Below are 57,671 nucleotides of genomic sequence, written 5' to 3'. Positions count from 1 at the left end.
TGATGAAGGAAAAGTCGGCAAGCCTGCAGTTGTACGCACGACTCGAGGCGGCGGTTTTCCAATCGCTTCCAATGATTGGTACTCTGATTTTGCCAGCAGTGGCGGGTTAGTTCTCGATATGATCATCCATGACTTTGATTACCTAAGATGGTGTTTCGGCGAGGTGAAGCGTGTCTATGCCAAAAGCACGAGAACAAGAGTTTTTGAGAAGTTTGAATATGCGTTGGTCACATTACGCTTTGAGAGTGGGGTCATCGCACATGTGGAGGGAACTTGGGCACATCAAGGGTTTTCTACAAAATTTGAAATAGCTGGCAAGGAAGGGATCATTGAATATGACAGTTCCAAGGTAACTCCAGTTGTCGCAAGCAGAAAAGAGACCGCTTCAAGTGAAGGTGTTGCGGTTCCGGAAAGTCCGATGAAGGACAACCCGTATTTCGCCGAACTCGAGCATTTCATTCATTGTATTCAGACGGATGCTGAACCGGTTGTAACTGCAGAAGATGCATATAAAGCAATGGAAATATCATTAGCTGCACTAGAATCGATTGAAACAGGAAAAGTTGTCGTTCTAGAAGACACTCAAGAAAAGGTGGGAGTCCAATGAAGGTAGGAATTATCAGTTTTGCTCATGGTCATGCGTACAGTTATGCGAATGCATTAACCGAATTGGATGGAGTGGAAATCCTTGGTATCGCTGATGAAAATGAAGAGCGGGGAAGAAAAGCTGCGGCAGAGTTCAACACGGAATACTATGCGGATTATGAGGATTTACTCAATCAGCCGATCGAAGCGGTAGTCATTACATCGGAGAATAGCAAACATTATGAACATGTCGTTGCAGCGGCGAAAAAAGGCAAGCATATCCTCTGTGAAAAACCATTGGCACATACGGCGGAAGCTGCTCAAGCCATCATTGATATATGCAAGGAGCATAATGTCATCTTACAGACTGCATTCCCGGTGCGATTCAGTACACCTGTTGTCGAAGCGAAGCGAATCATCGATAGCGGGGATTTAGGTAATATTGTTGCCATTAAGGCTACAAACCGCGGGACGAATCCTGGAGGTTGGTTCGTCGACCGAGAAAAGTCCGGCGGCGGAGCAGTCATTGATCATACCGTCCATGTAGTAGATATTATCCGCTGGTACACTGGTGCGGAAGTGAAAGAAGTGTACGCCGAGATAGGAAATTTAATTTCTGATTATGATATCGATGATTGCGGACAGCTGACAATGGAATTCGATAATAATATGTTCGCAACGCTCGACTGCAGTTGGTCAAGGAATGATGCCTATCCGACATGGGGTGATGTGATGCTGGAAATCGTCGGAACGAGAGGTACACTCTCGGTCGATGCATTCGGGCAAAAAACGAACCTTTATAATCGTGACGGTGCTCATTGGGATTTCTGGGGTGATGACATGGACAGAGGCTTAGTCGAAGATTTCATCTCAAGTGTACGTGAAGGCAAAAACCCTTCCATCACGGGAGAAGATGGGTTGAAAGCTCTGTCTGTAGCAATTGCTGCATACGAATCATCTAAGAAGCAGGTACCAGTCCAAGTAAATTAACGGAAAAGGAGGCCAATCAATCGGTCTCCTTCTTTGTTCAAGCATGAATCGATAAACTTATACTAATCTGAGGAGTGAATATCGTTATGTTAAAAGGGATTAATCAGTGGTGCTATCCAGCTGGAACTCCGCTTGAAAAAGTATTTGAATACAGTCGGGATGCGGGCTTTGATGCAGTTGAATTGAATGTGAACGAACCCGGGGATGTCGGTCTGACGATGGAAACAACAAAGGATGAAGCATTACAAATCGTCGAGCTTGCATCTTCCTATGGGTTAAAACTGAGAAGCATTTCCACAGCTTTATTATGGAAATTACCGCTATCACACCGAAGTGAAAGTGTCCGGGAGCAGGGAAGGCAAGTCGTAGAAAAACAATTGGAGTTGGCAGAAACGATGGGGATCGATACCGTTCTTGTCGTCCCTGGCGTAGTCGACGAAAATACATCCTATGAAGAGTGCTATGACCGCAGCAGGATCGAGTTGGAAAAACTAATTCCTCTTGCAGAAGAGTATCAAGTGAACATTGGCATTGAAAATGTTTGGAATAAGTTTTTGTTATCCCCATTGGAAATGGCGCGCTACATCGATGAATTTCAATCCGATTATGTCGGCGCCTATTTTGATGTCGGTAACGTGCTGCTTTTCGGCTACCCGGAACAATGGATCCGTATATTAGGTGAACGCATCAAGAAGGTGCATGTCAAAGATTTCAGCACAGCTGTCGGCAACATCAATGGGTTTGTTCCATTATTGGCAGGTGATGTGAATTGGCTGGAAGTTTACAAAGCGTTAGTGGAAATTGGATATGAAGATCCGATTACTGCTGAATTGACGCCATATCAAATAGATCCATTTTCGTTGGCTGATGAGACAGCGAACGATATGGAGCGGATATTAAAACTGGGCAAGGAATATTTGGAAAAAGGCGGGGTTGGAAGCGATGCAAACAGTTAAGGTAGGCTTTGTCGGTGTCGGCGGAATTGCTTCTATCCACTTGGCAAATATCGCAGCAAATGAACATGCGAATATCGTCGCCGTGTGCGACATTGTTGAAGAAAATGCAAGGTGTGCCGGTGAAAAATACGGAGCTGCTTCTTATACAAATGCAGATCTTATGCTCCAAGAGGAGGTTCTCGATGCACTTTTTATTTGCGTTCCTCCTTTTGCGCACGGAGATATCGAGGAAAAGGCGGCTAAGCTTGGCATCCATTTACTGGTGGAGAAGCCGATTGGTCTGGATCTCGCGACTGTCGAGAAGAAGCACAAGATCATCCAGGATGCAGGTGTGCTCTGTGCAACCGGGTATTGTTTACGATACCTTGATACGGTTGCAATCGCGAAGGAGTACCTCGCAGATAAAAAAATAGCCATGGTCCGTGGTCATTATCTCTCTGCCTTCGTACATACCCCATGGTACAGGGAAATGGAAAAATCAGGCGGCCAGCTTGTCGAACAAGCGACACATATCGTGGACATGATCCGTTACTTAGCCGGCGATATTACGAAGGTGCATGCAAATATGAATCTGCTTGTATCTGAAGAGATTCCAAATATTAATATTCCAGACGTTACATCTGTTAATTTCTTAATGGAATCCGGCGCTGTTGGACATCTTGATGCGTCCTTTACTCAGCCAGACCATCGGATGGGAATGGAATTGCTAGGAAATCAATTTCGGCTGAGCTTTGAAGGAGCGGAGTTGACAATAGTAGAGGCAGGTCATACCGTAATTTACCGTTCAAAGACGGATTATTATGCAAAACAGGCGGAAGACTTTATCGAAGCGATCCGGACGAATAATAAATCTTTAATCCTCTCAGACTATGAAAATGGAATGGAAACTTTGAGAGTCACGCTTGCAGCGAATGAATCGCATCAAACGAACAGGTTGTTGAGCTTGTAAAGGAAAGCAAAAGCCACGGATAAAATCCAACATATTTAATCAGCGTCATAGATTTTTAGAAGCGGGGTGAGATTGAGATGAAGATAAGCATTAGTATGTATAGTCTAAATACAACGGTTAAGAAGGAAGGATGGACAGTTGTTGACTTTATCGAATATGCCAAAGGTTTGTCACTGGATGGCGTGGAATTATTAGATATTTATTGGAAAAGCAAAGCCAAAGATCAGGAAATAATACAGGTTATAGAAGCAATACGGAACAATAATTTACAAGTTTCGGCCTATGATGTAACGAATAATTTTGTGAAAGAATCAAGCAAAGAACGTGCGCTGGAAGTTGCCAAAGTCGAAGAAGGCATTCGGATTGCGAAACAGTTGGGAACGAGCATTGTTAGAGTGTTTTGTGGTGATTTACATGAAAATGTAACCTATGATGAAGGACAAGAATGGATTGTCGAAGGCTTAAAGAAAAGTGCAATACTGGCAGAGCAGGAGCAAATATACTTAGCAGTTGAAAATCATGGTCTACTAGCTGGAAAAAGTAGGCAAGTGGATGAGATCATTCGTAAAGTTGGCAGTCCGTACGTGAAATCGACCTTTGATGCAGGTAACTCTCTACTAGTTCACGAGAAACCACAGGATGCATTTGATCTATTAAAGAATGAAATCGTACATGTCCACTTCAAGGATTTCCGTGAAAAGAAACAGAGTGAACCTACAAGTGGATTTCGCTCTACTCTGGGAGTGGAATTAATCGGTACGGTTCCAGGGGATGGGCAGGTGGATTTACCTTATATTGTTGAGGGATTGAAAGAAATAAACTACGATGGATGGCTATCCATTGAATATGAAGGAATTAAAGATGATAAATCTTCTAATGAGAAAGCGGTTCAGCGGTTAAGGAGTTTATTGGGATAGCAAAGCCTCGCTTCGAGTTAACTAATGTAGATTAGAGAAAATCTACTAAGACACTATCCAAACAAGTAGTTTTTGTTCATATAATTGAATCGCCAGATTATCTAATAGAGAAAACTGAAATATATAAGGTGAATTCAATAATTGTAGATTGGACGTTAATCTAAAAATCTATTCAATTTTAAGGGTTATAGCCAGGACAGAGGTTGAGAGTGAAATAATAGGATATGATTATTTAGGCTAGAGCTTTTAGAGCTCTAGCCTGTTTTCGTGTATAATGAATCCAAAATTAAGGGAATTGTATCCAATATAATATGGATGTATATTGTTCCTTTTTATATAAATGCTGTAAATAAGCTGTTTTATATATTGTCAAAATTAACAAACAATGATATCATGATGAAAAATGTATCCAATTTAACGAGGAGTGGATGCGAGATAGTACATTCAAATAAAGATAAGTCAACCACAGTTAGTTATGTAGTAAAAGAAATAAGGCAAGAGATCTTGAAAGGTAACTTAAAAGAAGGAGAACGCTTGATTCAAGAAGAATGGGCAGAACGCTTAAATGTAAGCAGGATGCCTGTACGGGAAGCTTTTGCAAGGCTCCAGGAAGAACATTTGGTGGAAATTATTCCTCACAAGGGAACAATTGTAACCCCTATTAATCGGGATGATATCGAAGAGGTTTATCAAACTCGCGCATTATTGGAAGGGCTCGCAGTGAAAAAATCGCTGCCCTTTTTAACAGAGGATGATAAAGAAGAGTTACATAACATATTGATTCAAATGGAAGAGTTGGAGATTTCCGATGGGACGAATGAACAATATATCCAGTTGAATCGAGATTTTCATCACCTCCTTAGAAAAGGGTGTCCGTGGGGCAGACTTAAAAAAATCGTAGAAAATCTTGGTATTTCTCCGATAGCTCCTAGTCTACTGAAGGGTTATTATACGGAGGCGCAAAGGGAACACCGGAATATTTATGAAGCTGTTTTAAGAGGAGATCCTCATGAAGTAGAGGCGGCTGTGAAATATCATATTTTACGTACGAAAAATAATCTGATCAAGCAAATGGAACTTCTAAGTGAAGAGACAAAGAATAGTTGAGGGGTGTAGACAGTGTATGATTTTGCAATCGTAGGTGGGGGAATAGTTGGTTTGTCTACAGCGATGGCTCTATCCACGCGTTATCCAGATAGTAAAATTGCTGTTATCGAAAAGGAGTCCAGGCTCGCTGAACACCAAACCGGAAATAATAGTGGGGTGATCCACTCTGGCATCTATTATAAACCAGGAAGCTATAAAGCTCGTTTTGCACGTCGAGGAAGTCAATCGATGGTAGAGTTTTGCGAGACGCACGGAATTGATTATGATATCTGCGGTAAAGTTATCGTTGCAACGAGCGAAGAAGAGTTGCCGTTGCTTGATAATCTATATGAACGAGGATTACAAAATGAACTTGCCATTAAGAAAATAGGACCTGAAGAATTAAAAGAAATCGAACCTCATGTGGCTGGCCTTGCTGCTATCCAAGTTCCGCAAGCAGGGATTGTGAATTATAGACAAGTCAGTGAGAAATTCGCGGAGATTATCGAAGCGCATGGTGGTGTCATTCATTTAAATACAGAAGTAATGGAAATCCATGAAGAATCTGATCAAGTCATTATTGAAACGAATCAAGGTTCTTTCAAAGCAAACGTTGTCATCAATTGTGCTGGTTTACATAGTGATCGCGTGGCGAAAGCGGCAGGATATACAACCGATATGAAAATCATGCCGTTTCGAGGGGAATATTTCATGTTGAAACCAGAGAAGCGTTATCTGGTGAAAAACTTAATCTACCCTGTACCGAATCCAAAGTTTCCTTTCTTAGGTGTCCATTATACGCGTATGATTGATGGGAAAGTGGAAGCGGGCCCGAATGCCGTACTCAGTTTCAAACGCGAAGGATATAAAATGACCGATTTTAGTGCAAGGGATTTAGCGGAATCATTAACTTACCCAGGTTTATGGAAATTAGCAAGTAAATTTGTCAAAGAAGGACTCGATGAGTATGCACGTTCCTTTAGTAAGAAGCTGTTCACGAAGAGCCTTCAGAAGTTAATTCCTGAGATTCACGAAGATGATTTGGTTCGTGCACCTGCGGGAGTACGGGCGCAGGCGATCAATTCAGATGGAACACTAGTCGATGACTTCCAAATCATTATGGGGAAACGGACCGTACATGTCTGTAATGCACCATCTCCGGCAGCTACTGCGTCGATTGAGATTGGGAAGGAAATTGCGGATATGGTTGCTAAGAAATTTGAAGTGAAAGAGCCGGTATTAATATAAGCATAGATATTTGGTTAATATAAGTCCCTCCGAGGAGATGGTATTGGAAATCTTCTTGGAGGGAATTTTTTATATTCTTTCAGCAGAATTGAACGATAGTAAACTACATTTAAGTATGATAGAATCCATTAGAAACAGTAGATGAAAGGAATTTATTTCCTCTCAGTGAAACGATTTGAACGTAACATCCGTATAAAAATAAAAGGGAACATTCCAATGCGCTCCCATTATACACATACATTGGATGGTTAGAGAAAGTAATATTAGATAAAGGGGTAAAACAAAACATGGAATTTTTAGGGGTAATCATTATAGGCATCATATTTTATATCCTTCATCAAAAAGGGATTGTTCGGATAAGAAGTCTTACAAAAATCTTCTGGAAAGCGACTTATACGCCTAGTCGGTATAAAGTGTCCTATAAGAAATTTGATGGGGTGGAATACCATCGGTTCTTGGTGAAAAAAGGGAGCAAAGTTACTGTAACTTACGATGTTACGGTGGAGACGGGTTCGTTATTGGTTGAATTCTGGCGTACGACAAAGAAATCCTATTTCCGAAAAGAATTCACTGCGGACGAATCTGGTGCTTTTTGTTTTCGGGCTGACGATAGAATGTACACATTGAGGCTGGAAGGATTCCATACAAAGGGTGGATGTCGTGTGGAATTGGAAAAGGACTCGACTCCTTCCTAGATAAATGAGTGTGGAAGACTAATAATCTTTTAAATCGGTGGTGATAACATCAGGACGTTATCTTCTTATATCATATTTGTTGGTATTTTCGTTGTAGCGATAAATGGGCATTGGGTGATTGAACAGTATGATTTCGTGTCCATATATCCTAAGGCCACATACATTTCGTTTGGGATTGGGTGGGGCATGGTCCTCTGTTCATACATCATGAGTAGGTTATCAACTTACAAAGAGATTCCCAACCAAAAGGACAATAGGGACTTCATCAATAAATGGGAACGTCGAGGAGTATCTTATTGGGGGATCGTTATTGCGCTTGCAGTACTTGTTGGAGCAGCATTTTATAGCTGGCCGCTCGCTTTTAGGTTGTTTTTCATTTATATTTTTATCGGTATCGCATATATTGGTTTTCTCTATATAATGATGGGAGACAGAGTGGAGGAACCAGACGATTGGGATACGACGGGAAAAACGAAAAAACTCCTCGATTTGATAGACTATCGACGGCATCCCTTCAGTATTTCGTTAATCATGTATAGTCTTGTGATCATCAGTTTTCTGTTAAGCAAGCAGCTTGGTATTACGATGCATATGGAGGTGAGCGGCAATCCGAAATATGTCACTTCTCTTCCGGTCATGGCCTTTTTGACGTCAGGTTTGATGGTCGTCAGTAGCTACGTATATATCATCAACAACGGAGATATCTTTGGCATTCGTAAAGCCATACAAAACGAGAACAAACTGATGCTCATCCGTTTCCTTGAAATGTGCTGTTGTGGTTTAACACTCTTTATCTGGCTGGTGGAAGTGATTGAGGCTTTGGTTTAGCACTTCTAACATTGCCTACCAGGAAAAACTAGGACTGATGTTAAAATGTCTACAACAACAGTCCTAGCTAAATTTGATACCCCACTAACTATTAACCCAACTCTCTTTCCTTCTCTCAATCATATCCCGCACTACCACCGGATTCGTCCCACCCGTCACATTCCTGCTTTCTACAAAATGCTTCGGATCAATGATTGCCTCCCAATCACTTTCCTCTAGTTGAACATCTTTTAACCACTTATTTACTAATGATAGGGGGACATCATACAACTCTTTATTCATTTCACTTACTTTTGTCGCGACATTGCTGGCCTTACTGTGTGCTTCTCGAAAAGGTATGCCGTATTCACGTGCGAGTATATCTGCCAAGTCTGTGATCGTAATCATATTTTCCCGTGCTTGTTGATATGCTCTTGGTTTATCGAAGTCCAGTGTAAGAATCACAGCCCTCATAAGCCGTAAAACTCGTATTGCTTTTTGATATCCTGCATAAATATGCGGTTGCATATCATCTTCGGTGTCATTAATATCTCCAAACGGTGTGTTGTGGATCATATGAATAATGGCTAACCCTTCTGCAGCCGCACTGCTGGCGAGCGCACGGGAATGTTCAATCGAGACGGGGTTCCTTTTCTGTGGCATGATACTGCTGATTTGAATGTAGGCATCTGACACTTTGATCAAACCTACTTCTTTTGAAGCCATCCTCAAAAATTCTTGCAGCCATCTTCCCATGTTCGTCATGACGCTGATTAGCGCTTGTGCTGCTTCAATCAAATAGTCACCAGTTCCAATCGCGTCATATGAATTTTCTATTAAACCATCAAAGTCAAGCAGTTCGACCATTCGTTCCCGATTGATAGGAAAGCCTGTTGTCGTGATGGCTGCTGCTCCCATAGGGGACTGGTTCACAGTTTGATAGGCTTGCTTCAATCTCATGATGTCACGGCTTAAATTGTCATAGATTGCCACAAGATAATGTCCAAAAGTTGTCGGTTGGGCAGGTTGTGTATGGGTATGAGCTGGCATAATGGTTTCGGTATGCTGTTCGGCCTGTAGAAGAATTACTTTATTTAGCTGCTCGGCATCTTGTATTGCGCGTTTAATATAATCTCTCAGCACGATTCGATACATCGCTTCGCCCATATCGTTTCTGCTTTTTGCGATATGCATTTTCCCGGCCAACTCGTCACCGATATGCTCGCCAATTCTAGATTCAACGAGGAAGAATAAGTCTTCATATTGAGAAGAGTAGCTTATTTCACTAGTTTGTAGTGATTTCACTTCTTGAATTCCTTTTAAAATGATCTGGCATTCGTCATTTGTAAGTATTCCTTGTTCAGCGAGCATGGTGGTATGGGCTTCGTGAATTTTGAACATCGCTTCATATAAATGTTTCTTTTGATCCTCGAATACTGGCTTTAATAGTTCTTCCACGTATGTTTTACCGGGGAAACTAATACCATCTTTTAATTCGAATTCCTCTCGTATTGTTTTCATTTAACCACCCCATATGATTTATTTATGATCAATTCAGTTAGTTAGATTTACTTACTAAACATTCTATAGTAATACTTCTGATTGTAAAGTGTTATTGTTTAAATAGTTAATTAAATCGGAAAAATACAATTAAAATAAATATTACGTATTGTAAGCGTTGACAAATATATATTACCATATTATTATAAATTTAATTAATAAGTAAACTTTACTAACTATTAGTTACTTTCTGAATGGAAGGAGTGACAAACCATCACTATACGTAACATCTCGGTGCATGGTAATACAACCAAACAACTAAACAAAAGGAAGGTCTTGCATTATATACAAAATAACGAAGGCCATTCACGTTCTGATATTGCAAGTGCCTTGAAAATCAGTAAACCAACCGTCTCTAATATTGTGGATGAATTATTAGAGGAAGGCTGGATAAGAGAGAAAGAAAGTGAAAAAGCAAGCTCATCCGGGGGTAGGAAACCTTTTCAAATATCATTCAATGAAAATGCAACGTATATTGTTGGAATCGATATTGGAGGAACATCTGTTGAAATTGCAATTTTAAACCTATCGGGGGATGTCCTCGGTAAGACGAATTTAGATACGCAAGCAAATGTTGACAACGATTTGATTAAACAAATTGCAGATCGAGTACATCATTTGTTGGATGAAAGTGAATTTGAAATGAAACAGATCATGGGCGTTGGGATCGGAGTTCCTGGAATCACTGATGTGGATAATGGCATTGTCTTAGATGCCCCAACGGTGAATTGGCGCGATGTACCTTTAAAAGCAGAGATGGAGAAGCTGCTTCACTGTCCAGTATATGTCGATAATGATGTGAACGTAGCGGCATTAGGCGAGTGGTGGAAAGGTGCCGGTAAAACCGATGATAACTTCTTAATGATTACATTAGGCAGTGGTGTCGGATGCGGGCTCATTATTAATGGTGATTTATACCGTGGTGCAACCTATGCTGCTGGAGAGATAGGGTATATGGTGACCGACAAAAACGCAGCAGAAAAAGAATATGATCAAACATTTCCTGGATACGGCTTTCTGGATAGTCATGTTGGTGGCCCTTCGATTACAAAAAGAATGCTTCGTCACTTAGGTGAGGCGGAAGAGAAGACGGAGGAATGGTCAGCTGAGAAGATCTTTGAGATGGCAATGGATGGGGATGCAACGGCGAAGAAAGTCATTGAAGACTTTCTGTCTCACCTTTCTTATGGCTTGATTAATGTGATTACGATCATCAACCCGCAACAAGTTATTCTAGGTGGGGGAGTATCCAGATCATTGGATCATTTTTTACCACATATAATTGAAACAATCCAAAAGCACTTGCCAATACATACCAACATATCAGTCACGAAGGTGGAAGATGTTTCTTTAATAGGTGCAGGTTACTTATTGTTGAAAGAGCATGATTCAATTTTAAAAGTGTAGTCTCCATATGTATTAGAGTGACTTCGGTCCTTTAAAATAAAAATATTGGGGGTAATGGAGAATGAAAAAATGGTATCTTGGTTTATTGGGGATTTTACTTCTATTGTTACTTGCAGCCTGTTCTGGGGATGACGATGATGGCAGTTCAGAAACTGACGGTGCAGAAGGTACATCAGATGAGGCAACAGAAGGTGAAGATGGTGAAATCACACTAGAATATTGGCAGTACTCTTTTGATTCAAAAGTGAGCTTGATGGATGAATTGATTAAAGAATTTGAGGAAGCGAACCCAGGTATTAAGGTAAAACAAACGAATTTCCCTTATGATCAATACAATGAACAGGTAGCGGTACAAGTACCGGCAGGGAGAGGGCCTGATGTCATCAACTTGTTCTATGGTTGGGTACCTACCTATGTAGATGCGGGCTATTTACAGCCGTTACCACAGGATGCTTTCCCGCATGAAGAGATTGAGAGTGAATTTTTCCCATTAGTTGAAGCGACAAAAATGGATGGAGAGTATTGGACCATCCCAACTGCGGTAAGAACACTTGCATTATTCTATAATAAAGATTTATTTGAAGAAGCTGGATTGGATCCGGATTCACCACCAACTACTTGGGAAGAGTTAGAAGAATATGCAGTGAAACTAACGAAAGCGGATAGCAATGGTCGCTTGGAGCAATCAGGTATGGCTTGGGAGCCAGCGCAACAAGGTCACCAATGGCTGCGCGATGGTTTGACGAGGCAGGCAGGTGGCGAAGTTCTAAGTGAAGACCGTAAAGAAGTGATCTGGGGAGATGACCCTGCAGGATTGGAAGCATTTAAGTATTGGCTAAGTTTCCCTACTGATCTTGGTACATCTGAACAAGGATTCTACACGGATGACGTAACTGCTTTTGTTACTGAAAAAGCTGCGATGAACGTCGATGGATCCTTCCGCATTGGTACATTACAAAATGATGCGCCTGATTTGAATTATGCAGTCGCTCCTCTTCCTGGAAATGTGGAGCAATCAACGAATGCTTCTTTCTGGACGAATGGAATTACAGCAAAAGTGGAGGGTGAAAAACTTGATGCTGCGGTGAAATTCTTACAGTTCTTGACCAGTGATGAAGTGATGGAGAGATGGTTGGATGAAATCGGTGAGCTGCCGGCGAAAGAAGCGGTAGCGATGCAGGATAAATATGTGAATGACGAGATTTATGGTCCTTTCATTGAATCTCTACCTTACGCGAACGCGCATTTCTTTGTGGATGAGACGAAAGAACGTGAACTTGTCATCAATGCTGCAAATAAAGTGTTGATGGAAGGTGCCGACCCGGAAGATGCATTTAATGAGTTGGTTGAATCGACACAAGCACTTTACGACGAATATTGGGGAGATAAATAATACGTTTATAGGGGATCAAGGGTAGTCTACCTTGGTCCCTATCCATTAGAGGAGGTGCAAGATGGAACAACATTCTGTCTCACAAGAAAACCAAGGTAAAAAGACACCCCCGATTCAAAAGAAACCAGTAAAACAAAAGTTCTGGAAAAAGCTCAACTTTCAAAAATACTTATTTGTGTACGTCTGTTTATTACTTCCGCTTATTTTCTATCTAGGTATTCGTATTTTACCAACATTATTTACATTTAATGTAGGGTTTAGGGAATGGAACCTTCTATCAACGGAAGCCCAGCCATTTGTAGGATTTGATAATTATGCCACCCTTTTTAAAGATGAAGTTTTTATTAAAGCGATCGTTAATACTTTAATCTACATTGTCTTGGGGGTTACGGGGCAATTGGTGTTCGGAATGGTTGTTGCCCTATTGCTGCATAAGATCAATCGGTTTGTCGGATTCTTCAGGGTGATTTATTTTATTCCTTATGTAACGAGCATTGTGGCGATTAGCTGGGTCTTTCAATGGATATTGATGGGTAATGGGATCATCAACGATGTGTTAGTCAAACTAGGATTGCCGGCACAACCTTTCTTGAATTCACCAGATCAAGCCATCTACGTCATCATTGGTGCGATGATTTGGCAATCCATCGGTTTTCAAATGATTTTATTCTTAGCGGGATTAGAGAATATACCAGATTCGTTATATGAAGCAGCCGATATCGATGGTGCGAGTCCATGGCAAAAGTTCTGGAGAGTAACCTTCCCATTGCTGAACCCGACGATTGTATTCTCCGCTGTTATTGGAACGATTACATTTATTCAAGTTTCGTTTACTCAAGTCGTCAACATGAGTATGGACGGAAGTGGTGGGCCATTGAATTCAACGATTTCCGTTGTAGTTTACATTTATCAGCTTGCTTTCCGTCAGTTTGATATGGGACTTGCTTCAGCAGCTACGGTTATCCTATTCCTGTTTATTCTGGGCTTAACCATATTCCAAATGAAAGTCCTTACGAAGAAATTTGATTACTAGTGAAGGAGGTTGAAACAGTGAAAATCAGAAAACTCTTGCCATACTTACTCTTATTGCTTGGTTCTGTCATTATGCTCTTTCCGTTTGTTTGGATGGTTTCCACCTCTTTAAAAGCACCGATTGATATATTTAGTTTGGACATCATTCCTTCTAACCCGACGTTGGATAACTATCTTAAAATCTTAGAGGAAAGCCTGTTCCTCCGATGGTTCATAAATAGTCTGATCGTTGCGGTCATTACAACCATCAGCGTCTTGTTTTTTGATACTTTAGTAGGCTATATTATTGCTAAATTCCGGTTTATCGGCCGTACATTCATCTTTTTCCTGGTATTGAGTACATTAATGGTTCCGACGGAAATGTTGATTATCCCATGGTTTATGATGAGTTCGGAATTAGGTTGGACGGATACGTATTGGGCAATCTTATTCCCAGGGTTGATGACAGGTTTCGGAGTATTTTTAATGCGTCAGTTTATGGAACAAATTCCTGATGATCTTTTAAATGCTGCCCGAATTGACGGCATGAATGAATTCGCGATTTTCTTTAAAATTGCGGTGCCCCAAGTTTGGCCAGCCATCTCTGCCTTAGGAATTTTCACCTTTTTAAGTAACTGGAACGCATTTTTATGGCCGTTGATTGCCATTGAATCACCTGAGCTGCGGACGCTTCCGGTAGGCTTATCCTTCTTTTCATCAGGTGAAGCTGAATCACAATGGCATCTCATTATGACAGGGGCCACCATTTCAGTAGTACCGATCATACTGGTATTCATTCTCCTGCAACGACATATTATCAAAGGAATTACGTTGACTGGTATGAAGTAAAACTATACATTATAAGGAGCTCCTCTTATTTTTAAGTGGAGCTTTTTTAGTGTGTTGTAAAATAAAAAGGTCTCAACCCATTTATAGGGCTGAGACCTTTAAGATCGTTTCTTAATCGTTACTATAGCTGATCAGGTTCGTGAATATACGATATGCTCCAGGAACTTGACTATCCATTTGACGATAGAATACTAAATTTGTATACATGTACGTTCCTTCACCGTACTCAGCGAGTAGGATACCACTTGTAAATGGATCTTCATTCGGATCGGCCATGCTTACAAATGTTTCATAACGGTCATCCCATTCCATTGGGAAATAGAGTCCTCTTTCTTGTACCCAGTTATCCCAGTCGCTGTCTGTAATAACATTCGGGTAGTTGAACAGCTTATGTTCCGGCTGTAATAACGTTACATCAGCAGTTTCATCCGTTACACGCCAGCGGATGGATGGAGTTCCGATTTTTAATGAATATGGTGCAGTTGAATTTGTATCCCAATTATCGCCAGGTTTATGGTACTGCACGACATAATGACCACCATTTTCCACATATTCAAGTAGTCTATCATTATTTGCCACTAGATCCGGGCGGGATAGATAAGCTCTGATTCCTGTAACGATTGTATCGTACTGGGAGAGGTCGCCAGATGATAGGTCTTCTGCTGTAAGCTTATCTATATCCAAACCAGCATTGGTCAGATAATCTGCTACTTGATCAAAACCACTTTCGATATAACCGATCTTCAGGTTATCCTCGGTCAATAATTCAAACGCAATGGTATTTACGGTCGACGGATACAGATAGTAAGAATCTTTAATATGGTCGTAACTGATTTCCTGTACTGTTGTATTATAGAGTTTGCCATTTGATTCGGCGATCGCATCGAATGAGAAGTCACCATCTTCGATATCTGACGGAGGAGTGACTTCAAATGTAACCTCAGCTTCTTCGAATTGATGTGTAAATGAAACTTCAGCTTGTTCCGGACTGCTTGTCCATCCTTCAGGCAAATCTAGAGATACAACGCCTGCATTTTCACCTTTTACATAGTTTTTCACTTGAACCGTGATTGGAATATTGGATTGTACATTAGCAGTGTTGATTGTAACGTTTTTCGGATTTGGTGTAACACTCAATTCCGGCAATACTGCAACTGTATTATCCAAATCAATCAATTTATTTACAGTCGTTCCTTTTTCCTTGAACTCAATGACACCTTGCACTACTGGTTCACCGTATGGCTCAAAATATTCAGCATCGCGAGGAGCGGTGATTTCAAAGGTTACGGTTTTTGACTGGTTTGGTTTTAAGTGGCCGATTTGCTTTGCTTTAACTTGCTTCCAATCTTCTGGTAATGCTAGGGAAGCTTTGACATGTTTGATTGTTTCATTGCCTTCGTTCGTAACCTTCATTGTCACTGTCTCTTTCTGTCCTTGCGTCAACACATACGAGTCAAGGTTCGTTTCGACTGTTAAACTAGAGGTGACGAAACTCACTTCCTGTAATTGTTCTTCCTTGATTTGGAGTTTATGGAGCAAGTCATTTTTTAATTGCCCATCGATTTTAGCTTTGCCGACCATCTTGTTTAACTTTTCTACGTCCTTCAAGGCTTGTTGAGATACAGGTAGAATAGCTTCTCTATTTGGATATAAGTCGATGATCTCATCTAATTTCTCTTGTAATTTTCCAAGATGAACTTGTACATTTCTTGCAGGAATGATTTCTGCCCATTCATTAAAATCATATGGAACTCCCGCAAATAGTTCATCGGTTTCTTCACTTGGGTTGATTTGATTTATTAATTCTAGGTGGGTTTGTCTCGGTTCAACAGGAATATCTCTACCCATTCCTTGGCTTTTATGCATGTAGCGAGATTCCTCTCCAATTTGCGGATAGCTCATCCCGTAGATTGGATCATAATCGCCAATTTCTATGGAAAGGGTTGCTGATGCCGGAGACTCTGCTGGAAGGTATAGTTTCTTGATTTGCCAGACAGATAAACCTTGCTCTAAGTGTTCCGGGAACACAGAAGGATCTGCTGCATCTTCAAATGCTCTTTCTGACAAAATCGAAATTGTTCTATGGTGGCCGTGCTGACTGTCGACATTACGGAATGACGGCATCACGATATCTGGCTGATAGGTTCTAAGGAAGCGGATAAAACGTTCATAAGTAACTTCTTCATCCCAAAATTCTAACGTTTCATCTGGTGATTTAGAAAAACCGAAATCATAAATCGCATCAGAAGTAGTTTCACTTAGGTGATAAGCTTTTACTCCAGTTATTTTGGCCGCTTCGATCATTTCATTCGAGCGGATAATCCCTAGGCCATTCCCTAGTTCGGTTCCGATTTCATTTTGTCCACCTTCACCACGGTTAGCTATTAAACTTGCTGTTTTGACACCAAGCCCGCGGGATAAATAGGCTAGAAAATCACTTCGCTCATCATCTGGATGCGCCCCGGTGTTTAAGAAGGTGACAGTTGTACTCAACGGCTTAATGACATTCCAAAGTTCCACATCTGGCTCTTCTTGACCTTTGGCTAGTCCACTTAGCGGTAAAGTCGATAAGAGAAGAAGTAAGGCTATGAATAGATACAACGTCTTTTTCTTCAACATAGATTAATAAGCTCCTTCCATTATTTAATTAATAAAACAATCAACCTATCCTCCTTTTTATTCTGGTTGGTTAGTAAACTAAACTTACCAACTATTCAGAATTTTATAGTTGTATTTAAGTATATCATTTAGACATGCAGCCGTACATATAACGAAAGCCTTATTTTATAAGGTTTGTGGGGAAGGTGACAGGTGGTATGTCCTGTATATCTGTCTATTTTTGGTTAATTCCAACTGTTTTAACTACATCTCCAGAGGTCACTTGCTTAAAAAACTTATGTTATAATGACCGAGTGAGATTTTTTTAAAGAAATATTTCTTCATCTTTTCCCCTGTTTGTAACCATTCATTTGGTTAGATCCTTCCATTCATCTTGTGATCATCCAACGTAGAGAAAGGAGTTACAATATGGAATTTACTTTATGGGATGTACTTACAGATTTAGGTTTGTTGTCACTTCTACTTTTATTAGGAGTTGTTTTAAGGGCGAGGATTACTTTACTGCAACGCTCTTTTATGCCAGCAAGTATTATAGCCGGAATTTTAGGTTTGATTCTCGGTCCAAATGGGTTTGGAGTTATTCCTTTTTCTGATTTTATCGGAACTTATCCTAGTATTCTTATTGCGGTCGTTTTTGCATCGATCCCTTTGTCTTCGGAGAAATTCAAATGGCGTAATGTCATGGACAAGGTGGGAGGTTTCTGGTCTTATTCCCAAATCATTATGCTATTGATGTGGGGAGTAGGCTTGCTGTTTGCTTTGATTTTCCTCGTGCCGACATTTGATGTCCATTATGGATTTGGATTATTATTGGCAGCAGGATTTGTTGGAGGCCATGGTACTGCCGCAGCGATTGGAGATGCTTTCGCACAGCAAGGCTGGGAAGAAGCTACATCTCTAGCGATGACTTCAGCTACAATTGGTGCGATTGTTGCCATCGGAATAGGGTTATTATTAATTCGGTCTGCTGCGAATCATGGGCAAGCCAATTATATTAGCCGCTTTGAAGAGTTGCCAGAAGAATATCGAACAGGACTCTTACCAAAAGATAAGAGGACGTCGATGGGACAAGATACAGTCTCAAGCATTTCCATTGACCCACTCGTATTTCACTTGGCTCTCGTATTACTGATTGCAACTGGTGGTTACTATTTGAGCCAATTTGGTGAATGGCTATACCCAGAACTATCCATTCCAGCATTTTCATTAGCTTTCTTAGTCGGGCTTGTTTTTAGTCTATTCATCCAACGGGCAAAAGTAGAGCATTATATTGATAAAAATGTTGTTTCTAAAATAAGTGGAAGCGCTACCGATATACTAGTAGCATTTGGTATTGCGTCCATTAATCTGACGGTCGTGGCTGAAAACATTGTTCCCTTTGCGATCCTCATTATATTCGGGATCCTTTTTGCATACTTCTTCTATAAAGTGGTATCGAAGTATTACTTTAGAGAAAATTGGTTTGAAAAGGGTATCTTCACCTGGGGTTGGATAACTGGAGCTGTAGCAATGGCAATCGCCTTGCTTCGGATTGTCGACCCGAAAATGGAAAGTAAAACATTGGATGAGTATGGGCTAGCCTATATACCAATCGCACCTGTGGAAATCATGCTCATTACGTTTTCCCCGATGTTTATCTTGAATGGCCAGCACTGGTTATTTGTTGTGANCTTAATAGATGTTTGAGGGGATAAGAATATATGAAAACACCGGATCTGGAAGATCCGGTGTTTTTGGTAAAACAAACCTTTTTCCCTATTGAAGAGAGCCTGTCCCTTCTATAGTATTGTTTAAAGTGACTGGGAATTTTAACATTTTGAGGGGGAAAAATGGGATGAAAAAATGGTTCATGTTTGGTTTAACATTACTTATTAGTTTTACACTTATTGCTTGTGGTGCGGAAGAAACTACAACTACACTTTCAATGGAGCAAGCCGGTGTCACGATGGTAGTTACGCTTAAAGCAGAGGGAGACAGAGTAACGGAGCAAACTGCTGATAATGAAATTATGTATGATGCATTAGGTGTTAGTACTGCTGAAGAGGCAGAGGAATTCTTCGCCGGTTTTGTAGAAGGCTTTGATGAAACAGAAGGGGTTACACATAACATCGAATATCAAGAGGATAAAGTAGTTGAATCGTTAACGGTCGACTATGAGAAGGCTGATATTGATGAGGTTAGCCAATTAGCTGGATCACAGTATGAAGCCGAATCAGGTGATGAAATTAGTTTGGAACGAACGATTGAAATGTTGGAAGAACAAGGGTTTGAAATCGTAGAATAACTTATAAGAATAGAGAATTTGTGAGCACTCCAATTGGGGTGCTTTTTTAATGGATCATATTAAAATACAACTCCCCCAGAGATAATGGGGGAGTTGAACTTTTCTTATTGGACTTATTTATCTTCCCTGACCATCTTCAAGAACCCAGGGTTTTGGTGTGGTGCTTTAGTATCTCTGCTGAATTCTTCTTCAAGAATATCCCACCAGCCAAATTGCTCTAGATAGACCAAATCGAACAGCATGATTCCGTGTGTATTATTTTCCACTGCTCGGATTGCTTTTCTGAATTGTTCCGGGTTGCCCGAGTATTGGTTTAAATACAGGGATCCATAATTGAAGGTTGCATAATTGATGGCCTCCATTGCTAAATCAGCCGAACCTTCTACGCTGTACCAATATGGTAGGCCTAACGCATCCGATTCTTCGACCGTTACTTCAGGGTAGTAGTTTCCAGTCATAATGAAATCCAAGGTTTCTGCGTAACCGGTTGTATGATAATTTTCACTTGCCCAGTCATAGTCCCCTTGATACGTTCTGCTTGCCCAATTTACACCTTCACTATAGTACAGTGGATACCAGGAACCAACATAAGTTGTAAACAGGAGGTCATCGTCGATGGAGTGGACGAATTCCTCTGCCTTTTTAAAGAATGATTGGATATTATGTGCCCTAAATTCAATCCATTCTTTATATAAAGGACCTTCTACAATCTGTTGTGTTGTTCCTTCAAACTCAATTTGGAAGATGTCTTCTGGCCAATTTTGAACGGTTTGACCGATATACTCTTCAAATTTCTCTCGGCTTAAATCACTGAAATCTGCATATTGATTGGAATATCTAGCACGGTCCAGCACAATTCCATCTACTTCATAATTTGTAAGAATCTCTTCCATAATACTTAGTTCATAATCGATGACATCTTCACGGATTGGATTAACGAAAGTAGAGTAGGTTGGATATTCTTCTGCCGGAACAATTTTACTTTCTGTGTTCTCATAATCAATGGCTTGTCCAACTTCTAAATTATCCAATATCCATTGTCTAGCTGTTCCATGTCCTGATAACAATACGCCATTCTCTGGAATAGTTAGAGCAGGTCCGTTTGTTGATTGCCTGTCCTCGATTGCTGTAATCACTCCATCTGTGATTTGAACTTCAATACCCCAACGATTTGAAGGGGAGGCTTCATATTGATCTGGAGTGAAAAGGACTAAATGATTGGCTAATCTTTCCTTGTTTGTACTTGTGATTTCGAATGTTTCTCCGTTTTCTGCTTCTACTATTCTGCTAGCTTGGTAGAAATAGGACTGCCATTCTGGATGATCGAATGCTGGTCCATCTTGATAAGTGTTGTTTCCTTCCGAGAATACATTCACATTTGCCAATACTTCCAAACCAAGTTTTTTCGCTTCTTCCACCACAATACCTAAGAGGTCATAGCCCGCTTCATATCCGTCATAACCAGGAATAATCGATGTTCCGATATGCGGCGCAATTTCACTTTCATAAGCAACAAACCCGGTATAATTTTTCACGTCGACTACAATGGTATCAATATTAGCATTCGCCGTTTTTTGGACAATATCGCGAACTTTTTCAGGAGTATTCAAATATTCCATGTTCGCAGATAAATCATACCAGAGGATACGACCCTTCCAATTCTCGTTGTCTACCAAATTTGATAGAACTTTTTCGCGTCCTTTATCTGATGCAGCAAAGGTGAGGCCGGGTGTAGCAATTATCAATGTCAGGATTAAAAATAGGCTTAGCCATTTTTTCATTACGTTGTCCTCCTCATATAATTAATACGATTATGTATATTCGTGGTGTAGTGAAGTTTAAAGCTGGAAACAACCACCTCCCACAATAAATAAAACGCTTACATTGTTTGCTATTTATTGTAGCAATATAAGCAATTTAAAGGAATGCAACTTTTTTCCTGTTTTCGATATTTTTTGAAAATAATTTTTAAAGCAATGGATTTCTTAGTGGAAAGATGCTCCCTTGTCGATAAAAAATCTTAATGCCTCTTGTAAATCCTTTTTCCAAAAGACCCATTCATGTGATTCATCTTGCTCTCTATAACAAACGTCAGCTCCTTTACTCGCTAAAACATCCTGCAATTGGCGGTTTCTAGAAAGGATATATAACTTTTCGTTTGTAATAGGGGAGATGAATTCATCTTCCTTCAATCCAACTGTTTGATAGACTTTCCATGGATATCTTTTTTTCATACTTGCTAAATCAGTCAACCCTTGAAAGGAGGTTGCGGCAGATTGTAATAATAGATGTGTCCAAGACTCAGGCTCTTTGGCAGCGATATGAAGCGAAATATTCGCTGCCAAAGAGTCCCCTAATAAACCTCGCCTGCTGATCGTTGGAAGTTGATGTTCCACCAATGGGATGAGTTCGTCATACATGAAATGAATATAGTCCAGGAATAGTCTTCCTTGGTGATGGTAAGAATTCCATCTTTCCAGCGAGTCTCCAGGATGTATCAGAACCATCACTAGTTTTCTAGAAAGACTAGGAAAGGTTTGGATAAGCTCATCATAAACTTTTTCAATATTACCGATCTCAAGATAATCTTTACCATCTTGTACATAAAGCAAATAGACTTCATCTTCCAAGTTCGGTTGACTTACTATTTTGTACTCGATTTTTTTATTCAAAATGTTACTGGGGATTATATCTGTTTTCACGAATTACCCTCCTGCTAATTCCGTACCGTCGGGCCAATGAATTTGAACACCATTCTCCTGAAGTAATTTCTGATAGGATGTTAAGAGGTTGGCATCGGCTCTAACATCATGAACACCGACTTTGTTTGTTATGGCAAAGGAAACAAGATAGCCGACAGATTCACCTATATTCCATTCCGTAGGGTGCAGGCGATAACAGCCATTCGTTATATGTGTGGTCCCGATATTTTTGCATGCTGGTAATAAATTTTTCACTCTAATAGGCAGAAGAGCACCTAACGGGATTTCGTATGGGTAACTAGGAATATAGAAAGTTCGGTTGGAGTTGGTCGTATGATGCAAGTCAAGATGATAACTTCCGACACCTACACTGTCAGAATAGGTGCGAATTCCTTTTTCACCCCTCAGCTCTTTGCTGACGTCCATTTCTGTTATCGTTTGAACTGCTTTTATTCTTCTGGATTCACGAATGTATGGATATTTTGCCAGTCCATCTTCCGTATCTAATGCTTCATTATTTAATCTCAGTCCAGGGTAACCTTTCCCTCCGTCCAGGCGAGGGGCTTCTGTCTGGAGCCAATAGAGGAGGGACAGACTGAGCTGCCTTGCGTTCTCTAAGTTTTTCTTTCGTTCTGTTTCAGATACGTCAATAATTGGGCCTAGAAAATAATCATTCTGCGGCCAATTGATTAATGAAAGATCTCCATCATAGATTGGTTTTTCCAAGTTATTGAAATCAAGAACACGACGATATGTAAATAATGCGGGAATATCTTGGTCGTTAGGGAACATCGTGAATTCTCGTAATGTAGTTGTATCCTGTGAATTGACGGCATGCCAGCTCAATAATGGATAGTTAGAGTAACTTGGAACAAAATCCTTCCAGAAATCATACTGCTCAGGCTTTTCGATGGTGAAATCAGCTCCATCGATATAATCAACTGCAAAAACATGTGTGATGGCTTGCATATCCATTGGATCGGCTTCATCCAATGCATGCGGTTCTCCGGTATCATCTTTAGATTCAGCACCCGTCACATATTCCACCCCAGCCAAGGGAAGTACGTCTCCACATTCGGTCGCATCGATATAATAGCTGCCTGTCAACTGGATTTTTTCATGGCTATGAAGTTGGCGGACGGTAATCGATTGGACGACATCGTCTTTGACTTCTGCTTCTTCTGCAACGTAGTGATACTGAATCGTAAGTTTGCCGCCATTTACGTAAGGGGCAAGCATTTGTTCCAAGATGTGTAGAGCAACCTTTGGCTCATGTGCCAATCTTGTCACCCAGCCATTTCCCGGGTTGAGAAGGGGGTCTTCCATGGCGGTCTTGGTTAACGGATAATTTTGCTTGTAGTATTCACGAACTCGACGACGGAACTCGCGATAGGTTGCTGTAGAACCGAATTGTTCAATCCACTGGTGTTCATCGGGTGGGACGGCTTGACTCGTCAGCTGTCCACCAATCCAATCCGTTTCTTCGGTCATAATGACGGTTAACCCCATTTTTGCAGCTGATAATGCTGCCATGCATCCCCCAAGTCCTCCACCTATGACGATGACATCTGCATGTTGTTTACGCATTAGATTTCCTCCTTTTCAGCAACCGTCAGTGCAGAAGAGAATGATTTCGTAATCTGCTGCGGTCTTGTAATCGCGCCGCCAACTACAACGGACCAAGCACCAAGCTCTAACATCTTCTTTGCCATCTCTGGTGTGCTGATTCGTCCTTCCGCAATGATTGGAGTATTGTACTTGTTCACCAATGTCTCCACCAGGTCAAAGTCAGGTCCGGTAAGGGTAGGGGAGTAGTCGGTATATCCAGACAGCGTAGTTGAGAGAATATCGACGCCGCACTCAAGTGCATACGCTGCATCATCTTCATTCGAGATGTCACCCATTATCAGGGTAGAGCTATGTTGGTGAATGTATTGGACTAAATCTTTTAACTCCTCCCCATGAGGTCTTCTGCGGCGGGTCGCATCTAACGCGATGACCTCAGGTTCTGCTGTCAATAAGTCCTTAACTTCTTTTAAGGTAGGGGTGATGTATATCTCGCTATCCTCATAATCTTGTTTAATGATTGCGATGATCGGCAAGTCCGTTTCTTCTTTAATTGCAATAGAGTCAGAAACCGTATTACAACGTATTGCTTTAGCTCCGCCTGCTTTGGCTGCAAGAGCCATTTTCGCCATGATTCCTGAACCGTGTAAGGGCTCATCTTCCAATGCTTGGCATGATACGATGAGATTTTGTTTGATTTGTAGTAAGAAAGGATTCAAAGGATCAGCTCCTCACTTTATTTTGTACTTGTTTCCAATTCCAGTCCTATTTCAAACATCCGATTCCAAGGTGCAAAAGTAGAAACTTTCTCGATTTCCATTTGCGTAAAACTGTTTCTTATCTCTTCCTTGAAGCGTTGGTATAGCTCCTTGTTCCGTTCTTCGTTGACCAAATTTGCTTGGTCTTTTAAATCAAAATAATTCAAACCGTAGTTCGGTATGAAGTTCTCTGTCATTTCCATTCGGACTTCAGCTTGATAAAAATAGTCATCCAATAAATGATAGATGATATTTTCTTTTATCGATTTCACTGGGCCATTCCTGCCAATTACACCTTGGGCGATAGTAGTGCCAAGTGTGTTGCAATTAGTATTCCAACCTTTATAAGAAAGGAGTTTATCCAATAGAGATGCTCGATCAAGTAATCGGATCAATTCCAAATCTCCACCATTAGCATAAGCGGAGTCAGCGATGATGACTTGTTTTCCCTTTTCCAGATACTGTTTGATTTGATCTACGAAAAAGGGGAGATGACGGAAGCTGGAATAGGTTCGATCCTTATTTTTTTGCTCCCACGATTCCTGCATCACCTGGCCTGGGGTATTATAAGCAAGAATTAAATCAGCGGACTCTGCATGGTCAGCGATTTGACATCCTGCTGCGAGAATATGCGCCTTCATACTTTCTTGGAAAGGACGATCCTCATACATGGGGATGATTCCAGGTCCAGGAGTACTGCTCCAAATGGGAAAGATACTAGGCCTTTCATTTCTTACATCATTGAAGATACGGGAGAGCAATGTAGCTCCAACTTCATCCGCACCAGGGTAAATATGAACGTTATCGTACAACTGAAGTTCTTCCCGCATGTTGATTACGACTTTTTGATCTAATGCAGTATATCCATACTCTGCACTATCATCCTGGGGGATGGAGAGAAATGTAATGACCCCTTCATGGACTAATTCCAACACGTGTTGATTGATACGTAGATTGAAAGATCTCCGTTGTTCATAATCTTCTACATGGTCTTTGGGAAGCCGGGCTTTTATTGCTTTTAACTCTTGAGTCTCTTCTTCGGATATCCCGCTATTTTTGAGTTTGTCTTCTAAATATGCTTGTAAGAAAATATCTTTTCCCCATGCTTCATAATAATCTGGTTCTTCGTCACTCGAGCTGTATTTCGGTGTCCTCATGATTAAATTGGAAGCATAGATTGGGAGATTTGGATACGATTGACGAAGGGACCGAAGTCTATCTATCCACTTAGAAGCAGTTTCCCAACTTAAATCATGGATTCTAGATGGAAGTAATCCACCATAGATGAGCATATCTATGCTTAGTATAATCGCGTCAGCATGTATTGCTTCCTTATTCAGCCAGTTCCAAATGTCCTCATTATCTGCAGGAGTTTTTTTATACCCGAGCAATTCCCTCGGAACCGTACATAGCTCGATATCTTCTCCAGACTGAGCAATTCTTTCCACCACTGTCGTATTACATGGTCGCTCATCGATTGGGATATAAAGCACCTTCATGCTTTCACCTGCCCATTTTGTTCGATATCACGGATGATTTGATCGTCCTTCAGAGTCTGTAACTCTTTAAAAAACGTTTCGACCACATATAATGTGGAGATTTCATTGACGAAACTAATGACATGATCCAATTTGTCTTTCGATGGAATGAAAAACGAAGTACCTGCTTCTTTTGAAATTGGGGAATCTTTTTGACTTGTAATCCCGACGGTGAATGCTCCGTTTTGATTGGCAGCTTTCAGCATATGAAGTATCTCTTCGTTGTATCCTGATAAACTTACTCCAATCACAAGGGATTTTCGTTTCAATAGATTCTTTGACATATCCATCTGATATCTATCCGAGAAGACATCAACTGGGATGCCTAGTTTCAGTAGTTTATATTTCATCTGTTGCAGGATAGCGGTTACTTCTCCCGTTCCGTATAATAAAATCCGTTCAGCAGAAATGATTTCTTCGATTACAGGGGAGAAGTCATGCTGTTCATTTAATGTTTGGACTTCATTTAAGATGTTCGTATAGTTCCGTTTCACTTCGAGAAGGTTACTTGGGTCCTGAATGTCATGGAATCGGGTTCCCACTATTGCTTCTTTTGCCATCAAACGCAGTTTACTGTACGAGCCAATATCTAGTTTTTTGCAAAAGCGTGTAATCATGGATTCCGATACATTGATCTTTTCCGCCATTTCGGAGATGGTATGATTCGGTACATCGTCTAAATTCTGTGTAATGTATGTTGCAATCGTTGTTTCGCCTTTCGTTAATTTATGTTTATTCGAATCGATCAACGTAATAATTCGATTGAACGACTGCATGGATTCCTGTAATAGGAAGTGACGTAATGCACCAATCATCCCAGCGTCATTTAAGTTTCCTGCAATCTCGATTTTCGTCTTTTCTAAAATCGCCGGGATCAGATCAATTTCCAGCTGCTTCATGATCAGGGGATACAAGAAATCTTTTTGATACGTAATGCCTCCGCCGATTACAATCATCTCTGGATTCATGATATAAGCAATCGTAGCAATCCCTTTCGATAGGTAGTATACGAGTTTATCAATTTCTTTAAGACATACTTCGTCCCCATTTCTTGCTGCATCGAAAATCATCTTGCCGTTCAATTCGTCAACCGGAATTTCCTTGATCTTAGCTACGTTTTCTATCAAGGTTTTCGTAGAAGCCAGTTCTTGAAATTCTTTCCCGTCCATAGGGATATAGCCAATTTCTCCGCCGCTAAAGCTATGCCCGGTATGTAGCTTATTATCAATTACGTAGCTTCCGCCGATTCCTGTGCCAACCGTTAAACAGAACATACTTTTTGTGTTTTTACCTTTACCGATCCATGCCTCGGCAAGCCCGACGCTGTTCACATCGTTTTCGACCTCAACAGGTTTATTGAAATGTTTCTCTAATTCTTTTTTTATTGGCATTCCTGTATAATCAGGAATCAATTCGGAAGCGTACAATATTTCTCCCTTTTTGGAGTCGACCTGGCCAGCGGTACTAATGCATACTCCGCTTATCTCATAGGAGTCTAAGATTTGATCTCCAATCTTCATGACCTTTTGGAGTACTTCTTTTCCTCCTAAATGTGCCTCTGTTGGAGTTTCATTCTTTTCAAGGAATGTCCCTTTCTCCGTAATCACTCCATATTTGATTAACGTGCCTCCGATGTCAAACGTTATAAAATTTCTCATGTAACCTCTCCTCACCTACAGTTGTCATTATCCTTTTACAGCTCCGTCTGTAGCACCTTTGATGAAATACTTCTGCAGCCAAATGAAAATCATTAAACTAGGCAATGTAGTTAAAATGGAAGCTGCGCTTATTAGCTTGAGATTACCGCCATCAAAGTTTTGCGACATCTGTGCTAAACCAATGGATAACGTGTACATGGAGCTCTCTGTTGTATTGATCAACGGCCATAGATAATCCCCCCATGTAAAAGTAAACGTATAAATAGCCAATGAAATAATGGTAGGTTTCACTAATGGCATAGCAACCAATAACCAAACTTGAAATCGATTAGCTCCATCTAAATATGCTGACTCCTCCAGGTCCTTCGGTATATTTAAGAATGCTTGGCGCATGAAGTAAATTCCAAAAGCAGTAGCAATTTGTAAAATGGTTAAACCGATATGTGTGTTCCGTAATCCTAAATCACCTGCAATTTGGAATAGGGGAGCCATATACAATTGAAATGGCACTGTCATCGTTGAGATGATAATGGTCAATACAAGGGTTCTGCCTTTGAAATCAATACGAGCAAGTGCATAGCCAGCCAGACTGCTGAAAATAATATTTAGTGGGACGGCAATTGCGGTGACAATCACGGTATTCAATAGAAAAGTTCCGAGATTGGCTTTATTAAATGCGTCGATAAAATTCGTTATCGTTGGATCAGTTGGAAGCAGACCATCATAAATCCCTTGACCGGGAGATTTTAGAGCGATAAATGTCGTGTACAAAAATGGTCCTACTGTAACGACAGTGATTGCAATCATGACAAGATAAACTAATAGTTTCTTAACGATTCTCTTCCTCTTCAATGTATTCAACTCCTCTATGCACGTAAGTCATCTTCCCGCTGCCTTGTCAATCTCATCTGAATAAGCGAACCGAAAATAGCTAAAGCCAGTAAAACTATACCAGCAGCGGAGGCAATACTTACATCAAGGTTCATGAATTTATTGTATATGTACATCACTAGTGTAGTAGTTGCTCCTGCAGGTCCTCCGTTTGTCGTTAAGGCTATTTCTTCAAATACTTTTAAGCCATTCACGATTGTAAGAACGGATACTAATGTAATGGAAGGTACTAACATCGGCATCGTAATTTTCGTAAATTGCTGAAAAGTATTTGCACCATCAATGCTTGCTGCTTCATACATTTGGTTTGGAATCGATTGTAAGTTTGCTAGATACATAACCATGTAATAGCCAAGCCCTTTCCAAGCTGTAATGAACGCAACCGCAATTAGTGCAGTTGTAGAATTTGTCAAAAAGTTCATCCCTTGATCCAGCACGCCGATGGACACGAGGAAGTTCGAAATTGCGCCATTTTGGGAGTAGAGCATTTTCCACATGATGGCACCAACGACAATTGGAGTAACGACAGGTAGATAATATAGTACTCGAAACAAGCCGACGGTACGGAGCTTCTGATTGACTAAAGCTGCTAAAATCATCGGTAAAAAGATGTTCATTGGTAGAACGATAATAACGAACAGAATTGTATTGAGTAGGGCTTTCCAAAACATGTCATCGGCGAATATTTCTTTGAAATTGGCAAGGCCGACAAATTCACTCGTATTGGAGATAAGCTTGTAGTCCAATAGACTCCATCGAAATGCTTCTATAATGGGTAGTATTAGGAATGTCGCTATAATGATGATGGATGGCAATAAGAAAAGCCATGGAGTAAGTGCAGACATCAAATGTTTTTTAGAAGGACGTTTGTTCATTATATCCCCTCCTTAAATTATAGAGACTGTCTTAAGGAATCCCCTTAAAAGACAGTCTCCTTCTCTGACTATTAGTTAAAAGGTTATATCTATACCATGTTTCTCAAAGGAAGCATCCCATTTCTCAGCAATCTCATCCAATGCTTCTTGAGGTGTTAAATCTCCTTGCAGATTACGTACGTATGCCATTTTCACAATTTCATATAGTTCAGCTGTGTTTTCCATGATAGGAGTCAACACTTCAGCACGCTCCAATGACTTCGCTGCTTCAAGCATCCCTGTTGCTTTTGGTGAATCTCCAGGGTTCACAAAGTAATCATCCTGCAAAGATTCCTTAGTAGAAGGGAGTACCGTTCCGGCAACTTTGGCAAATTCCAACTGGTTCTCGGCATTTGTTACGAATTCAGCTAAAGCAACTGCTGCATCTGGGTTTGCTGTTTTTGCCGGAATAGAGAAGTTCATAACCGCCACGTTCATAGGTGCAGCTTCATCATTTAACGGCTGTGCAGCTTTGGAAACTTCATAAATATCTGGCGCTCCAGACTCCATTGGTCCTAAGAAAGTAACTCCACTTTCTGTTAAAGAAAGATTACCTGCCATGAACAGTTCTTGAGCGGTTGAGAAAGATCCTTCCGCATTTTCCTGTGGCATGATGCCTTCTTCATACATTTTTTGTGAAAGTGTGAAGAATTCTAAAATAGTTTCATTATCTTGTAAAACCGATTTACCATTTTCTACGAGTGGAGTTCCATTGGCTAATGTAACCATCTTTTCCATTACCGTATCGCCTTGGTTAATAATCTGGTAGAATGATGGCTTTCCAGTAGCTTCTGTAATTGATTTAGCAGTCTCATAAACTCCCTCGAATGTATTAGGTGTCTCGCTAATGCCAGCTTCTTCAAAATGATCGCCATTATACCAGCTTACAGTAGTTGTTAAGTACCAAGGTAATGCATAAAGACCATCCTCAAAATATCCTGACTGGAAAGGTCCTTCTAAAAATGAGTTCTTCACTTCATCACTTACTAAATCTTCCATATCGAGCAATCCACCTTGTGCTGCGATATTTACCATATAACGGGGAGCTAGATTGACTAGATCTGGAACATCATCCCCTGTAAGTGATGTAAGTACCTTTTGTTCTATTTCATTTTGTGGAATATCTTCAATAATGACATCTACATCCGGATGCATTTCTTCAAATTTTGCTTCAATATCAGCGAAGTAGCTATCAAATGGTTCACCTGCTAAAGAGGCTGTCCACATGGTTACTTCTCCAGATAATCCATCCGAAGAACCAGATACCGCAACGTCTTCATTATCTGCATTATCATCTCCGCTACAAGCAACTAATCCAATGGAGACAATGCCTCCAAGTAAACCTAGTAAAACCTTCTTCATACTATTTCATCCCCCTTTAATGAAAGTGCTTACAATTATCATCTTACATTAGGGTGAATAGTATTTCAAGATAAAATAAAAATAAATTTCAAATTATTTGGGTATGGGGAAATTATTTTTATTCCTGTGGTTTGGAAGTGGGATATATCTAACTTGTTGCCGAAAGAGGTAGATGTATTTCTTTAAATTTGGGGTATGATTGGTATTAGATAAAGAATAGAGGAGGGATTCCATGATTATCCGAGAGCAGGAAGAAAACTTTTTGATGATTCGCCAGCATGATCATGCCATCATTTCCGAACAAATGACGATGAAATTGAAGAAGGGATTTCTTCCGGATGACGATTGGCAACGTTCGGTGCTTTATGCGATAAAGATGCATGATTTCGGTTGGAGCAGCTTTGATGCTGAACCTTTATGGAATGATGAAAAACAAATTCCTTATAGTTTTATTGATTATCCGGACCAGATAAAAACCATTCTATATAAACATGGAATTGATGAGGTAGCAAAAGAAGATCCTTATGCAGGGTTGTTGTGCAGTAAACATTATGCAAACTTCCTTGCGCATGATCCTTCTCCTGAAGCCACTCGGTTTGTTATAAATGAAGAAAACAGACAAAAATCAATTCAAGAAGAATTTAGAGTAGATCATGAACTAGTAGCTTCCCACTTTGAACTGCTCCAATTCGCTGATAACCTTTCATTATTTCTTTGCTTAAACGAACCCGGGGCAGGGCAGGAAGAATTTCATTACTTTTTTAAAAAGGGGATTCCGTTTCCAAAACACGTAGAGGAACAATTTGGCGAAAGACTTCATTTAGAATGGATAGATAAGCATACTATTGGCAGTGAGAAATCTCCTTTCCAAGAAACTTTCACTGTTTCCATCCCGTTTAAAAAAGTATCCAAAGCTGAAATAGCTAAAAAAGGCATAAGGAAAAGTTATAATGAGGCGGTAGAAGAGATCTTTAGTGTGTATGTGAAAGGGGATTAGTAAGGTTTGTCATAATAGGAAGGGTTACGTAGCTGCACTTCACTTTTTTGATTAACAGTACTGAACATACTCATAAAAAAGACTTCATTAAGTCCAATGCTTAATGAAGTCTTTATGCTTTTAATTATTCCTCAACCAACACCCAATGTCCTGGTTTTACCTCTTTAAATTCACCGTGGTTTACATCATACTTTGGTACTTTTACTGCTTCTTGTTTTAATTTCTTCGATTCAATGGCCGGATCAGGTATTGGAACTGCTGATAATAACGATTTCGTATAAGGATGAATCGGATTGCTGTAAAGTTCCTCACTCTCAGCAAGTTCCACGAGCTTCCCGGCATTCATTACCGCGATTCGATCACTGATATGTTTGACCATAGATAAGTCATGAGCGATAAATAAATAAGTCAGACCAAGTTTCTCTTGTAAGTCCTTTAGTAGCTCTACAACCTGTGCTTGGATGGAAACATCAAGCGCAGATAGTGGTTCATCACAAACAATAAATTTAGGATTGACAGCCAACGCTCTAGCAATACCGATTCGTTGCCTCTGTCCACCGGAAAATTCATGCGGATAGCGCATCGCATGGGCTTTATCTAATCCAACTAACTCCAATAATTCTTCCACTCTTGCTTTTCGTTCAGCTTTTGTTTTATACAGTTTATGTACATCTAATGAATGCCCGATAATATCCATTACCTTCATTCTGGGATTAAGTGAAGCGTAGGGGTCTTGGAAGATAATCTGGATTTCTTTACGGATCTGTTTTACTTCCTTTTTCTTCAGTCGGTTGATTGCCATTCCTTTATATAATATTTCTCCATCTGTTTCCTTCTGCAGTTGTAACAATAATCTCCCTGTCGTTGATTTTCCAGATCCGGATTCGCCAACAAGTCCTAACGTTTCGCCCGGTTGGATGGAAAAGCTAATCGAGTTCACTGCCTTTAACGTCTGTCCGTTCCTGAGGGGGAATTCTTTCTTTAAATCTTTCACTTCCACAAGGGCTTGATTGGGATTAATATCTTCAGGCAGTAGGGATTCGTTTTTTGGCTGTTTCTTTTCATGTAGTCGTGGCAAGGCATTCAATAATTTTTGTGTGTAAGGATGCTGCGGCGAAGAGAATATTTTTTCGGTTGTATTTCTCTCGACGATTTCCCCTTCTTTCATTACAATTACGCGGTCACACATGCCTGCGACAACACCTAAGTCATGCGTAATTAAAATAATGGATGTCCCGAATTGTTTTTGCATTTTTTTCATCAATCGGAGGATTTGTGCTTGGATGGTTACATCCAGCGCGGTTGTCGGTTCATCCGCGATGAGCAGTTTAGGTTGGCAAGCTACGGCCATTGCAATCATGGCGCGTTGCCTCATTCCTCCAGAGAACTCATGCGGATATTGATTATATCGTTCCGCTGCATTGTTGATCCCGACGAGTTTCAACATCTCAATTGTTCTCTCTTTCGCAGCTTGGGTACTGAGTTGCTGATGCTTCATCAACATTTCGTCGATTTGCTTCCCGACTTTGATTGTAGGATTCAGGGAAGTCATCGGATCTTGGAAGATCATACTAATCTCTTTCCCGCGAATGGCTTCCATTTGTTTATCGTTAAAAGTGGAAATCATTTTTCCTGAAAATTCTATGCTCCCGTCTGTCATCATTGAAGGGGGAGATGGTAGTAACCGCATAATCGACCGTGCGGTTACACTTTTACCTGAACCGGACTCGCCAACAATCCCAAGTGTTTCGCCTTTTTTTATGTCAAAGCTGACTCCCTTTACAGCTTCAAATACTTCCTGATTTGAGATAAAGGAAACGTGTAAATTATCTACTTGTAAAAGATTCTCCATTGTAAATCCTCTTTTTCTATTATGCTAATTTCTTCTCATTGACTTCCGTCTCAATAGATTCTATACTGTTTTATTACATAGTATACTAAATTCATAGGATTAATCAACTTAAGGAGTGGAGGTGAGATTTTGCCATCCCAGACAACGAAATCGATGGTCTCAACTGGAGGAAAGCTGGAGAAAAGCTATCGTCATATAAGTGAAAGTTCTATGCAAACGATTTGGTTGGTTATCTTAGGATTACCTGTGCATATCGTCAGTTGGATTTATTATAAAATTAATTTCCGGCATACAACGTACCAAAAGCAACTTCATAAACAGATTCAAATGATACGACACTCTCCAAAATATGAGGAACTTTTGGAACGGTATAGAAAGCAATACCGCAGTAAAAAGGAATATTTCAACGAACCAATTCTTGAAGATGAAATGGAGCAGTTGGCGACGCAACTCAGTGATGAGCAGGTATTGAAATTAGCAAAGGCTGAATTGGCTAATCAAAATATGGAAGAAATGAATTATCACCGTTTCTTTCAAGATTGCTTACAAAACAAGTTATTCCTGGTTTTGAGTTTTATTCCGGGAATATTCATGTATCTCTACTTGCTTATTTATTCCAATCCTTTTATTCGATACATAGCAGAACGAATCGTAATGACCATTTTTGTAATTGTTTCTGTGACGATCTTTGTATTCACGATGTTATATTTCTCACCGACGGACCCGGCGGCAAATATCCTCGGGGAAGCAGCAACAATGGAACAACGTGAGGAGTTCAACCGCCAATACGGTTTGGATCAACCATATCATGTCCAGTTATGGCATGCAGTAAAAGGCATCCTATCATTTGATTTAGGATATTCGTATACAGGAAATGAAGATGTCATGACAAGCATTGCGAATAGATTCCCAATTACATTGATCATCGCTCTTTGGTCACTGTTGATGGCAATTGTGATTGCTATACCGATTGGGATGATTTCTGCAGCAAGAATGAATACGTTTTGGGATTATACGCTCATGTTCATTGCTTTAATCGGCTTGTCGATTCCGAACTTTTGGCAAGGGCTTATCTTTATTTTAAACTTCTCCATCAATTGGGGGATACTGCCAGCAACCTATTCGCCAAGTAACTGGCTATCGATCATCATGCCCGTCATTGTCCTCGGGACTGGACTAACAGCATCGATCGCCCGGATGACACGCTCTTCGATTCTCGAAGTCATCAATGAAGATTACATCATCACAGCTAAAGCTAAAGGGTTAAAGCCTGGGCCAATATTTGTTAATCATGCGTTACGAAACGCAATGATTCCCATCATTACGTTGGTTGGTCTCCAATTTGGCGGAATGCTTGGCGGTGCCGCGGTGACGGAGAAAGTGTTTAATATTAGTGGAATAGGGAGTTATATCGTCGATAAACAATTTATCCCAGATATCCCTGCTGTATTAGGAGGGGTTGTCTATATTGCCATCGTTATCTCCCTGGTGAACTTACTTGTTGATATTTTATATGCTTTACTAAATCCGAGGATTCGTTCACAAATGAAAAACGTATAATTGAGGTGAATCACGTGTCGACACAACAAGTATTTGCATTAAAACAGTCTGAGGAGTATAAGCAGGCTCAATTCACCTTTGTTATTTCAATTGCATTAATGGTTATTTTCTTATTCAATGTTTATGATTTTTCAGAGGATACTTGGAGTATGGGTTGGGGCATTTTTAGTCTCGCTTATCTTTTAATATCTGTCTTGCAAGGTATTATTACTTATTGTATAAAAAGGGATTTACTGACAGAAGGAACGATTCAAAAGCGGTCCAGGATCCTTGGTGCAATCCAATTGCCAAGTATACTAGTTGGAAATGTCTTTTCGACTGCTTTTGCTTTTCGCATGTTACGACGTAAGCCTTCGATTGAATATACGCTTAGCTATTTCATGTTGATTGCACAGTTTCTAATTGTCGGTGTGTCTTTATTCAATGTATTTAAACCTTATGTATCGGATAAGTTCATGATGACCATGACGGTCCTGACCTTATTCCTGATTATGGATATCGTTCTGGTGCTGTATTTTAATCGAAACGATGTAGTGCATCAAAAGAATAATAAGCTGAAATGGCTTGGTATTGCATTATTTCTAAGGGGTGTCACTGGTAACCTATTTGGCTTCATCTTAGGATATAGTTTGTTGGTCAAGTCCACGAATCGAGATGCATCAGCTGTAGATAAATGGAATAAACTTTGGAATAAGATTACAAGAAACTTTACAGCCATGCTCGGTCTCTTGTTTGTTATTTTTACATTCGCTATTTCCGTTGCCAGCATCGGTACGTTCGTCTATTCCTTTGCTTCTGAAAATAACTATGAAGCGATGCTTTTGGAGCCTAGTTTAATGCATCCTTTTGGTACAGATAACTTTGGACGTGATGTGTTTTCCCGGATTATTTACGGGGCACGCATTTCACTCATTGTCGGTGTAGTAACCACTATCATCCCATTCGTCATAGGTGGAGGATTGGGTGCGGTAGCCGGCTACTTTAGTAAGTCGCTGGACAATGTCATCATGCGTATTCTTGATGTTCTTTACGCAATTCCTGGTATATTACTCGCGATTGCGATTATCGCAGCGTTTGGTTCCAGCACAACAAATTTGATCATTGCATTAAGTGTCGGTTCGATACCAACCTATGCACGTACGATGCGTGCCAATGTGATGATGGTCTCCAATTTGGAGTATGTCGAAGCGGCAAAAGCACTTGGGGAATCAGAGTGGAAAATTCTCTTTCAGCATGTGGTCCCTAATTCCCTGGCACCGATGATCGTCAAAGCTACCTTTACGATCGGTGGTGCAATTATTGCAACGAGCAGTTTAAGTTTCCTGGGGTTAGGTGTGGAACCGCATGTACCTGAATGGGGGAATGTCCTGAGAGTTGGAAGCGAGTACCTTGAAACTCATCCATATTTGGCGATCTTCCCAGGTATAGCGATTATATTATTGGTGCTTTCTTTTAACTTCTTTGGGGATGGTTTAAGAGACTCGCTCGATCCAAAAATGGATTGATGAAGAGAATAAACATTAGTCTAAGACTATGTTAATAAAATGGGGGTATACAGAGTTGAAAAAACGAATAGTTTTATTAATGGCGTTCATTGCTTTAGTATTAGCCGGCTGTTTAAATACAGAATCTGATGTGAAAGAGGACGATTCCTCTACAGATTCAACTAGTGAGACAGCAGAAGACAAAGGAACAGGTACAGCATCTGCTCCTACAATTGAAATTTTAGGGATGAGTACTAGCGAAGATGATTTGAATATTCTACGTGACCAACTCACTAAAAATGGTTTTAACGTAGAACTGAATATCCAACCGGATTATGGTAGCTTTACATCCCAAAAAGAAGCGGGCAACTATGATTTAGCTTTAAACAGCTGGACGACAGTAACAGGTAACCCTGACTATGCCGTTCGTTCCTTGTTTACATCTGATGGTGATAACAGCTTGTTTGCGGATGAAAAAGCAGACGAATTAGTCAATAAAGCCAGCACACAATTACAAGATGAGTACACAGAGACTTATAAAGAATTAGAACAACATGTCGTTTTCGACCAAGCATATATCGTGCCGCTTTATGTTTCTTATAAAGCTCAGGCCGTGAATCATGAAGTCATTGATGAATCAACGGTCCGTCTACCGAAATCAAGAGCAGCAGTCTGGGAGGATTATGACTTTGTTGATGAATCAAAACGTGATTCAGAACCTTTAATTCTTCAACAAGCGATCGGCGCGTTGACTTCACTTGATCCAATTAAAGGAAATGATGGTTCCATCAATACGTTAAACACGAATATGTATGTTCGTTTAGTGAATTTAACGGATGATGACCAAGTAGTTTCTGACGGTTCCTTATCTTTAAACCATGCGATTGCAGAAGGTAACGAAGATTATTATTTCTTATTGCGTGATGATATTAATTTTGCGGCGGTAGAAGACATGGAAGCAGTTGATACTGGCGAACGTGTTGGTGCGGAAGATGTAGTATTCTCATTAGAACGTGCTAAAGATAAAGATTCAGTACCGGATCACCGCACATACAGCTTGCATGAAAGTATGAAGGAAATCTCGATTGTCAGCGATTTAAGTGAATTAGACACAGCAGCTACAGACGGTGGAACAGTACGTGAAAAGCTTGAAGAAGGAATTGAAAATGAAATTACGGAATTGGTAACAGATAAGACGCAAGCAGATAATGATTCTGGAGTATACCAAGTTGTTAAAGTAACTACAGAAAATCCATTCCCACAAGTGCTAAACTATTTAGCGCATCAATCAGCAGGAATCGTTTCTAAAGACCAAGTGGAAAGCATCAATACGTATGATGTAGAAGATTACGATGTGAATACGGATATTGCCTATGGCGACCAAAGAACAGTAACCGAGGGTAACAGCTATGATAATACGCTATACGCAAGCGGTCCTTACATCATGACGCATAAAAACGATTATGAAGCACATTTTGTGAAAAACCCAGCTTACATGCCTGGTACAGAAAAAGAACCGAAGATCTCCGAAGTCATCGTGAAGTTTATCCAAGATCCAGATAGCGCACTTTCAGCTTTGCGTAACGGGGAAATCCATATATTAAACGGAGTTCCTGAAACGAAATATGATATCGTCGAGGAAGACGACAAACTTACATTGCAACAAAATGAAAGTAACGGAGTCTCCTATCTAGCATTTAATATGGATAATCGTGAGGTTTCTTCAAGTGTGCCATTACGTCAGGCCGTACTTTATTCTGTTAACCAAGAAGAAATCATCAGTTTCTATCAAGGTAATAAAATGAATGCAGTATCAACAGTAACACCATTAGTTGATACAGGGCTATCATTGGAAGCAGATAGTGAGAAAGTGAAAGAGCTTTTGAGTGAGTATGAGGGTAACTAGGTAGATTATGAGAAATGGATGATGATAGATAATAAAAAAGTCATGTGTGGTGAGCTTTTCTTTCACACATGGCTTTTTTTAAAATTATTACTTTTGATACGCAGTTTTTTAATAATTAATTTCTGGCTTTCTCATCGTATTTGAAATTCCAATATTATTCAGCAAAACATCCCTAAACTTAAACAAAAAACAACGTTAACTTGACTACTTAAATATATCTAATGAATGGTATTTTGATTACAATACAGTAAATTATCAAAAATTATGTTATTATTTTAATTCAATAGGCTCAACCTTAATAAATTTCTAAATACAACATAATAATCTTACATAACAAAAGGAGCTGACCAATATGAAAATCGCAGTCTACCAAATGGAACTCGTCCCAGGTTCTCCAGAGGAAAACCGTGAGAAGGTTAGTCGTTGGGTTGAAACACAAATGCAGGAGGATGCGCCGGACATTATCGTTTTACCAGAAATGTGGACGACATCGTATGTGCTTGAACAGCTTGATGCAACTGCTGATGAATCTTCAGAACCGACTCAATCTTACCTGAGTGATTTGGCCAAAAAACATCAAATTAATATTGTTGGTGGTTCGATTGCCAATAAGGTGAATGGAAATATTTATAACACGAGTCTTATTTTTAACCGAAACGGTGAACTTGTTTATAAATATAATAAGATCCATCTTGTCCCGATGTTGAATGAACCAGCATATCTGACGGGCGGGGAAGAAAAGGTGGAAACATTTGAATTGGATGGGGTCCGCATGGGTGTCATCATCTGTTATGACCTCCGTTTTCCTGAGTTGGCTCGGAAGCTGGCACTGGATGGAGCGCAAGTTTTATTTGTCGTTGCAGAGTGGCCAAAGCCTCGAACAAATCATTGGGTTAGTCTGCAAATTGCTCGAGCGATTGAAAACCAGATGTATGTCGTATCATCGAATAATGTTGGTACGTTAGATGGTGTTGAATATACAGGAGCTTCGTTAATCGTTGATCCATGGGGAGAGGTCGTCGCAAAGGGTTCTGAAAATAAAGAAGAAACCATAAAGGGAAGCCTCAATCCAGAGAGAGTAGTAGAAGTAAGAAAAAATGTCCCTGTTTTTGCTAGTCGGGTTCCAGATTTATATTAATACTAAATTGAATGAGAAAAGAAGGTTATTACTATGGAATTTTCAAATCGTTTAAAAAGTTTGCCTACCCAATTCTTTGCAACTCTTGTAGAAAAGGTGAATAAAGCAGAGGCTGAAGGAAGAGATGTCATCAAATTGGGGCAGGGTAACCCAGATCAGCCGACACCGGATCACATTGTGAAGGCATTACAGCAATCTGCAGCAGATCCACAAACACATAAATACTCTCCATTCCGCGGAACAGCTGAACTCAAACAAGCTGCGGCGGATTTTTATAAACGGGAATACAATGTGGATATTGACCCGGAGACAGAAGTGGCGATTTTGTTTGGAACGAAAATCGGGTTAGTGGAATTGCCGCTTGCGCTAATGAATGAAGGGGAATTAATGTTGCTGCCTGATCCTGGTTATCCTGACTACTTATCTGGCGTAGGACTCGCAGACGTCCGCTTTGATGTCATGCCATTAGTTCGTGAAAATGGATTTTTACCGGATTATGATAAGCTTAGCCCGGAACAATTGGAAGAAGCGAAACTCCTTTATTTGAATTACCCCAACAACCCGACTGGTGCGACTGCTTCAAAGGAATTTTTTGAAGAAACAGTGAAGTTGGGTAAAGAACATGGGATTGGAATTGTGCATGACTTTGCTTATGGAGCAATTGGTTTCGATGGGAAGAAGCCGGTGAGCTTCCTTGAGGCAGACGGAGCAAAAGATACGGGAATCGAACTGTATACTTTATCGAAGACGTATAATATGGCAGGCTGGCGTATCGGATTTGCAGTCGGCAACGCTGAAATGATTGAAGCTATCAATCTATTGCAGGATCACTTGTTTGTCAGTATGTTCCCAGCTATACAGCATGCGGCGGCGGTCGCTCTTACAGAAGATCAAACTTGTGTCGATGAATTGGTTCAGCTTTATGAAGGGCGCAGAAATGCGTTGATTGCAGAATGTAAGCGGATTGGATGGGACGTTGAAGCTCCACAAGGCTCCTTCTTTGCTTGGCTTCCTGTTCCAAAAGGCTTTACGAGCGAGGAATTCGCCGATTTTCTATTGGAAAAAGCAGATGTTGCGGTTGCTGCAGGAAAAGGCTTTGGTTCATTTGGAGAAGGCTATGTCCGTATTGGCCTGCTCGTGGATGAAGAGCGCCTGAAAGAAGCCGTTCAACGAATTGAAAAGTTGAATATTTTCATTAAAGACGAAAATTATCAGAAATATAGTTGACTGAAACGAAATAATAATGTAGATTATATTAATACAATCTAATAATTTAATCTCTTATCAAGAGAAGCTGAGGGACCTGGCCCGATGAAGCTCGGCAACCTTTTTATGGCAACCATAAAAAAAGGTGCTACATCCAGCAAAACGTTATGTTTTGGAAGATAAGAGGGGAATTCTACATAATGAGCCTCTCTTTCTTTCGTTGAAAGAGAGGCTGTTTTTATACCATCAAATGAAAATCAGAGGAGGAAATAAAATGAGAAAGTTAGGTTCTGTATTCATTGTACTTTTACTTGCTAGTTTGCTAGTTGCTTGTGGTGAGGAGGAGACTGGCGATGCTGCGATAGATGAGAAAAATATTGTTGTTGGTGTTACTTCTGGTCCTCAGGAAGAGATTGCGGAAGTTGCTGCAGAGGTTGCTGCTGAAGAATTTGGGCTTGAAGTTGAATTGAAAGTATTCTCCGACTATGTCCTGCCAAATACGGCTTTATCTGAAGGTGATTTGGATTTGAACAGTTATCAGCATGGACCTTTCCTCGACCAGTTTAACGAAGACCATGGCACAGATTTAGTACCAGTTGGTAAAACAATCTTAAACCCGATGGGGATTTACTCAGAAACTTATGAGAGTATCGAGGACCTGCCGGATGGTGCAAAATTTGGTCTACCTAACGATCCGACAAATGGAGGACGTGCATTATTCATTTTAGAAGAAGCTGGAGTCATTACACTGGAAGAAGGTAAAGCAGAAACGGCTTCCATCCATGATGTGGTGGATAATCCCAAAAACCTTGAATTCATCGAGTTGGATGCTGCGCAAATTCCAAAGCAGCTCAGTGAAGTCGATGTGGCCGCCATCAATACGAACTTTGCATTAGAAGCCGGCATCAGCCCGAAAGAAGATTCGATTTTACTCGAGTCAACGAATTCTCCTTATGTGAACTACATCGTTGTAAGGGCTGAAAATGAGGACGACCCGACCGTTGAAAAATTCGTCCAAGCCTATCAATCAGATAAAGTGAAAACATTTATTGAAGAAGAATTTCAAGGTTCTATCATTCCAAGTTGGGATGAATAATCAAGAAGTAAGGATAGGAAAAAGAATGTTGCTCGGAAGCAGCATTCTTTTTCAGAAAGGAATGAACTTAAAATGATTAAATTAGAAAACGTCAAGAAAGTCTTTCCCTCAAAAAATGGGAATGTAACTGCTGTAAATAACGTAAACCTCCATGTTAAAAAAGGAGAAATACATGGTGTAATTGGTTACAGTGGAGCGGGGAAAAGTACTTTAATCCGCCTTATCAATCTACTGGAAAAGCCGGATAGCGGAAAAGTGCTCATCAATGGAACAGATCTCACTACCCTGTCACCAGAAAACCTACGTCAAACCCGACAAAAAGTTGGTATGATATTCCAACACTTCAATCTCATGAAAACGGCAACCGTTTATGATAATGTCGCTATTCCATTAAAGCTTCTTGGATATGATAAGCAAGAAGTCGAAAAACGGGTTGAAAAATATTTAAAGATCGTCGAACTATCCGACAAACATCATAGCTACCCCTCTCAATTATCTGGTGGACAAAAACAACGGGTCGCAATCGCAAGAGCATTATCACAAGAACCAGACGTCCTGCTAAGTGACGAAGCGACGAGTGCACTGGATCCTGAAACGACCAACTCAATTTTGGATCTGCTATTAAAAATCAACAAAGAGTTGGGTATTACCATTTTACTTATTACACATGAGATGAGCGTCATTCAGAAAATCTGTGATTATGTATACGTGCTAGAAAAAGGAGAAATCATTGAACAGGGATCTAGTATCGACCTATTCACTAATCCAGATCGACCAACGACAAAGAAATTCTTGGATACAATATCTCAGCGTAAATTATCAACTTCCCTTGTTGATCAATTGAAGCTCGAAGGTACGGTAACAAGACTTACATTTATCGGTGAAAACACGGGTCAACCATTGCTTGCCCATGTCAGTCAAAAATTTGGTGTTGTACCGAATATTTTAACGGCAAATATTATGGAATTAAAAAATGGCATTATTGGAAACTTAGTCGTTCATCTTGTTGGTGAACAAGATAAGATAAGCGCCTCCTTACAATTCTTAAATGATCAAGGCGTTCGAACTGAAGAAGTGGAGGGAGAATAAAATGGAAGAATTCATTCAAGAATGGTTGCCAATTATTGGCCAAGCTGTTGTAGAAACATTTCAAATGGTAGGTATCTCGTTGTTTTTCTCAATTTTAATCGGAATTCCTTTAGGGATACTTATTGTACTGACAAGACCTGGTGAAGCGTTAGAAAATAAAGTAGTCTATCAAATCCTGAATCTACTAATTAATATTGTCCGTTCGATTCCATTCATCATTCTATTATTCTTTATTTTACCGTTCACGAAACTGGTGGTTGGAACAACGATAGGAGTCAAGGGAGTTATCGTGCCGCTTGTCGTCTATACAGCTCCTTATATCGCTCGTTTAATGGAAACCTCGTTGTTGGAAGTGGACAAAGGCATTATCGAAGCGTACCGCGCAATGGGGATTAAAACAAGGCAGATCATTTGGCACGTTATGCTCCGTGAAGCAAGACCAGGAATCATCTTAGGTTTGACGATTGCGACGATTGGCTTGATTGGTGCTACCGCGATGGCCGGTCTAGTTGGAGCAGGTGGACTCGGAGACCTTGCTTACCGTTTTGGACATTTACGATATGAAGTGGATGTCATGTATGCAACTGTATTTATTCTAATTATCCTTGTTCAAGGAATACAATCTCTTGGAAATCGCATTGCAGCTAAATTGAAGAAGGAATAACAGGAGGATCTACATGACAGATAAATTATATGTTGAGAGGGATGGTGCAATTGCCTCCATCATCATCAACCGTCCGGAAAAAAAGAATTGTTTCTCGCTCGCGATGTTTCAGCGACTTGAGGATTTGCTCGATGAACTTCAAAGGGATGACTCGGTAAAACTGCTTATCGTTCGTGGTGTCGACGAAACAGCTTTCTCAGCGGGAGCAGATATCACCGAATTTCTGGAAGTTCGTCTACACGCAGAAAAGGCTAAAGCATATAACGACTTTGCGCTCGGGGCAATTGAAAAGCTGTATCGATTTCCTCGCCCGACGATTGCGATGATCCAAACACTCGCAATTGGCGGTGGCCTCGAACTTGCGAATGCATGTGATTTCAGATTCGCAACTTCAGGCAGTAAGGTTGGAATTACTTCTGCGAACATTGGAATTGTTTATAACTTATCCAGTACGAAACGACTATACAATTTAATTGGACCGTCTAAAACGAAAGAAATGCTCTATACGGCAAAACTCATCTCGGCGGAAGAAGGACAGAAAATCGGTTTAATCGATTATGTTTGTGAACCTGAAGAAATTGAGAATGAAGTTGATGCGTTTGCTAGACGGATACTTACAAAATCTCCAGTTGCCAACTCTGGTATTAAACAAGTCATACAGGCAATTATCGATGGAGAAAATACAGAAACCGAAGCCCTTTCCAATATGATACTAGAATCATACAGTTCGGATGATTATTTGGAAGGGATCCAAGCTTTCATGGAGAAAAGAAAACCAATTTTTTTGAAGGAAGAGTGATTAATCGTGACAACAACCAAACCAAGTGATTCATTCTTAGAAAATATTGTATCAGGTGCTTCCTTCCCTTTCGGTCCAGAGGAACTGGAAGCAGAAGCTAAAAAGAAGATGTCAAAAGAGGCTTTCGGCTTTACACGCTCAGGAGCCGGTGGAGAAGAAACGTTAAAAAACAACGTAGCTTCTTTCGCAAACTACTCGATTGTTCCGCAGTATTTAAAGGATGTATCTCAGGTGGATACGAGCATTGAATTGTTTGGCCATAAATATCAGCATCCATTCTTATTAGCACCGGTTGGTATGTTGAAGATCACCCACGAGGACGGGGAGATTGCCGTTGCGAAAGCTGCTGCCAAACATCATGTTCCGTTTATACAAAGCACCACCTCCAGTTACTCCATTGAGGATGTAACCGAAGCTTCTGGGACAAGTCCAAAATGGTTTCAACTATACTGGTCGAATAATGAAAACATATCTTACAGTATGGTGAAACGTGCGGAAAAAGCAGGTTACCAAGCGATTGTTTTAACGATTGATACGTTTATGTTTGGTTGGCGTGAAGAAGATATGCGAAATCACTTTTCTCCGTTAAGAGAAGGGTATGGAACAGGAAATTATCTAACAGATGATGTATTTTTAGCAACGTTACCTAACGTCGACAAAGAGTCTGTTGTTCAAGGAATTCTAGAAAATATTTACCATCCGACGCTCAACTGGAAACATGTTGCTGAACTGAGGAAATGGACCGACCTTCCTATTCTATTAAAAGGTATTTTACATCCGGAAGATGCCCGTCGAGCAATTGAAAGTGGAGCGGATGGTATTGTCGTCTCCAACCATGGAGGCCGTCAATTGGATGGAGCCGTTTCTAGTATTGATATCCTTCCGAGCATTACTGAGGTAGTGGATGGAAAGATTCCTGTCTTACTTGATAGCGGGATTCGCCGTGGATCAGATGTTGTCAAAGCACTTGCACTTGGAGCGGATGCAATATTACTAGGAAGACCTTTTGTATATGGACTAGCGATCGACGGACAAAAAGGTGTAGAAAAAGTAATTGAAAACTTCATTCAGGAAACAAAAGTATCTCTAGCGCTATCTGGAGCTATCAAAGTGAAGGATGCTCGCGATATATATATTGTAAAGCGATAAGTGAAAGAGGGAAGGTGGATGCATCATGATGAAACAAGCGCTGGAAGGTATGAAAGTAGTGGACCTCTCTCAAGTATTGGCAGGACCATATTGCACCATGGTATTAGGTGACATGGGAGCCGATGTCATTAAAGTGGAGAAATATCCGATTGGTGATGACACACGTTCTATGGGACCCTATATCGATGAGGAAAGCTATATGTATATGATGGTGAACCGGAATAAACGAGGCGTCTGTCTTAACCTTAAAGAAGAAGCTGGTTTACGTGTATTATATGATCTGGTCAAAGATGCAGATGTTTTTGTAGAGAACTACCGTCCTGGTACAACGAAAAAACTGGGAATCGATTATGACACATTAAAAGAAATCAACCCGAATTTGATCTACTGTTCCATTTCTGGTTACGGGCAAACAGGTCCCTATAGTAAAAAAGGTGGCTTTGACATCATGGCCCAAGGGCTTTCCGGAATGATTGATATGACGGGTGATAAAGAAGGAAAGCCAGCGAAAGTCGGAATTGCAATACATGACATTGCTGCAGCGCAAACTGCGATTCAATCCATCCTTTCAGCTTATATCCACCGCCTTAAAGGTGGAGAAGGCCAGTACATTGACATATCACTTGTTGATGCTGGGCTCGCTTGGACGGTGTGGGAAGCTGCTGCTTACTTCGGTAAAGGTGAAGTTCCGAAGCGAAATGGAACAGCGCACCGTGTTTCAGCACCATATCAAGGTTTTAAAACGAAAGATGGATTTATCCTGATTGGAGCAGGTAACCAGAAACTTTGGGAGAAACTATGTCTTTATGTCTTAAAGAAACCGGAATGGATAAAGGACCAACGTTTCCTGACAAACAGCATACGGGCAGAAAATGTCGCAGAACTGGAAGCTGAAATGGAACAAGTCCTCACAAAGGAATCCAGTGACTATTGGCTGCAACTATTAGATCAATACGGAATTCCGTCTGGACCAATTTTGTCCTATGATGAAGCGTTGAATAATGAACAGATTCAATCACGCGATATGATCTTGGAATACGAACATCCCGTTGGCGGCTTGATGAAGACTCTCGGATTCCCTGCTAAGTTTTCTGAGACACCAGGAAAACTAACGAAGCCGGCACCACTACTTGGACAGCATAATAAAGAAGTGTTGACAGAGCTTGGATATGCGGTTGAAGAGGTGGAAAGGTTCGTTGATGAGGGTGTGCTTCACGGTAGAAATGATTTAGTGGATGCAACCGGACGTTAGGTTGCTGTCGAAATGTTGAATGTAAAGTTTTCTCAAAAAGACGGTAAGGAGAATTCAAAATGACAACAGCAATTGTTAAAGGTGCACCTGGTCACTACAGAATTGGGGAAGGCGTCTTAAAAGAATTGGATGTGCTCCTTTCCGAATTAGACGTAAAGAAGATAGCGATTATTAGTGGTAGGAAAGCATGGGCTGAGGCTTCTCCGTATTTACCAGAAACGCTTTCTAACCATTCCAATATTACATTTGTCGATGGGCCTTGTACTTTAGAAGTGGTTGCAGAACTGTCCAAGAAATATGAAGCGGAAGCAGTAGATGCTGTCATTGGTATTGGTGGTGGAACAACATTAGATATTGCTAAGGCTACTGCTGTTGAAGCCCGAATCAAGTCGGTGCTCATTCCAACTATTGCAGCTACTTGTGCAGCATGGACTCCGCTAAGTGTCTTTTATCATGTGGATGGCACCCATTCCCATTATACGGAATTTCCTGTAGCGAATACGCTTGTACTTATTGAACCAGAAATCATTGCTCAAGCACCATTGAAATATTTGAAAGCAGGAATTGGGGATACGCTGGCAAAGTACTACGAAGCTGATGCTTTAGTCAGAGCTTTTTATAGGGATAAGGAACATCCTGTCTGGCTGCAGATATCCCAGTTTACGGCAACGCAGTGTAGAGATGTTTTACTGGACGATGGAAAGGATGCCCTCGAAGCAGTTTCAAAAAATGAGGTTACAGATGCACTCGTTCGTGTAATTGAAACGATTATTATGGCTGGCGGTATGGTCGGTGGATTTGGTGAAAAGGCAGGCAGGATTGCCGGTGCACATTCGATCCATAATGGCTTGACCGAGGCCCCAGATGTGAAGGGGATATTACATGGAGAGATTGTATCTTATGGTGTATTAGTTCAACTTGCTTTGGAAGGTAAAGAGGAAGAGCTACATAAGCTGCTTGCATTTTATGAGGAATGGGAATTTCCTACTTCATTGAAGCATTTATCGATTGATCCAGAAGATGAAGAACTTCTAGGGCGGATCATTAAAAAGATACTGTTACCTCAAGAATCGATTCATTTAATGGAAGAAGAAATTAACGAGGATAAGCTTTTATCTGCAATTCATTCAGTGGAAGCAAAAAATAAAATAAACAATTAGAAAGAAGGATAAAACATGAAGAAGTTATTATTAACAGCAATTCTAGCAAGTATTGTAGCATTATTGGCTGCATGTGGCGGGTCGGATGAAGCGGAAGAAGGTCTTTTAGAAGATGGAAAGCTTAAAGTTGGAGTGACAGCAGGTCCTCATGAAGAAATCTTAGAAAAAGTATCTGAGCTTGCAGAAGAAGAAGGACTAGAAATTGAAATTGTTTCTTTTAGTGACTATGTCATGCCGAATGTCAGCTTGTCTGAAGGTGAGCTTGATTTAAACAGTTTCCAAACTGAGCCGTTTTTCGACCATATGAATGAAGAACGTGATTTAGGATTAATTAAAGTGGCGGATACCGTTACATTCCCAATGGGTATTTACTCAGAGAAAATAACAGATCTTTCCGAGCTTGAAGACGGTGCACAAATCGCACTGCCAGGTGACCCGACAAACAGTGGCCGTGCTTTACTATTATTTGAACAAGCTGGTTTAATCAAATTGGAAGAAGGACTTGGCGTTAATGCTACAGTAAATGATATTGTAGAGAACCCAAACAACTATGAATTTATTGAACTGGATTCCGCACAAATTCCACGTCAATTAGGTGAAGTGGATATCGCTGCAATCAACTCGAACTTTGCAATGGATTCAGGACTTAGCCCTAAAGATGACTCCATCTTTATTGAGCAAGATTCTACATTTGTAAACTTGATCGCTGTTCGTGAAGAGAATAAAGATGATGAAGCATTAAAACAATTTATCGAAATCTACCAATCTGATGAAGTGAAAACATTCGTTGAAGAAAGCTTCTCAGGTTCTGTTGTTCCTGGTTGGTAAGATAGAATATACAAAGAGGCTGGCATGATGTTGCCAGCCTTTTTGTTATCAGGGGTGGCGGAATTTCAAGAGAAAAGTAATGCTTTGAAGCTAGGATGGTAACCAATCCTGTGGTTATGGTGCGAATTACGGCTGAGATGGTGTGCTTTTTTGCAAGAGGCGTGTGAATTCGAACGGGGTAGGTGCGTATTTATGCCGTTGGCGTGTGAATTTGAACGTGGTTGGTGCGTATTTATGGGGGTAGCGTGCGAATTTGAACGAGAATGGTGCGAATTCCTGCATATGGGGTGCGAATTTATTTATGACCAAAAGATATAGGGACCTGTGTTTTACTGGATTGCGGATCACCATACGCTGGAACAGAGATGAAGTAATAGTAAAACCTCCTCAATAATTTAGATTGCATGAAACAGTATATCTAATTATTGAGGAGGTTTTCTTATGATTTATTTATCTCTGAATTATGGAGCGGGTAATCTAGTTAATATGGACGAGAAAATCACATGGTCTATCAGTTAAATCTTCACACAAATCTGCTCAAAGCAAAGGGAGTTATATCCAAATCAGTATCTTTATCTATCATCATCTGACTCAGAATCTCTCCGATAACACTTCCGAATTTGAATCCGTGACCTGAGAATCCACTTGCTACGAAGATATTGCTGTAGTTTGGTAGTCTATCGATGATGAAATCTCCATCAGGCGTCATATTATATGTACATACCTTGCCTATATTATGTGGTCCTAAAGATGAAAAGTGTTTCTCGGCAAAATCAGTTACATCGCTTTGATCTGCAGGATGTTGCCCGAACTTATCCAGAGATTTTAAAGGATCTACTGGCATTCCGCCATCATGCCTTCCAATTTTAAATCCGGATTTCTCGATACTTGGAAAGCCGTAGTATGTCTGATTCCCGTCGTCAAAAGTCCATGCAGGAAAAACTGCAGCGTTGTAAATTTCTTCATTCGTTTGAAACCAGGAAAACGTCTTTCGAAGCGGTGTTAATGGGAGTTCTAATCCTAACAGTGATAATACATGATTCGTTCCTTTGCCTGCTGTAATTAATAATTGATTTCCATTTATTTTCTTTCCATCAAGGCGAACCTCTACTTTAGAATCATTCACAATCATTTTCTCGATTTTCGCGTTGCTCAACAATATTGCGCCATATTTTAAAGAGAGTTCTCGATAAGCTCGTATGGCTTCTTCACTTAATAGTACACCAGAGGTCTTTTCAAAACAGCCTACTAAATTCTTTTCCAGTTTAAATCCGGGCCATCTGTTATTTACTTCTTCAGCTGACAAAACTTCCACTGGTAGGTTAAAAGTATCTGCAGTTGTGATGACGTTTTTCAAAAAAGCAGAATCTTTTGTTCCGATATTTAACACACCGGTATTATAGAAAATTTTTCTATCAACTTCTTGTTCTAATTCCCCCCATAATTCACTCGCACGCAGAGCCATAGAAACATAATGCGATCCTTCCCCGTATGCATGCCTGATAATCCGAGTTTCTCCATGGTTTGATCCTTCCGTGTGCGGTGGATCATAGGCATCAATGAGGGCAACCCGCTTTCCTCTTTTCGATAAAAAATACCCCGCTGCCATTCCAGCAGTGCCAGCACCAACTATCACTACATCAAAGTCCATGTATTTTACCTCCCAATCATCAGTTTAAAAAGATAAAAGAAAACCACCCTACGCCGTCACAAGCAAAAAGGTGGTCCTCAACATAATAACTAAATTTTGACAACCCCTGCCCTGACGGTAGAGGTTGCAGAGAGAAGTGTTGATGCACTTCTCTCTTTGTCTATATCCATTGTACAGTATTTCATTTCTTATTTCCATTGGGCACGAATCAGTGAAAGCAGCGTGATAATGCCGTTATTTACTTAACCAAGCTGATAGGAAATCAAATAAGATATCGTAAATCCAATCAACATGATAATCGAAAATATGAAGTCCTGCTTTTGTATAGAGAATTGTCGATAGAAACTTCGACTTTTATCCCCAGTGAATCCTTTCGATTCCATTGCCATGGCAGTTCGCTCCGCTTTGCGTATCGCGCTGGCAAGGAGGGGAATCAGGTAACGCTTGTAATTTTGCCATTTCTCCCGCATTGTCTTTGCTTGATTTACGCCACGGATACGATGGGCATCGTGGATGATCATTAACTCATCCTTCAGCATCGGTAAGAACCGGTAGCCAGCAAGAACGCCGTAAGCAATCCTTGGTGGCAGCTTTAATTGCTGCATCATGCTAAGGATAAAGTGGACGATGTTCGTGGTGAACACAAACATAAGCGATAGGGCGGCAACATTCAGTACACGCAGTGAGAGTGCGAGCGCTGTAAGTACGGATTCCTTTGGTAAACTCGTGCCGAATAAGCTAATCGTATCGCTCGGATTATTTGGTGTATCCGCAAAGGCAATTGATGTCCAAAGCATGCCAAGCGCAAAGATGATAAACGGCGTAAAATAAAGAAGATACTTTTTCAAACTCACACCACCAAAAAGGAATGTGACAACAAAAGTCCAAATTAAGAATAAGAGTGGTGTAACCGGTTCGAAAATCGTTGCAAGAAATATAATGAACACGATGATCGTCACTGCCTTATAGCTTGGATTAAGTCGTTGTAAGAACATCGTTTACTTCCTCTTCATATATATTTTTTAATTGGACGGCGACTGGTAGGGTAAGCTGCCAAGCTTCCAATTTTTCTGGATCACTCTTCCATAATTCGCTTGGTGAACAGTCCTCAACGACTCTACCGTCCTTCATGATAATGACTCGAGTCGCATAGTCATGGATCAGATCCATATCATGTGTGATCATGATAAGTGTCGCACCGGTCTGATGCTTTTTGTGTAATAGTTTCATAAGCTCTTGATTAGAGTGAGCATCTTGACCAAAGGTCGGCTCATCGAGCAGGAGCAGGGACTGATTGTCAATAAGCATCGTGGCAACGCTCAGTCTGCGCTTTTGCCCTTGGCTAAGTGTAAATGGATGTGCATGTTTCAACTTCAGCAGCCCGCAAGTATCAAGAATTTCTTCCACTTTTTCTTGAACTTGGCTCGGTCGCATATCTTTCCACTGAAGACTGAAGGCGACTTCATCATAAACCGTGTTTGTAATGAATTGGTGCTCCGGATTTTGAAAAACATAGCCAATTTCTTGTCGCAGCATGGATTCCTTCCATTGTTTGATTGGTTTTCCATGAACCAATAGATTTCCAGTGGTTGGTTGCCTTAGTCCCGCAAGCATTCTGGAGAGCGAGGTTTTTCCACTTCCATTGGCTCCTACGATTGCAACAAACTCACCTTGATGGAAAGTAAGTGAAATATTATGGAGAATTTCATGCTTGTTGACCGTCCATGAGATATCTTTCGCTTCCAGCAGGGGAACAGTATTGCTTTCAGTTTTAATAGGCTGATCGATTTCTCTATCTGCCAACAAAACAGGATTTCTTCGATACTCCTCCACCGTTAAAGGAGGCTCCTGTAGATAAGGATGTTCACGTAATATGTGCTCTGTTACCCTTGGAATCCAAATCCCTTCCTCTTTTAATTGCTGCCCTTTTTCCTTAATGACCTCACGTATCGATCCGTCGTGAAAAATCTCACCATGCTGATTAAGTAAAATTACGCGCTCCGTAATCTCTGTCCACCCATCGAGCTTATGTTCAATGACGATTAATCCGAAGTTCAGATTGTTTTTCAAATCTTTAAGGGTGGAGATGAAATCCCTAGTTGCAATCGGGTCCAGATTTGCTGTCGGTTCGTCGAGTATGATAAGCTCCGGCTTCAGTGCAAGGATACAAGCAAGTGCCAGTTTTTGCTTTTGCCCGCCGGAAAGGGTGGCTATGTCTGTTTTTTTATAAGGCAGCATATTCACGAGTGCTAGTGCAGAATCAATTTTTTCTTCCATCTCCTGATGGGCTATTCCGATGTTTTCCAAACCGAATGCCACTTCATCTTCCACGGTCATCATACAAAACTGTGTTTCTGGATCTTGGAAGACGACGCTGACTGCTTGGCTTCTTTCACCAGGTTTCGTTTCCCTGTTTTCGACGCCATGTACAAATACATTTCCACTCATTTCTCCGTCCAGCTCTCTTGGGAAAAGGCCATTCAAGCAGGAGGTTAGGGTGCTTTTTCCGCTTCCGCTTGGCCCTAAGAGCAGCACGCTTTCCCCCCGATTCAGCTTGAAGTTGAGTGAAGAGAGGACATTCTGTTTTTCCATCTCGTAGCGTAACGATAGATTCTCGACCTGCAGTAATGGCTTCATGCAGCATCTTTCCTCTGTTGTTTACCTAAGGCAAAGCTGGATAGAGCGCCTGTCCTTGCAAGCCCTTCACTGAGTGCTTTTCCTAGGAGACCGGCAATGAGTGCTCCACTGATTAAGCGAACGACAAACATGGCGATGACGTATTCGGTGGCAAGTGCAGCATATCCACTCATAAAGTAACCGTATATAAAGCTTGTTACGGATGAGCCCATTCCGGCTGCTATCAATACCCAGGTCGAGTAATTTTTCCAGCGTGTAGCGGCAAAAACAGCTTCGGCTCCAATCCCTTGCACCATTCCTGTAACAATGAGCATCGGCCCGACCGCATTGCCAAGAAGTACTTCAATCATAGCGGCAATGGTTTCTGATAAAAATGCTGCACCTGGCTTTTGCAAGATGTAGGCTGCAATAATCGAAACGATGAACCAAATGCCGAAAATAAAGTCATACCCGATAGGTCCCATAAAGCCAACTAGCAAACTACCAAGTGGTAAAAAGGCAAGATAGACGACTCCAAAGACGACAGCAAGTGCTGCCATCACCACGATTTCTTTAAAACGCCAGTTATTCATCTGCACCGTTTCCTTTGTGGGACGGACTGTTCGCTGAGATGGAGACAGTCATCACGGTGTGACTCGATCCGCGTTCAACTGTGGCAGTGAACACTTGCTCCAATCCACGGAAAATATCACTGGCATCACCATCTAATCGAGTGGAATAATGGGCGGGAGAGACGTTCACATATTCCTTCATTGCTTCAATTTGGTCATAAATAACATCCATATAATTCCCGCCCCCAAGTGGGTAAAGGGAAAACTTCGCTGCCACATATTGTTCGATATCTTTTATAGACTCTGTATTTAATGGGGCATCATCGGTTTCCATATATGCTTCTCCTTGTGAATCTCCTGGGCAGCCGAGTGAGTAGGTTGCTTGGAATGCCACATGTTCACCTGTACTTGCTGCATGGAGAAAGATTGCCTTCGTCACGTCGAAAATATGGACAAGCTTTCCTCTAACTGTCGTCGTCACATCGTCGGTTTTCACATAGACCTTTGATGTATCTGTCTTTTCTAAAGCATCTTTAATGATGGAGATGAAAGAATCACTCATTGGATGGATGGAAAAGCTTGCTCCTGCGATATCGCTCTTTGTACATGCTTGGTTTTGATTTGTCATTGAAAATTCCTCCCCGAAAGTATTTTTGACAATAAAAAAACTGCGTTCCCTGTGGGGGAATGCAGTCTACATGTATGTATCACTCAAAGTTTAATAGATTGCTCTAAAAAACATCGTTTCAGTAAAACATTTCGACCGCACTTCCCCACGCTGGTATTATCCAGATCGGGTGCAAAGGGTCAGAACTCACTTGTTCTTCTCAGCCGCTTTTTGGCTCCCCTAGTGCTAACGCATATTGAGTTTTCTACATGTACCATACCATGGCTGGAAAAGAATGTAAAGGGGATATGCTTGTTGATGTAAATCGTAAAAGTATCTGGAGTCTGTGGATAGGAATGTGGTTTGTATTACGCTATGATGATTGTAAAAACCCTGCTCTGGAGCGAGCGGTCTTAAGTTTAACCGGCAGGGATTATATTTTTATATACTTCTCTGTTCCGTAGGTAATGGCATTGTTTTGTTTGCGTTCCGAATTCTTTTGATATCCAATCGTATCCATAGTGAAAGTGCTAAAGCAATGACGAACAATAAGCTAAAGATGACCATGGTCAGATTATAACTTTTCGTTGAATCATAAATCAGCGATAAGATGAGTGGGCCTGCCAGACCAGCCATTGCCCAGGCGGTGAGGATGTATCCGTGGATAGCGCCCAGTTGCTTCGTTCCAAACAAATCTCCAATGTACGCGGGAATCGAAGCGAATCCTCCTCCATAACAGGAAAGAATAGCAAACAATAAAACTTGGAAAACGATCGGATTCGTTGCGAAAGGCAACATAAAGAATGCGGCAACTTGGATGACGAAAAATACGGTGTATACATTTGGCCGTCCGATATAATCACTTAACGATGCCCAGCCCAACCTGCCAGCTCCATTAAACACACCCATGATGCCAACCATCGTAGCTGCGGCAATCGCAGTCATCCCTGTGATTTCCTGTGCCATTGGTGAGGCGACGGCAAGAATGGCAATGCCACACGTAATATTGATGAACAGCATGAACCAAAGAAACCAAAATCGACGTGTTTTAACGGCTTCATTTGCTGTCAATTGTGATAGATCCGGTTTAATCTTTTGCTTAGAAGCTTCATTTTCCTTAAATCCTTTTGGCAACCATCCCTTAGGTGGAGGAGCTAAATAGAGGGAGGAAAGGTTCATGACAGTAAAGTAAATCGCCCCTAATATGAAAAAGGTAGAAGGAATATTAATCGCTTCAATTAAGGCTGCTGCAAGGGGACCGGAAATCATTGCGGCAAATCCAAATCCCATAATAGCTAGTCCAGTAGCAAGTCCCCTGCGATCCGGAAACCACTTCACAAGTGTAGAAACCGGAGCGATATATCCAATTCCGAGCCCGATGCCACCAATGACACCGTAAAATAAGTATAATAACATTAAGGATTCGGTTAATGTTGCAAGGCCTGAACCAGCAACCCCAACGCTAAAAAACAAAGCAGAAAGCATCCCTGATTTTCTTGGACCATGCTTCTCTACAAACTTCCCCATAAAAGCAGCGGACATCCCTAAAAAGAAAATGGCAATACTGAACGCTGTCGATACCTGTGCTGTTTCCCAGCCGTACTGATCAACCATGGGATTTGTAAAAACACTCCATGCATAAGCAGAACCAATGGAAAGATGAATCCCTAAAGCAGAAGCAGCAATCAACCATCTGTTCTTAACCTTTTCCATGAGGTAACCTCCTTTTTTTATGTATATAAAATATTTTATCTATTTAGTATATTACTTCTAAAATATACAATAAATTGTAAGTGGTTTCAAATTTATTTAATTATTAATAACTTTAATGATACTTGAATAACCTATTGGAAATTCTATCTCTACATTTTCTCTGTGCACATCATCAATACAACAAGCGTGTTTTAATTAAAATTACAGAAGGAATCATATGGGAAGCGGCTAGGCACCGAACTCGAATTATTTAGCTATCTGTCATACAATTTAAGTAGGTAACAATGGATGGAAGAAAATATTTTACTAAACTGAATATAATAAATATCAAAAATGGGGTGTCGTTTTGACTCATTTAGAAAGTGGAATTATACCAGCACTTCGGGATATCAAACACTTTGAAAAAATGCTGAAAAGCAAACATGAAACAGTTATCTTGTTGGAAACCCGTGTTTCACAGCTGGCTGATTTGGTAGCTTATGCTAAAAAACATGCTAAAACAGTGTATGTACATGCTGATCTTGTACAAGGACTGAAATCAGATGATTACGGAATTGAATTTCTGATTCGCAATGTGAAGGCGGATGGGATCATTTCTACAAGGACAAGCGCTATTTCCTTTGCCAAGAAAAACAATGTGACAGGAATCCTGCGTTTATTTGCTTTGGACAGTCATGCACTTGATCATAATATAACGAGTAGAGTGAAGCCGGACTATATTGAAGTCTTACCTGGAGTTGTTCCTCAAGTGATTACGGAGGTGCATGAAGCAACGGGTGTACCGATCATCGCGGGTGGATTAATCCGTACCGAACAAGATGTGATCCAAGCGCTGGAAACTGGTGCGAAAGCCGTCACTACTTCGAACCCAGAACTTTGGAGATTTTAAATAAATTTCCTTTTCTTAAAGCAAACTTCTAAATTATTTTATTGTATCTTTATTCTTGTTCAAGTGTATTTTTCAAGAAAATGTGGTATCATATTAGTAGATAAACATACAATAAAAAATGACCACCGCTGGAACGGTGGTCACGTCGATACCCATTCTGATAGGGGATTGGCATTATTTAGTCATTAAAAGAAAAAATAGCCCTCACCCGTTTGCTGAGACAGGGGGGCTATTTTTTTGCGTTTAAAATAGCGACAACGACTGCAATCAGCGCGATGACCATCGTGGAAAACGAAATCATGAGCGTCAATGCTTGGAATGTTGTCATGGAATCACCCCCTTTCGGGGATAACGCCAACCACCCTATCTGACATCAAAAGATGAATTTCAAATGAATATCTATATTCATCATACCATAATTACCCATCAACTACTCTCTCAATATCAAGGAAACCTTGTTCTATCAGGGTTTGTTTTTTAATCCATCATCACAGTAGGACTGATTCCCCCAAATATATAAAAAATATAATCGTTTGACTTTAATCATCCTAATTCTCTTATATATTGCAACAAAAAATAATTAGAAGAAAGGACACTAGCGTTGCATTAATTAAGACTAAATATTAACAAGACCCCGAATTTTCGCTAATTTACTTTAATGCAAATAAAAAGTCCTTTATAATGGATTTATTCAGGTG

General features: G+C 40.6%; 49 protein-coding genes and 2 riboswitches (1 of these 51 running past the window's edge). Of the genes, 30 read left to right on the top strand and 19 right to left on the bottom strand.

The features are described 5' to 3' along the window. From ACFSBH_RS11255 to ACFSBH_RS11215, 9 genes are all read left to right on the top strand, one after another. Positions 1 to 607, top strand: partial view of a Gfo/Idh/MocA family protein gene (locus ACFSBH_RS11255; protein ID WP_251513988.1) — the 3' portion only. It extends 404 nt beyond the left edge of the window; only the last 607 of its 1,011 coding nucleotides appear in the window; the start codon falls outside the window, past its left edge; its stop codon occupies positions 605 to 607. Continuing rightward, positions 604 to 1,575, top strand: coding sequence for a Gfo/Idh/MocA family protein (locus tag ACFSBH_RS11250; RefSeq protein WP_251513987.1), 972 nt, complete (start codon positions 604 to 606; stop codon positions 1,573 to 1,575). Before ACFSBH_RS11255 ends, ACFSBH_RS11250 begins: the two co-directional genes overlap by 4 nt. 86 nt (positions 1,576 to 1,661) lie before the next feature. Beyond that, positions 1,662 to 2,531 carry a sugar phosphate isomerase/epimerase family protein gene (locus tag ACFSBH_RS11245; protein WP_251513986.1) on the top strand — a complete coding sequence of 290 codons (870 nt, stop codon included), beginning with the start codon at positions 1,662 to 1,664 and terminating at the stop codon, positions 2,529 to 2,531. Further along, positions 2,518 to 3,480 carry a Gfo/Idh/MocA family protein gene (locus tag ACFSBH_RS11240; RefSeq protein WP_251513985.1) on the top strand — a complete coding sequence of 321 codons (963 nt, stop codon included), beginning with the start codon at positions 2,518 to 2,520 and terminating at the stop codon, positions 3,478 to 3,480. Before ACFSBH_RS11245 ends, ACFSBH_RS11240 begins: the two co-directional genes overlap by 14 nt. 77 nt (positions 3,481 to 3,557) lie before the next feature. Next, entirely contained in the window at positions 3,558 to 4,397 is an 840-nt protein-coding gene (locus ACFSBH_RS11235; protein WP_379597572.1) for a sugar phosphate isomerase/epimerase family protein, read from the top strand. A 366-nt stretch (positions 4,398 to 4,763) separates the two neighbouring features. Further along, complete coding sequence (locus ACFSBH_RS11230; RefSeq protein WP_379597570.1) at positions 4,764 to 5,504, top strand: GntR family transcriptional regulator; 741 nt, start codon at positions 4,764 to 4,766, stop codon at positions 5,502 to 5,504. 12 nt (positions 5,505 to 5,516) lie between these two features. Then, entirely contained in the window at positions 5,517 to 6,731 is a 1,215-nt protein-coding gene (gene lhgO, locus ACFSBH_RS11225) for an L-2-hydroxyglutarate oxidase (RefSeq protein ID WP_379597568.1), read from the top strand. A gap of 287 nt (positions 6,732 to 7,018) precedes the next feature. After that, complete coding sequence (locus ACFSBH_RS11220) at positions 7,019 to 7,426, top strand: hypothetical protein (protein WP_379597566.1); 408 nt, start codon at positions 7,019 to 7,021, stop codon at positions 7,424 to 7,426. Between the two features lie 207 nt (positions 7,427 to 7,633). Next, positions 7,634 to 8,254 carry a nucleotidyltransferase gene (locus ACFSBH_RS11215; protein ID WP_379597564.1) on the top strand — a complete coding sequence of 207 codons (621 nt, stop codon included), beginning with the start codon at positions 7,634 to 7,636 and terminating at the stop codon, positions 8,252 to 8,254. 84 nt (positions 8,255 to 8,338) lie between these two features. On the opposite strand, the gene argH is transcribed toward ACFSBH_RS11215, so the two are convergent. Continuing rightward, on the bottom strand, positions 8,339 to 9,754 hold the full coding sequence (argH, locus tag ACFSBH_RS11210; protein ID WP_379597562.1) for an argininosuccinate lyase: 1,416 nt from the start codon (positions 9,752 to 9,754) through the stop codon (positions 8,339 to 8,341). Positions 9,755 to 10,027: 273 nt separating this feature from the next. Between argH and ACFSBH_RS11205 the strand changes: the two genes are divergently transcribed. The 4 genes from ACFSBH_RS11205 to ACFSBH_RS11190 all read left to right on the top strand — a co-directional run bounded on the left by ACFSBH_RS11205 (position 10,028) and on the right by ACFSBH_RS11190 (position 14,453). Then, entirely contained in the window at positions 10,028 to 11,200 is a 1,173-nt protein-coding gene (locus ACFSBH_RS11205; protein ID WP_379597560.1) for an ROK family transcriptional regulator, read from the top strand. Between the two features lie 61 nt (positions 11,201 to 11,261). Further along, on the top strand, positions 11,262 to 12,593 hold the full coding sequence (locus tag ACFSBH_RS11200) for an extracellular solute-binding protein (protein WP_379597558.1): 1,332 nt from the start codon (positions 11,262 to 11,264) through the stop codon (positions 12,591 to 12,593). Positions 12,594 to 12,654: 61 nt separating this feature from the next. Further along, complete coding sequence (locus ACFSBH_RS11195; protein ID WP_379597556.1) at positions 12,655 to 13,626, top strand: carbohydrate ABC transporter permease; 972 nt, start codon at positions 12,655 to 12,657, stop codon at positions 13,624 to 13,626. Between the two features lie 17 nt (positions 13,627 to 13,643). Continuing rightward, entirely contained in the window at positions 13,644 to 14,453 is an 810-nt protein-coding gene (locus tag ACFSBH_RS11190) for a carbohydrate ABC transporter permease (RefSeq protein ID WP_379597554.1), read from the top strand. A gap of 111 nt (positions 14,454 to 14,564) precedes the next feature. On the opposite strand, the gene ACFSBH_RS11185 is transcribed toward ACFSBH_RS11190, so the two are convergent. Then, positions 14,565 to 17,072, bottom strand: a complete 2,508-nt coding sequence (locus ACFSBH_RS11185) for an NEW3 domain-containing protein (protein ID WP_379597552.1) — start codon at positions 17,070 to 17,072, stop codon at positions 14,565 to 14,567. A 408-nt stretch (positions 17,073 to 17,480) separates the two neighbouring features. Here ACFSBH_RS11185 and ACFSBH_RS11180 point away from each other — a divergent pair, with 408 nt between their 5' ends. After that, positions 17,481 to 18,758 (top strand): sodium/glutamate symporter, encoded by a 1,278-nt coding sequence (locus tag ACFSBH_RS11180; protein WP_379597550.1) that lies wholly within the window; start codon positions 17,481 to 17,483, stop codon positions 18,756 to 18,758. Positions 18,759 to 18,906: 148 nt separating this feature from the next. Beyond that, positions 18,907 to 19,356: a YehR family lipoprotein gene (locus ACFSBH_RS11175; RefSeq protein ID WP_379597548.1), complete on the top strand. Its 450-nt coding sequence runs from the start codon at positions 18,907 to 18,909 to the stop codon at positions 19,354 to 19,356. Between the two features lie 113 nt (positions 19,357 to 19,469). On the opposite strand, the gene ACFSBH_RS11170 is transcribed toward ACFSBH_RS11175, so the two are convergent. The 9 genes from ACFSBH_RS11170 to ACFSBH_RS11130 form a co-directional block, all read right to left on the bottom strand. Continuing rightward, positions 19,470 to 21,137: an alpha amylase family protein gene (locus ACFSBH_RS11170; RefSeq protein WP_379597546.1), complete on the bottom strand. Its 1,668-nt coding sequence runs from the start codon at positions 21,135 to 21,137 to the stop codon at positions 19,470 to 19,472. Positions 21,138 to 21,341: 204 nt separating this feature from the next. Next, the gene (locus ACFSBH_RS11165) at positions 21,342 to 22,058 is read right to left on the bottom strand and encodes an alpha/beta hydrolase (RefSeq protein ID WP_379597544.1); all 717 of its coding nucleotides are present in this window, start codon (positions 22,056 to 22,058) and stop codon (positions 21,342 to 21,344) included. A 3-nt stretch (positions 22,059 to 22,061) separates the two neighbouring features. Continuing rightward, positions 22,062 to 23,645, bottom strand: coding sequence for an FAD-dependent oxidoreductase (locus tag ACFSBH_RS11160; protein WP_379597542.1), 1,584 nt, complete (start codon positions 23,643 to 23,645; stop codon positions 22,062 to 22,064). Beyond that, on the bottom strand, positions 23,645 to 24,343 hold the full coding sequence (locus ACFSBH_RS11155; protein ID WP_379597540.1) for an N-acetylmannosamine-6-phosphate 2-epimerase: 699 nt from the start codon (positions 24,341 to 24,343) through the stop codon (positions 23,645 to 23,647). The genes ACFSBH_RS11160 and ACFSBH_RS11155 overlap by 1 nt, the downstream gene beginning before the upstream one ends. Before the next feature lie 17 nt (positions 24,344 to 24,360). Beyond that, on the bottom strand, positions 24,361 to 25,881 hold the full coding sequence (locus tag ACFSBH_RS11150; protein ID WP_379597538.1) for a DUF4127 family protein: 1,521 nt from the start codon (positions 25,879 to 25,881) through the stop codon (positions 24,361 to 24,363). Continuing rightward, entirely contained in the window at positions 25,878 to 27,578 is a 1,701-nt protein-coding gene (locus ACFSBH_RS11145; RefSeq protein WP_379597536.1) for an ROK family protein, read from the bottom strand. Before ACFSBH_RS11145 ends, ACFSBH_RS11150 begins: the two co-directional genes overlap by 4 nt. A gap of 27 nt (positions 27,579 to 27,605) precedes the next feature. After that, on the bottom strand, positions 27,606 to 28,430 hold the full coding sequence (locus ACFSBH_RS11140; protein ID WP_379597534.1) for a carbohydrate ABC transporter permease: 825 nt from the start codon (positions 28,428 to 28,430) through the stop codon (positions 27,606 to 27,608). Between the two features lie 14 nt (positions 28,431 to 28,444). After that, positions 28,445 to 29,344, bottom strand: a complete 900-nt coding sequence (locus ACFSBH_RS11135; RefSeq protein ID WP_379597532.1) for a carbohydrate ABC transporter permease — start codon at positions 29,342 to 29,344, stop codon at positions 28,445 to 28,447. Positions 29,345 to 29,419: 75 nt separating this feature from the next. Further along, entirely contained in the window at positions 29,420 to 30,745 is a 1,326-nt protein-coding gene (locus ACFSBH_RS11130) for an ABC transporter substrate-binding protein (RefSeq protein WP_379597530.1), read from the bottom strand. Positions 30,746 to 30,977: 232 nt separating this feature from the next. Between ACFSBH_RS11130 and ACFSBH_RS11125 the strand changes: the two genes are divergently transcribed. Continuing rightward, positions 30,978 to 31,742 (top strand): DUF3891 family protein, encoded by a 765-nt coding sequence (locus ACFSBH_RS11125; RefSeq protein ID WP_379597528.1) that lies wholly within the window; start codon positions 30,978 to 30,980, stop codon positions 31,740 to 31,742. A 124-nt stretch (positions 31,743 to 31,866) separates the two neighbouring features. On the opposite strand, the gene ACFSBH_RS11120 is transcribed toward ACFSBH_RS11125, so the two are convergent. Continuing rightward, positions 31,867 to 33,594: an ABC transporter ATP-binding protein gene (locus ACFSBH_RS11120; protein WP_379597526.1), complete on the bottom strand. Its 1,728-nt coding sequence runs from the start codon at positions 33,592 to 33,594 to the stop codon at positions 31,867 to 31,869. 129 nt (positions 33,595 to 33,723) lie between these two features. Between ACFSBH_RS11120 and ACFSBH_RS11115 the strand changes: the two genes are divergently transcribed. From ACFSBH_RS11115 to ACFSBH_RS11055, 13 genes are all read left to right on the top strand, one after another. Continuing rightward, complete coding sequence (locus tag ACFSBH_RS11115) at positions 33,724 to 35,154, top strand: ABC transporter permease (RefSeq protein WP_379597524.1); 1,431 nt, start codon at positions 33,724 to 33,726, stop codon at positions 35,152 to 35,154. Between the two features lie 98 nt (positions 35,155 to 35,252). Further along, on the top strand, positions 35,253 to 36,659 hold the full coding sequence (locus ACFSBH_RS11110) for an ABC transporter permease (RefSeq protein ID WP_251514006.1): 1,407 nt from the start codon (positions 35,253 to 35,255) through the stop codon (positions 36,657 to 36,659). A gap of 55 nt (positions 36,660 to 36,714) precedes the next feature. Beyond that, the gene (locus ACFSBH_RS11105) at positions 36,715 to 38,544 is read left to right on the top strand and encodes an ABC transporter substrate-binding protein (protein WP_379597522.1); all 1,830 of its coding nucleotides are present in this window, start codon (positions 36,715 to 36,717) and stop codon (positions 38,542 to 38,544) included. 352 nt (positions 38,545 to 38,896) lie between these two features. Further along, positions 38,897 to 39,682 (top strand): carbon-nitrogen family hydrolase, encoded by a 786-nt coding sequence (locus ACFSBH_RS11100; RefSeq protein WP_379597520.1) that lies wholly within the window; start codon positions 38,897 to 38,899, stop codon positions 39,680 to 39,682. A 33-nt stretch (positions 39,683 to 39,715) separates the two neighbouring features. Then, the gene (locus tag ACFSBH_RS11095) at positions 39,716 to 40,909 is read left to right on the top strand and encodes a pyridoxal phosphate-dependent aminotransferase (RefSeq protein ID WP_379597518.1); all 1,194 of its coding nucleotides are present in this window, start codon (positions 39,716 to 39,718) and stop codon (positions 40,907 to 40,909) included. A 51-nt stretch (positions 40,910 to 40,960) separates the two neighbouring features. Beyond that, positions 40,961 to 41,074, top strand: a riboswitch (SAM riboswitch). A gap of 88 nt (positions 41,075 to 41,162) precedes the next feature. Continuing rightward, entirely contained in the window at positions 41,163 to 41,984 is an 822-nt protein-coding gene (locus ACFSBH_RS11090; RefSeq protein WP_379597516.1) for a MetQ/NlpA family ABC transporter substrate-binding protein, read from the top strand. A gap of 72 nt (positions 41,985 to 42,056) precedes the next feature. Next, the gene (locus tag ACFSBH_RS11085) at positions 42,057 to 43,073 is read left to right on the top strand and encodes a methionine ABC transporter ATP-binding protein (RefSeq protein ID WP_379597514.1); all 1,017 of its coding nucleotides are present in this window, start codon (positions 42,057 to 42,059) and stop codon (positions 43,071 to 43,073) included. 1 nt (position 43,074) lies between these two features. Beyond that, positions 43,075 to 43,737 (top strand): methionine ABC transporter permease, encoded by a 663-nt coding sequence (locus ACFSBH_RS11080; protein WP_379597512.1) that lies wholly within the window; start codon positions 43,075 to 43,077, stop codon positions 43,735 to 43,737. A gap of 13 nt (positions 43,738 to 43,750) precedes the next feature. After that, positions 43,751 to 44,536, top strand: coding sequence for an enoyl-CoA hydratase/isomerase family protein (locus ACFSBH_RS11075; protein WP_379597510.1), 786 nt, complete (start codon positions 43,751 to 43,753; stop codon positions 44,534 to 44,536). 6 nt (positions 44,537 to 44,542) lie between these two features. Then, positions 44,543 to 45,685 (top strand): alpha-hydroxy-acid oxidizing protein, encoded by a 1,143-nt coding sequence (locus ACFSBH_RS11070; protein ID WP_379597508.1) that lies wholly within the window; start codon positions 44,543 to 44,545, stop codon positions 45,683 to 45,685. A 25-nt stretch (positions 45,686 to 45,710) separates the two neighbouring features. Further along, positions 45,711 to 46,937 carry a CaiB/BaiF CoA transferase family protein gene (locus ACFSBH_RS11065; protein ID WP_251513919.1) on the top strand — a complete coding sequence of 409 codons (1,227 nt, stop codon included), beginning with the start codon at positions 45,711 to 45,713 and terminating at the stop codon, positions 46,935 to 46,937. Between the two features lie 59 nt (positions 46,938 to 46,996). Then, entirely contained in the window at positions 46,997 to 48,097 is a 1,101-nt protein-coding gene (locus tag ACFSBH_RS11060; RefSeq protein ID WP_379597506.1) for an iron-containing alcohol dehydrogenase family protein, read from the top strand. A gap of 15 nt (positions 48,098 to 48,112) precedes the next feature. Further along, positions 48,113 to 48,925, top strand: coding sequence for a MetQ/NlpA family ABC transporter substrate-binding protein (locus ACFSBH_RS11055; RefSeq protein ID WP_251513917.1), 813 nt, complete (start codon positions 48,113 to 48,115; stop codon positions 48,923 to 48,925). A gap of 523 nt (positions 48,926 to 49,448) precedes the next feature. On the opposite strand, the gene solA is transcribed toward ACFSBH_RS11055, so the two are convergent. The 6 genes from solA to ACFSBH_RS11025 form a co-directional block, all read right to left on the bottom strand. Then, complete coding sequence (gene solA, locus ACFSBH_RS11050) at positions 49,449 to 50,576, bottom strand: N-methyl-L-tryptophan oxidase (RefSeq protein WP_379597504.1); 1,128 nt, start codon at positions 50,574 to 50,576, stop codon at positions 49,449 to 49,451. 242 nt (positions 50,577 to 50,818) lie between these two features. Beyond that, positions 50,819 to 51,571 carry an energy-coupling factor transporter transmembrane component T family protein gene (locus ACFSBH_RS11045; protein WP_379597502.1) on the bottom strand — a complete coding sequence of 251 codons (753 nt, stop codon included), beginning with the start codon at positions 51,569 to 51,571 and terminating at the stop codon, positions 50,819 to 50,821. Continuing rightward, a complete protein-coding gene (locus ACFSBH_RS11040) occupies positions 51,552 to 53,213 on the bottom strand; it encodes an ABC transporter ATP-binding protein (RefSeq protein ID WP_379597500.1) in 1,662 nt (553 codons plus the stop codon). Before ACFSBH_RS11040 ends, ACFSBH_RS11045 begins: the two co-directional genes overlap by 20 nt. Beyond that, a complete protein-coding gene (locus ACFSBH_RS11035; protein ID WP_251513909.1) occupies positions 53,210 to 53,785 on the bottom strand; it encodes an ECF transporter S component in 576 nt (191 codons plus the stop codon). The genes ACFSBH_RS11040 and ACFSBH_RS11035 overlap by 4 nt, the downstream gene beginning before the upstream one ends. Next, positions 53,778 to 54,392, bottom strand: a complete 615-nt coding sequence (locus tag ACFSBH_RS11030) for a Ykof family thiamine-binding protein (RefSeq protein ID WP_251513907.1) — start codon at positions 54,390 to 54,392, stop codon at positions 53,778 to 53,780. The genes ACFSBH_RS11035 and ACFSBH_RS11030 overlap by 8 nt, the downstream gene beginning before the upstream one ends. A gap of 125 nt (positions 54,393 to 54,517) precedes the next feature. Next, a riboswitch (TPP riboswitch) is annotated at positions 54,518 to 54,623 on the bottom strand. A gap of 189 nt (positions 54,624 to 54,812) precedes the next feature. Further along, positions 54,813 to 56,084: an L-lactate MFS transporter gene (locus ACFSBH_RS11025; protein ID WP_251513905.1), complete on the bottom strand. Its 1,272-nt coding sequence runs from the start codon at positions 56,082 to 56,084 to the stop codon at positions 54,813 to 54,815. A gap of 346 nt (positions 56,085 to 56,430) precedes the next feature. On the opposite strand from ACFSBH_RS11025, the gene ACFSBH_RS11020 reads away from it, so the two are divergent. Next, on the top strand, positions 56,431 to 56,973 hold the full coding sequence (locus ACFSBH_RS11020) for a glycerol-3-phosphate responsive antiterminator (protein ID WP_379597497.1): 543 nt from the start codon (positions 56,431 to 56,433) through the stop codon (positions 56,971 to 56,973). A 229-nt stretch (positions 56,974 to 57,202) separates the two neighbouring features. Here the strand turns inward: ACFSBH_RS11020 and ACFSBH_RS11015 are convergent, their stop codons facing one another. Then, complete coding sequence (locus tag ACFSBH_RS11015; protein ID WP_251518002.1) at positions 57,203 to 57,301, bottom strand: putative holin-like toxin; 99 nt, start codon at positions 57,299 to 57,301, stop codon at positions 57,203 to 57,205. Between the last annotated feature and the right edge of the window lie 370 nt (positions 57,302 to 57,671).

This window comes from Oceanobacillus luteolus, from assembly GCF_042678205.1.
Taxonomy (GTDB): Bacteria; Bacillota; Bacilli; order Bacillales; family Amphibacillaceae; genus Oceanobacillus; species Oceanobacillus luteolus.
Note: the sequence above shows the minus strand (reverse complement) of the source record. Positions and strands in the feature narration are given on the sequence as shown.

Excerpts from the sequence above, each read along its gene's own strand:
- ACFSBH_RS11250 (WP_251513987.1), top strand. The coding sequence starts at position 604 with ATGAAGGTAGGAATTATCAGTTTTGCTCATGGTCATGCGTACAGTTAT.
- ACFSBH_RS11245 (WP_251513986.1), top strand. The coding sequence starts at position 1,662 with ATGTTAAAAGGGATTAATCAGTGGTGCTATCCAGCTGGAACTCCGCTT.
- ACFSBH_RS11240 (WP_251513985.1), top strand. The coding sequence starts at position 2,518 with ATGCAAACAGTTAAGGTAGGCTTTGTCGGTGTCGGCGGAATTGCTTCT.
- ACFSBH_RS11235 (WP_379597572.1), top strand. The coding sequence starts at position 3,558 with ATGAAGATAAGCATTAGTATGTATAGTCTAAATACAACGGTTAAGAAG.
- ACFSBH_RS11220 (WP_379597566.1), top strand. The coding sequence starts at position 7,019 with ATGGAATTTTTAGGGGTAATCATTATAGGCATCATATTTTATATCCTT.
- ACFSBH_RS11215 (WP_379597564.1), top strand. The coding sequence starts at position 7,634 with ATGAGTAGGTTATCAACTTACAAAGAGATTCCCAACCAAAAGGACAAT.
- argH (WP_379597562.1), bottom strand. The coding sequence starts at position 9,754 with ATGAAAACAATACGAGAGGAATTCGAATTAAAAGATGGTATTAGTTTC.
- ACFSBH_RS11200 (WP_379597558.1), top strand. The coding sequence starts at position 11,262 with ATGAAAAAATGGTATCTTGGTTTATTGGGGATTTTACTTCTATTGTTA.
- ACFSBH_RS11195 (WP_379597556.1), top strand. The coding sequence starts at position 12,655 with ATGGAACAACATTCTGTCTCACAAGAAAACCAAGGTAAAAAGACACCC.
- ACFSBH_RS11185 (WP_379597552.1), bottom strand. The coding sequence starts at position 17,072 with ATGTTGAAGAAAAAGACGTTGTATCTATTCATAGCCTTACTTCTTCTC.
- ACFSBH_RS11175 (WP_379597548.1), top strand. The coding sequence starts at position 18,907 with ATGAAAAAATGGTTCATGTTTGGTTTAACATTACTTATTAGTTTTACA.
- ACFSBH_RS11170 (WP_379597546.1), bottom strand. The coding sequence starts at position 21,137 with ATGAAAAAATGGCTAAGCCTATTTTTAATCCTGACATTGATAATTGCT.
- ACFSBH_RS11160 (WP_379597542.1), bottom strand. The coding sequence starts at position 23,645 with ATGCGTAAACAACATGCAGATGTCATCGTCATAGGTGGAGGACTTGGG.
- ACFSBH_RS11150 (WP_379597538.1), bottom strand. The coding sequence starts at position 25,881 with ATGAAGGTGCTTTATATCCCAATCGATGAGCGACCATGTAATACGACA.
- ACFSBH_RS11145 (WP_379597536.1), bottom strand. The coding sequence starts at position 27,578 with ATGAGAAATTTTATAACGTTTGACATCGGAGGCACGTTAATCAAATAT.
- ACFSBH_RS11135 (WP_379597532.1), bottom strand. The coding sequence starts at position 29,344 with ATGAACAAACGTCCTTCTAAAAAACATTTGATGTCTGCACTTACTCCA.
- ACFSBH_RS11130 (WP_379597530.1), bottom strand. The coding sequence starts at position 30,745 with ATGAAGAAGGTTTTACTAGGTTTACTTGGAGGCATTGTCTCCATTGGA.
- ACFSBH_RS11125 (WP_379597528.1), top strand. The coding sequence starts at position 30,978 with ATGATTATCCGAGAGCAGGAAGAAAACTTTTTGATGATTCGCCAGCAT.
- ACFSBH_RS11120 (WP_379597526.1), bottom strand. The coding sequence starts at position 33,594 with ATGGAGAATCTTTTACAAGTAGATAATTTACACGTTTCCTTTATCTCA.
- ACFSBH_RS11110 (WP_251514006.1), top strand. The coding sequence starts at position 35,253 with ATGGTTATTTTCTTATTCAATGTTTATGATTTTTCAGAGGATACTTGG.
- ACFSBH_RS11100 (WP_379597520.1), top strand. The coding sequence starts at position 38,897 with ATGAAAATCGCAGTCTACCAAATGGAACTCGTCCCAGGTTCTCCAGAG.
- ACFSBH_RS11095 (WP_379597518.1), top strand. The coding sequence starts at position 39,716 with ATGGAATTTTCAAATCGTTTAAAAAGTTTGCCTACCCAATTCTTTGCA.
- ACFSBH_RS11090 (WP_379597516.1), top strand. The coding sequence starts at position 41,163 with ATGAGAAAGTTAGGTTCTGTATTCATTGTACTTTTACTTGCTAGTTTG.
- ACFSBH_RS11085 (WP_379597514.1), top strand. The coding sequence starts at position 42,057 with ATGATTAAATTAGAAAACGTCAAGAAAGTCTTTCCCTCAAAAAATGGG.
- ACFSBH_RS11080 (WP_379597512.1), top strand. The coding sequence starts at position 43,075 with ATGGAAGAATTCATTCAAGAATGGTTGCCAATTATTGGCCAAGCTGTT.
- ACFSBH_RS11075 (WP_379597510.1), top strand. The coding sequence starts at position 43,751 with ATGACAGATAAATTATATGTTGAGAGGGATGGTGCAATTGCCTCCATC.
- ACFSBH_RS11065 (WP_251513919.1), top strand. The coding sequence starts at position 45,711 with ATGATGAAACAAGCGCTGGAAGGTATGAAAGTAGTGGACCTCTCTCAA.
- ACFSBH_RS11060 (WP_379597506.1), top strand. The coding sequence starts at position 46,997 with ATGACAACAGCAATTGTTAAAGGTGCACCTGGTCACTACAGAATTGGG.
- ACFSBH_RS11055 (WP_251513917.1), top strand. The coding sequence starts at position 48,113 with ATGAAGAAGTTATTATTAACAGCAATTCTAGCAAGTATTGTAGCATTA.
- solA (WP_379597504.1), bottom strand. The coding sequence starts at position 50,576 with ATGGACTTTGATGTAGTGATAGTTGGTGCTGGCACTGCTGGAATGGCA.
- ACFSBH_RS11045 (WP_379597502.1), bottom strand. The coding sequence starts at position 51,571 with ATGTTCTTACAACGACTTAATCCAAGCTATAAGGCAGTGACGATCATC.
- ACFSBH_RS11040 (WP_379597500.1), bottom strand. The coding sequence starts at position 53,213 with ATGAAGCCATTACTGCAGGTCGAGAATCTATCGTTACGCTACGAGATG.
- ACFSBH_RS11035 (WP_251513909.1), bottom strand. The coding sequence starts at position 53,785 with ATGAATAACTGGCGTTTTAAAGAAATCGTGGTGATGGCAGCACTTGCT.
- ACFSBH_RS11030 (WP_251513907.1), bottom strand. The coding sequence starts at position 54,392 with ATGACAAATCAAAACCAAGCATGTACAAAGAGCGATATCGCAGGAGCA.
- ACFSBH_RS11025 (WP_251513905.1), bottom strand. The coding sequence starts at position 56,084 with ATGGAAAAGGTTAAGAACAGATGGTTGATTGCTGCTTCTGCTTTAGGG.
- ACFSBH_RS11015 (WP_251518002.1), bottom strand. The coding sequence starts at position 57,301 with ATGACAACATTCCAAGCATTGACGCTCATGATTTCGTTTTCCACGATG.